Raw genomic sequence first — 57058 nt, forward strand, 5'->3', positions numbered from 1 at the left:
GGCAGCCGATTCCGGCGTCGCCGCGGTTCGTCCGCCGAACTTCTCGGCCCATGCGTCGGCCTTGGCCGGCGTTCGATTGAACACGGTCACCTCGTGGCCGCCTTTTGCGACGAGGTGTCCTGCCATGGGAAATCCCATGACGCCGAGACCGAGAAATGCGACTTTAGCCATGCTCGAGCCTTGTCCGAAATCCTGAGGAATCGCTGATTTAGAAGTGGATGAGCGCGTCATGATGACTATAGCGTTTCCGCGCGAAGTGGATACCTGGTTTGCGTGAAGAAAACGCTTCAGATCAAGATCTGAGAGCCCGGCCCTTGATTCCATCGGAAGCGAAGAGGATCTAGAGTTGGGTGGACGAACTTCTGGGGCGTGACAAGGGAGCGCGCGACATGAGCGTTGGGATGCTCGATCATTTCAATATCCGGACCCGCAAACTTGCCGAGACGGTCCGGTTTTACGAGGAGGTTCTCGGCCTGACGAAGGGGGATCGGCCTGATTTCGCATTTCCGGGCGCGTGGCTCTATAGCGAGGGAAAGCCGGTGGTTCACCTCGTCGACATCGCTCCGACATCCGAGCCGCAAAAGCCGGATTCCGGTGTCGTTCATCACATCGCCTTTGCAAGCCGTGATTACAGGGGCATGAAACAGCGGCTTGAGGCCAAGGGATTTGCGTTCAAGGCTCGCGAGGTCCCCGGCGGTCACATCTGGCAGATTTTCGTCAGCGATCCGAACGGCGTCTTGATCGAACTCAACTATGACGCTGCCGCCGAGGGGGGTTGACTTCCAAGTCCCGACTGGATTGCTACGACTTTGCATCCCCGCCCGTTGCCCAAGGTCCGTCACCTGGATTTTCTACGGACAGCGGACCGGTTGCGGGGTCTGTCATGTCCAACCTGTTGTTGGATAAAGTGCGGATATCCGGAGAAGCGCCTTGAACGTAACACCGCAGCAAGTTCTCGACCGGCTGGCCGGTGTGCTTTCTCCCAGCGGTGTGGCGCTTACCGCCGCCGGGGTACTGTCGGAAATCGCCATCAACGGCGACAAGGTATTCTTCTCTATCAGCGTCGAGGCGGAAGAGAGCAAGTCCTGGGAAGAGGTTCGCGTCAACGCCCAGGCGGCCGTGCGCGCGATTCCGGGAGTGTCGGCTGTGATGGTCGCTCTAACGGCCGAGCGCAAGCCTGACCGCGCCACGGCAGGTTTGCCGCCAGGGTCCGAGCAAGGGATTCCGCACGTGTCGACACGCCGATCGCCACAACATCCGGCCTCCGGTTCGCCGATGGCGCGGCAGGCCGATATTCCCGGAGTTGCCGCCGTTGTCGCCGTTGCGTCAGGCAAGGGCGGTGTCGGCAAGTCGACCACCGCGCTCAATCTGGCGCTGGGGCTGCGGGATTCCGGTTTGCGTGTCGGTCTGCTCGATGCGGATATCTATGGACCCTCGATTCCGCGACTGACCGGTATTCGCGAAAAGCCGCGATTGACGGACGACAAGAAGATAGTGCCGATCGAGCGGTTTGGCCTTGCCATCATGTCGGTGGGCTTTCTCATCGAAGAAGAAAGTGCGGTGATCTGGCGCGGTCCGATGGTGACCTCCGCGATCCGGCAGATGCTGCGAGATGTGGTCTGGGGCGATCTCGACGTTCTGGTCGTGGACATGCCGCCGGGGACCGGTGATGCTCAACTGACGCTGGCCCAGAATGTGCCGCTCAAAGGAGCCGTCATCGTTTCGACGCCGCAGGATCTGTCGTTGATCGACGCAAGGCGCGGACTGGCCATGTTCAGAAAAGTCAACGTGCCGGTTTTCGGCATTATCGAAAATATGAGTTTCTTTCAGTGTCCGCATTGTGGGGGGCGAAGCGACATCTTTGGCCATGGGGGCGCGCGACACGAGGCGGAGAGGCTGGGAGTTCCGTTTCTGGGCGAAGTCCCGCTTCACATGTCGATCCGCGAGACCTCCGATTCCGGTGATCCTGTGGTCGAGAGCGAACCTGACGGGCCGCATGCCGCGATCTATCGCGCGATGGCCGCAAGCATTCGCAATCGGCTTCAGGACGCGACGCCTAAGGTTCGATGATCTCATTCCGTGATTTGCATTGCGTCACGGCACGAGACTTGCGAATCTTAGAATCAGGTATCACTACAGCATGATCCCGAAAGGTGGATACCGGTTTTCGGAGAAGATCATGCTCAAACAGCAAGATAAGCGACGAGTCTGATTCAACACAGTGGAAACAGCCTTTAGTAGAAGTTTCCAGTCTGGGGTTTGACCTTCACTCGTGGGTTCGCTTGCAAGACAAGCAGCGAAGGTCAAGCTCGCTCCGCCATAGCCTTCGCTGGAAGCTCAATAAGGATCGTCATAAGGGGTGGGTCATGAAACGTCGTGATTTTTTGAAAGGATCGGCAGCCGGGGCCGCCGTCTCGGCCGTGGCCTCGCCGGCGATCGCTCAATCGGCGCCCGAGATCAAATGGCGCATGACGTCAAGCTTTCCCAAATCGCTCGACACGATCTACGGCACGGCCGCGGTCTTTGCAAAGCAGGTCGCGGAAATGACCGACAACAAATTCCAGATCCAGCTGTTCGCGGCAGGAGAGGTCGTTCCCGCGTTGCAGGCGCTCGATGCGACGGCCAACAATACGGTCGAGATGAGTCACACCGCTTCGTACTATTATGTCGGAAAGGATCCCACCTTCGCGATCTTCGCGTCAGTTCCGTTCGGGCTCAATGCGCGTCAGCAGAATTCCTGGCTGTTTCAGGGCGGCGGCAATGAGCTTGCAGACGAGTTCTTCAAGAAATTCGGCGTTGTCGGGCTTCCCTGCGGCAACACCGGCACACAGATGGGCGGTTGGTTCCGCAAGGAGATCAAGACCGTGGCCGATCTGTCGGGCCTGAAGATGCGGATCGGCGGCATTGCCGGTCAGGTCTTGCAGAAGGTCGGCGTGATACCGCAGCAGCTTGCCGGGGGCGACGTTTATCCTTCGCTTGAGAAAGGTACGATCGACGCGGCCGAATGGGTCGGTCCATACGACGATGAGAAGCTGGGTCTCCAGAAGGTCGCCAAGTATTATTATTATCCAGGTTTTTGGGAGGGCGGGCCGACGCTCCATGCGTTCTGCAATCTCGAGAAGTGGAACACGTTGCCAAAGACCTATCAGGCGATACTGGTGAACGCGGCGAACACGGCCAACACCTGGATGACGGCTCGCTATGACATGCAGAATCCGACCGCCCTCAAGCGGCTCGTCGCAGGTGGCACGCAACTCAGGCCGTTCAGTCACGACGTTCTCGACGCTTGCCTGAAAGCCACGAACGAGTTGTGGGGCGAGATTTCGGCAAATAATGCGGACTTCAAGAAAGTGATCGATGCGATGCAGGCCTATCGGTCGGACGAATATTTGTGGTGGCAGGTGGCGGAATATACCTACGACACCTTCATGATTCGATCACGGACGCGGGGCTGATTGCATTCTGACGTCCCGCGTCATTTGCGTTTCAGTTTCGCAAGAACGTCATGCGCTCCCGCCCCGACATGCGGGATCGCGAGGAACCAAATGAGCGAGCGGAACTGAACCTGGGCGAGTGTTTTTCGCTTCCGAGCGCATCAGAAGCCTGGATCAGGATCATTGCCTTGACGCGTTTCTTCACGCCAACCGATCCTCGATCTCAGAGGCAAGCTCGAGGATATGCTTCACTCGAAGCTGTATTTTTGATGACGTAACTATTGCCGATTGGTCGGTACCGGACCGAAATCGAGTGGCGCGACATCGATCATCGGAACCTCGATCTTGATATTGTCGAGGTCGACGGTTGTCGATTTGCCAAGCAGACCTGTCACTGTCGCGGGGAACGCGATCACGAGAATGACCATGATGATCTGCAATCCAATCCATGGCACCGCGCCCCAGTAAATGTCTGAACTCTTGACCTCTCGCGGGGCGACGCCGCGCAGGTAGAACAGCGCAAAACCGAATGGAGGGTGGAGGAACGAGGTCTGCATGTTGACGCAGATCATGACGCCGAACCAGATCAGCGCTGCGTCTGCGCCGACGACGGGAGCGAGAACTTTCTGGGCCACCGGAGCGAGCATCGGTAGAATGATGAAGGCAATCTCGAAGAAATCGAGGAAGAACGCCAGGAAGAAGATGAACGCGTTGATGAAGATGAGAAAACCCCATACGCCGCCCGGCAGCGATGTCAGCAGATGCTCCAGCCATTCACCGCCGGAGACTCCGAGAAACACCACCGAGAAGCAGGTCGAACCGATCAGAATGAAGGTCACCATGGTGGTGAGGCGCATTGTCGATTGATAGCCCTGCCGGATGAGGTCGCGAAGTCCGGGGATGCGGACGGCCTCCAGACAAATCCACACCACCGCGAGATAGGTAACGGCGAATGCGATCTTGAAGACCAATCCCTCAGCCACGAAAATTCCGACGAGCGTTCCGATGCCGCCGGTGATGGCGCCGATGATCAGGAGTTTTCGGCCGGTACTGCTGAAATCCTTGTGGTGAATGGTCGCCAGCACGATCGCGCCGACGGCGCCCATCGCGCCTGCTTCCGTGGGTGTCGCAAGCCCCAGCATCATGGTGCCTAGCACGACGAAGATCAGGACGGCGGAGGGAATGATGCCCATCAGGCACTTGCGCCAAAGCGGCCAGCCGGTGAGCGTGCGAAATTCCTTTGGCACCGGGGGGACGTGATCGGGCTTGAAGATACCGAGCAGGAAAGTGTATCCGGCGAACAGCATGATCTGGAACAGCGACGGTCCCCAGGCGCCGAGATACATGTCGCCGACCGATTTCCCGAGTTGATCGGCCAGGACGATCAGCACCAGGGAGGGCGGAACGAGTTGAGTGATGGTGCCGGATGCCGCCAGCACGCCCGTGACGTAGCGAATGTTGTAGCCGTAGCGCATCATCACGGGCATCGAGATCAGCGCCATGGCGATCACCTGCGCGGCGACCGTGCCGGTGATGGCGCCGAGGATGAATCCGACAAGGATGACCGAATATCCGAGACCGCCGCGGATGGGTCCAAACAGTTGGCCCATCGAGTCGAGCATGTCTTCCGCGAGGCCGCAGCGCTCGAGTACCGATCCCATGAACGTGAAAAAAGGAATCGCGAGCAGCAGCTCGTTCGATAGCACGCCTCCGAACACGCGCCCCGGTATGGCCTGAAGGAAATTAAGGTCGAAGAAGCCAAGATGGATCGCAAGGAATCCGAACGAGAGCCCCACCGCGGCCAGCGTGAAGGCGACGGGAAAACCGATCAACATCGCCAGAACCAGGCCGCCGAACATCATTGGCGGCATCATTTCCAGCGTAATCATTGAGTCGGTCTCTCGTAGGTTGCCTGGATCGTGACAAGGCCCTGTAGCGCCGCTATCCGCTTGATCACTTCCGAGATCCCCTGAATCGCGAGCATGACGAATCCGAGCGGGACGACGAGCTTGATCGGCCAGCGAACGAGACCGCCGGCATTTCCGGATACTTCGCCGATTGCATAAGACTGCATGAAGAAAGGCCAGGACAGGTAGCTGAGCAACAGGCAGGCAGGAATGAGAAAGAAGAGGGTCCCGATGAGATCCAGCCAGAGCCTGCCGCGATCGGACAGGATCAGATAGAAAATCTCGACCCGAACGTGTTCATTGCGTTTGAAGGTGTAGGATGCGCCGAACATCACGAGGATGGCGAACATGTACCATTGCAGTTCGAGCCAGCTGTTCGAACTGTAGCCGAACGCATATCGGATCATTGCATTGCCGGCGCTCACCAGCACGGCAAGCAGCACAAGGATGTTGCATACGTACCCGACCTTTTCGTTGAGCCGGTCGATGGCTGTGCTGAGGGCCAGTAACAGACGCATCAATTCCTCCTGGCGACAGCCGATCGCGACTGCTGAAGCCGACTCAGAGCCCTAGAGCGTTTTCAAGCGAAGCATGTCTGGCCGCTTGTCCCAGAGTGTGAAATACAGCGACCCGTCAGACGCTGGCTACATGAAGATCGTCGCACCATTCCAATGCTACGTCGCCGCCGTCAACCGGGCCTTGATGTTTTGGGGTATGGCGGATCGCCGGGCTATTATGGCGTTGTCGAGCGAAGCACGGGTTTGACCTGAGGACGGATGATGGTCCGGTTCGCCTGACCACGACGCCCGGTCCGGATCATAAGTCCTGCTTTTGATTCGGCGGGAAGCCGAAAGGCTCCAGGAAAGCAGGCCCTCAATGGAAGCCTCGAGGCCGCTATTGCAGGCATGGGAGATCCGGGACCGAGCCAATCCCTCGCATGATGAATTGCCGATTTCATCGGCCGGTTGCGCCGGCATTCGCCTCAGCTGCGGCAGAACGGGCAATGTCAGAATTCGTTATCCGCCGGTTACGCTCATGTGGCGGCTTACGCTCGGGCGGTTGTGACGGTCGATGATAAAATCGTGGCCCTTCGGCTTGAGGCCGATGGCGCGATCGATCGTCTCATATAGCAACTCGTCGGTGGGCGATGCGCGGAGCGGCCGGCGCAGATCGGAAGCGTCTTCGTGTCCGAGGCAGGTATGCAGGGTGCCCGTGCAGGTGATGCGGACGCGGTTGCAGGATTCGCAGAAATTATGGGTCATCGGCGTGATGAAACCCAGCTTGCCGCCGGTCTCGCTGACCCTAACGTAGCGGGCGGGACCGCCCGTACTGTCATCGAGGTCGGTGAGGGTGTATTGACCTTCGAGCCGCGCGCGCAGCATGGAGAGCGGCAGATATTGATCGGCGCGGGATGCGCCGATATCGCCCATCGGCATGACCTCGATGAGCGTCAGCGCCATGTCTCGACTGTGCGCCCATTCCATCAGGGATGGAATTTCATCCTCGTTCAGGTTTTTGAGCGCGACCGCATTGATCTTGACGGCGAGACCCGCGGCCTGCGCGGCGTCAATGCCTGCCATGACCTTCTGGATGTCGCCCCAGCGCGTGATCTCGCGAAACCTGGCGGGGTCGAGCGTATCGAGCGACACGTTGATCCGTTTTACGCCGCAGTCCTTAAGCTCATTGGCGAAGCGAACCAGTTGCGATCCGTTTGTCGTGAGCGTCAGCTCTTTCAGCGCTCCCGACTGGAGATGGCGAGACAAGGAACGGATCAGCGACATCACGTTGCGGCGGACCAGCGGCTCGCCGCCTGTCAGCCGCAGCTTGCGCACGCCCTTGGCGATGAATGCCGAGCACAGACGATCAAGCTCCTCCAGCGTGAGCAGATCCGCCTTCGGCAAGAAAGTCATGTCCTCGGACATGCAATAAAAGCAGCGAAGGTCGCAGCGATCCGTGACGGACACGCGCAAATAGCTGATGTTTCGGCCGAACGGGTCGACCATTTTCCGGGAGCCCGAAGTCTCGGCGGGGGCAGAACAACCGGTCATTTAACTAGCCTTGTTGCAACGGCGTAAGAGGTATTTGTTTCTTTTCTAATGTAAGCGCGTTCTGGCCGGGGCACAATGTGCCGGTTCTGCTGCGGTGCGCAAGAAATCCATGAAGATTAACACGCGAGCAAAGCCAAGAATGGGCGCGCGATCGTCGATGCGTGGCGAACCGCCGCACCCGTCGCTTCGCAGGGGCGGGAGAAGTTCCGCTCCTGGCATTCCTTTGCATTTCGCGGCCCGCCTGATCCGGGCCATGAATCAGCCGGCTGCGTTCAGCGTGGCGGCTTGCAGTGCGGCGATAGCCTCCGGCAGCTCCCTCATGTGGCTTATCACGCGATCGGGTTTGAGTTCTGCGACCGGGACTTCTGTATAGCCGAACGTGACCCCGATAACGGGAATACCGGCCCGGCGCGCCACTCCGATGTCGGGACCCGCATCGCCGACCATGATGGCGGCCCGCGGGTTTCCGCCCGCGCGGGCGATGGTTTGCCGCAGGATCGCGGGATCCGGCTTGGCCACGCCGAAGGTGTCACCTCCGCAGATTGCGGAAAACCGCGGACTCAATCCCAGCTGGTCGAGCAGCAGCTTGGCAAGCGCTTCCAGCTTGTTGGTGCAGACCGCGAAACGGAATCCCCGCGCCGACAGCTCGTCGAGCGCCTCGATAAGTCCTTCAAACGGCCGGGATTCGTCGGCGATATGGGCCGTATAGTAGTCCACGAAGTCGCCCATCATCCGCGTGACCTCATCGGGCGTCGCGGAGCGATCCTCATGCTCCAGGCCGCGTTCGATCATGCGGCGAACCCCCGCACCGATCATCGAGCGGGCTGTCGGCAACGACACCTTGCGCAGGCCTTCGCGATCCAGAACGAAGTTGAGTGCGGCGGCGAGATCGGGCGCGGTATCGACCAGCGTCCCGTCGAGGTCGAACACGACCATGGGGGGAGGGGAGGATATCATGATGCTGGATCGGTATCCGCCTCCCGCCGGACATGCAAGGGTGAAGTGCGGATATGGTCGTGCGCCCTCATGGAGAGGCTCGGAACGCTCGAGAGCCGTGTTTCTTGCGCCTGATTCTAGCGCCTGGGCCTTTCCGCTTCGCGTTTTCTTCATGCCAAACGCGTATTCCAACCCGAAACATCCCAAGGACATGCCTGGCTTGAAACCGCAGGAAATCCAAAAAACTGGGTGCGGAGCGGGGAGTTCGCTTGACCGAACCCGCATCGGCTGCAAAGCGAACGTCTGAGCCACATCAGGAAATGCCTCGCCAGCCGGAGCGGGGTCGCAAATCGAGGTCCTCATGACGATGGATGCATTGAAAAGACAGGCTGCGGCGCGTGCCCTTGAATATGTCGAGGACGGCATGAGGCTGGGTCTCGGAACGGGATCCACCGCCAAGCACTTTGTCGAGCTTTTGGGCGAGCGCGTACGCGACGGGTTGAAGGTTGTCGGGGTGCCGACATCGGAAGCCACGCGGGCCGACGCGGAGCGGTGCGGCGTTCCCCTGACCACCCTGGACGATCTCGACAGGCTCGATCTGACGGTGGATGGCGCAGACGAAATCGATCCTGATCTCAATCTGACCAAGGGCGGTGGCGGGGCGCTTCTGCGCGAGAAAATCGTGGCTGCCGCGTCGGACCGCATGATCGTGATCGCTGACGAGACAAAATGGGTGGCGGGGCTCGGCCGCTTTCCCCTGCCCATCGAAGTCATTCCGTTCGGGCTGGCCGCGACGCGACGGGCGATTACGGAGGTATTTGCAAAAGCCGGCGTTTCAGGTGAACTGGCCGTCAGAAAGCGACCGGATGGCCATGCTTTTGTCACCGATGGCGGCCACTGGATTTTCGATGCCCATCTTGGGCAGATACCTGATGCAAGCTATCTGGCCGGACTGTTGAATCCGATACCTGGCGTCGTCGAGCACGGCCTATTCATCGGCCTCGCACGCGTGGCGATGCTGGCGGGCGCAGAGGGCATTCGTATTGTCGAGCGGCGGTAGCGCCGCAATGAGGAGAATTGAGATGAGGGGACTTTCGAGATTTCTGCCTGCAAGATTTCTTCCTGCGGCGTGTCTTGCCGTGGCGCTGGCGCTTCCAGCCGTTGCGCAGGCCCAGCAAGCCGGCCAGCCGTCTCCCGCCGCCATTGCTTCCGCCAAGGAGCTTCTGACATTGAAGAATGCGGCCGGGATGTACGCAAACGCCGTTCCGGGCATCGTCGAGCGGACCAAGAACACGCTGCTTCAATCCAACCTGAACTATCAGAAGGATCTCAATGAGGTTGCGCTGGTCGTGGCCAAGTCGCTGGCCGGCCGTGAAAAGGAGATCGGTGACGGCATGGCGAAGATCTATGCCGGCCATTTCACGGAGCAGGAGTTGAAGGACCTCGTCACGTTCTACAAGTCGCCGCTCGGCAAAAAGCTGATTGCGCAGGAGCCCAAGGCGATCGAGGCGAGCATGGGATATATGAACCAGTGGGCGCAGCAGTTCGCGAGCGTCGTCAATGGCGAGTTTCGCGCGGAGATGCGCAAGCGCGGCAAGGAAATCTGATCTCGATCGAGTTGGGGCATGGCTGATTTCGATGTCGACCTGTTCGTCATAGGCGGCGGTTCCGGCGGTGTGCGCGCAGCGCGCATCGCCGCCGGATACGGCGCGCGTGTCATGGTCGCCGAAGAATACCGGATGGGCGGTACCTGCGTGATCCGGGGGTGCGTGCCGAAGAAGCTGTTAGTCTACGGCTCTCATATCCGCCACGACATCGAAGATGCCGCCGGTTTTGGCTGGTCGATTCCGTCCGCGACGTTCGACTGGCCGGCGCTGATCGCCAACAAGGACAGGGAGATCGCCCGCCTCGAGGCGGCCTATACAGCTACCCTCGAGAAGGCCGGCGTTCAAACCGTCAAGTCGCGGGCGGTATTCGAGGATGCGCACACGCTCCGGCTCACGACCGGCGAGACCATCCGTTCGAAGCATGTGCTGATCGCGACGGGCGGCCGGCCCAATCAAGGACCTGCCATTCCCGGCATCGAGCACGTGATCTCTTCCAATGAGGCATTTCATCTTGATGAGTTGCCGAAGCGAATTGCGATTCAGGGCGGCGGATACATCGCGCTCGAATTCGCCTGCATCTTTGCCGGGTTCGGAAGTGATGTGACCCTGATCTATCGCGGGGACAACATCCTGCGCGGCTTCGATGATGACGTCCGCGCCCATGTTCGCGCGGAAATGGAGAAGAGCGGCATCACGATCCTGACGGACTGCACTGTCGAGAGGGTCGATCGGCACGGCGATGATTTCACGTCTCATCTATCGAACGGGTCGAGCGTTGCTTCCGATCAGGTGCTGTTTGCGATCGGCCGGCATCCGAACGTTGCCAATCTGGGACTTGAGAAGGCGGGCGTCGCCATCAACCCGGAGAACGGCGGCATAGCCGTCGACGGCTTTTCGCGGACGAACGTGCCGCATATCTATGCGGTCGGCGATGTCACGCATCGCTTCAACCTGACGCCGGTCGCGATCCGAGAGGGGCATGCGTTCGCGGACTCGGTGTTCGGAAACAAGCCGACGCGCGTGGATCATGCGGACATTCCGACCGCCGTGTTTTCGCAGCCTGAAGTCGGAACGGTCGGCCTGACAGAAGCGCAGGCGAGGGCTGAGTACGCCGTCGATATCTACAAGGCGACGTTCCGCCCGTTGAAGGCGACGTTATCGGGCCGCGATACCCGTATGCTGATGAAGCTGGTGGTGGACGCCACGACGGATCGCGTGCTCGGTTGCCATATCGTCGGCGACGGCGCGGCCGAGATGACGCAGGTAGTCGGCATCGCGATCAGGATGAAGGCCACCAAGGCCGATTTCGATGCGACCATGGCGCTGCATCCGACCGCGGCTGAAGAACTTGTGACGATGCGGACGCGAACCGCTCACCATGCGCGTGGGGCGGCCGAGTGAAACGGCCCTGAAATAGAGGGTGGCCGGTTTCGGCGGGTGATCTCCGGAATAAATCAGGGTTCTAGAGCATCGGACCCGAAAGTGGGAACCGGTTTCGGGATAAATCCGATGCTCAATCAATTAACTGGAGCGGCGGCACTGATTCCATTTGACCGGCGGCCGCTCTAAACGACCCCAAAATTGGCGAATCTGGACGACGCCAGTACCCTTGATGCGTCCGGAAAAAAGCCGAAGCAGAATTTGCCTCGTATTTCAATATCTTGATCCGCAAAACCTTCTGTCAACTGGCGCGACGGGGGTTGCCTGTGTATATAGCGTGAACCGGCGCTCGTTAAACAAGTGGCGGTTTTCCTCAGGAGTAAATCTCATGTCCGAGCGGTGGACACCCGATAGCTGGCGCACCAAGCCCGTGCAGCAGGTTCCGGTCTATCCGGATCCTAAGGCGTTGGGCGACGTCGAGGCGCAGCTTGCGACGTTTCCGCCGCTGGTGTTTGCGGGTGAGGCGCGCAACCTTAAAAAGGCGCTCGCCCGAGTCGCCAACGGTGAGGCGTTTCTGCTGCAGGGCGGCGACTGCGCCGAGAGCTTCGCCGAGCATGGCGCCAACAACATTCGCGATTTCTTCCGTGTGCTGCTGCAAATGGCGGTGGTGCTGACTTATGCCGGCGCATTGCCGGTTGTGAAGGTTGGCCGCATTGCCGGCCAGTTCGCCAAGCCGCGCTCGTCTCCGATGGAGAACGTCGGCGGTGTCGAATTGCCGAGCTATCGCGGCGATATCGTCAACGACATCGCCTTCACCGAGCAGTCGCGAGTCCCGGATCCGCATCGCCAGATCATGGCCTACCGGCAGTCGGCGGCGACGCTGAACCTGCTGCGCGCCTTCGCGACCGGCGGGTTCGCCAATCTCGGCAGCGTGCATCAGTGGATGCTCGGCTTCCTGAAGGACTCTCAGCAGTCGCGCCGCTACAAGGAACTCGCCGATCGTATCTCGGATGCTCTCAATTTCATGCGCGCTTGCGGGCTGAATCTTGAAAGCCACCCGGAACTGCGGTCGACCGACATCTACACCAGTCACGAGGCGCTGCTGCTCGGTTACGAGCAGGCCTTGACGCGGGTCGATTCGACGACCGGTGACTGGTACGCAACTTCTGGCCATTTCATCTGGGTCGGCGATCGCACCCGACAGCTTGATCATGGCCACGTTGAATATCTCCGCGGCATCAAGAATCCGATCGGCCTGAAGTGCGGGCCGTCGCTCAAGCCTGATGAACTCCTGAAGCTGATCGATGCGCTGAATCCCGACAATGAGCCGGGACGCCTGACGCTCATCGGCCGCTTCGGCTCGGACAAGGTGGCCGATTATCTGCCGCAACTGATCCGCACGGTGAAGCGCGAGGGCCGCGTTGTCGTGTGGTCGTGCGATCCGATGCACGGCAACACCATCACGTCGACGAGTGGTTACAAGACCCGCCCGTTCGATCGCATCCTGTCGGAGGTCAAGTCGTTCTTCAGCATTCATGCCGCCGAAGGCACGCACGCCGGTGGCATTCATCTGGAGATGACCGGGCAGAACGTCACCGAGTGCATCGGCGGCGCGCGTGCGATCAAGGACGAGGACCTCAACGGTCGCTATCACACTGTCTGCGATCCGCGCCTGAACGCCGAGCAGTCGATCGACATGGCGTTCCTGATCGCCGAATTGCTGAGTCACGATCGCGAAGGCAAGGTCAAACCGATCCCGGCGGTCTCCGGCTTCTGAGGTAATCGGGTTTCTAAGGTGGTTTTGTTGTTGGTGCCCTTAATCAGTGGCTATAGCGGGTTTGAATCGTCATGGCCGGGACAAACCCGGCCATGACGGGCATGTTTTCTTGATCCGCCGCTGTCCATGCCGCTCGAACCCGCTATAACTCCGCCATATTGCAGCAAGGCGAGGCCGGCGGGTAACAAGCATCCATGACCGAAACAACCTTCAAGATCACGCTCGGCCAACTAAACCCGACGGTCGGAGACATCGTCGGCAATGCGGCCAAGGCCCGCGCCGCGCGCGCTCAGGCGAAGGCCGACGGCGCCGCGCTGGTGGCTCTTCCCGAACTGTTCATCGCCGGCTATCCGCCCGAGGATCTGGTTCTGAGGCCGGCATTTCAGGCTGCCTGCCGCGAGGCGATCGAAGCTCTCGCGCGAGAGACCAGTGACGGCGGCCCGGCCATGCTGATCGGCACTCCATGGGTCGATGACGGCAAGCTCTACAATGCCTATGCGTTGCTGGACGAGGGGCGGGTCGCGGCGCTTCGTTTCAAAGTCAATCTGCCGAACTACGGCGTGTTCGACGAAAAGCGCGTGTTCGCGCGGGGACCGGTCGGAGGCCCGTTGAAGATTCGGGGCGTGCGGATCGGCGTGCCGATCTGTGAAGATACCTGGGTTGAGGAATCCGCCGAGTACGAGAACGTCGTCGAATGCCTCGCTGAAACCGGCGCGGAAATTCTCGTCGTTCCCAATGGGTCGCCCTACGCAAAGGGCAAGAGCGATATCAGGCTGTCGATCTCGGTCGCGCGCGTGACCGAGAGCGATCTGCCGCTGGTCTATCTCAATCAGGTCGGCGGCCAGGATGAACTGGTGTTCGACGGCGCTTCTTTCGTGCTGAACGCCGATCGCTCGCTGGCGGCGCAGCTTCCCTTTTTCGAGGAAAGCGTCTTCACGCTGCAATGGACCAGGTCTGCCGAGGGGTGGCGCTGCGCCGGACCGGTCGCGCCGCAGATCGACGGCGACAAGGCCGACTATGCCGCCTGCGTGCTGGGGTTGCGCGACTATGTCCGGAAGAACGGGTTTCCCGGCGTTCTGCTCGGCGTGTCCGGCGGAATCGACTCGGCCTTGTGCGCGGCCATCGCCGTCGACGCTCTCGGGGCCGAGCAGGTTCGCGGCGTCATGCTGCCGTTCCGTTTTACGGCGCAGGTCTCGCTCGACGATGCGGCAAGGCTCGCGACGGCGCTCGGCATTCGCTACGACGTGCTGCCGATCGCGCAGGCGGTGAATGGCTTCGAGGAGATTCTCTCCGGCGTGTTCGCGGGCGCGCCTCGCGATATTACCGAGGAGAACCTGCAATCCCGCGCTCGCGGCACGCTTCTGATGGCGATGTCCAACAAGCTCGGTGCGATGGTGGTGACCACCGGCAACAAATCGGAAATGTCGGTGGGGTACGCCACGCTGTACGGCGACATGAACGGCGGCTTCAATCCGATCAAGGATATCTACAAGACCGAGGTGCTCCGGATGGCTAGCCTGCGCAACGCGTGGAAACCGGACGGCGCGCTTGGTCCATCGGGCGAGGTGATCCCGCCCGGCGCCATCTCGCGGCCGCCGACGGCCGAGTTGCGCGAAGGCCAGCTGGATCAGGATTCGCTGCCGCCCTACGATCTGCTCGACGCGATTCTCGAGCGGTTGGTCGAGCGGGAGGAACCGCTCGCGGCGATCGTCGCGGAAGGGTTCGACCACGACGTGGTCGTGCGCGTCGATCGCCTGCTGAATGCCGCCGAGTACAAGCGCCGGCAGGCGGCGCCGGGCGTCAAGGTCACGCGCCGGAATTTCGGCCGCGACCGTCGCTATCCGATCACCAACCGGTTTCGCGATTCCGGCGAATCATTGCCGGCGCCGGATGAGACCCTCGTCTCCCGCGGCAGCCGGAGTTCCGCCGAAGCCTTTCAGGAATGATGCGAGGAATGACCGGCGAATCGGAGGCCTTCCGCTTCTGATGTAAACACAACCGGAAAACTGCTGCTCGCCCTACTGCGCGGGTATGAACGTGGGTCCCACCGAACGGATCGGTTTGTTCGACGGCGTCGAGGCGGTCGGGGTGGCATCTGCGGGGGGACTCCGGCGCGCGTCGGTTGTCGCCGCCGAATCCTTCTTTTGCGAATCTCTGTCGCGGGTCGGCTGTGACATCTTCCTGGCGCCGTCTTCCGTGACGATGATGTCACCCTGCTGGGCGGCAGTAGCCTTGTCGTCGAGTCCCTTCAACGCCTCCGCCCATGTCTGGCCCGCCGCCCTGCAAGAGCAGGACGGGTTGAACTCCTGACGGTACCGAAATGCGTTTGGCAACGAGGAATAAGGTTGTCCGTTGGTCGAGACCGCCTGATTCATATCCTCGCCGGGATTGCGATACGCGTAGAGCGCGGCCTCTGTCGCGGGGCAAAGGTTCTTGCAGGTCCGCTCGTCGTCGGGAAACCGGCTCGGAACGGTCGCGAACGAGATCGGAAAATAAAAGCCGTCGCATGAACGCACACAGACGGTCCGATAGGTTCCGGATTGCGCGCCGGAATCGACCGGCGGCAGGATCGTCGGATTTTCGGAATGGTTGCCGAACAGGTCGTCGAAGAAGGAGCCCTGATTTCGAGCCGCCGCGGCATATTGCGGGCCGCAGTTGTTCTGTGCCAGCGCGATCAGCACGGAGCGGCGTTGACTGTCGCGATCGGGGCCGGCGCTGCCGGCTCTAAGCCGCTCCAGGCTGGTGGTGATCTGCTCAAGGTTGGTCCGCATGCGCTGGATCTGGTGGGTGATCGGTCCGCATTGCGCCGATTGCGCGTTGAACAGCTGGAAGAAACCTGAGCTATCGCAGCCCATGCGGTTTGCGTGCGCGATGACCCGTTCGAGTTCGGCCTGTTGCCGGCCCGCGGCTTCCTCGTAGCGCCGGATCTGTCCGGCGCGCGCCGGATCACCGCCACCGCGGTCGATGCTTGCGAGTTGCGCCTCGAGCCGGGGGCAAATCGGATTGGTTCCTGGCGGGCCACCCTGCGCTCGAGCATCGGCGGCCGCGCCCGCAATGCCGACGGCGCAAGCCAAAATTCGCATCGTGCGGGCAAACAACAAGTCAGGCATGATCCGACATCAAAGCGATCCCTGAGCGATTCGGCAAATTGACTTTACGAAGAGGGATCGTCTTCCGAACACAATCGTCTTCCGAACAGAGATGCGTCCATCGCAGTGGTTTTAGACGCAATCCAGGGAAGGCGTGATTGCGTCGCGAGGCGCTGATGGTGCGGGCCGATTGCGTTATGCGAATGGCCGTCGTCAGCGTGGCCGTGTCATATCCGCTTCTCGCGGCATCGTCACGTCGTTTCGAAGGCGCGAGTGTGGCGGCCTTACTGCAACTTCGGTTTCCGTTGCTAAGGATTCAGCGCTGACAGGTTATCGCGACGTATTCGTTGCAGCCGCTGTGCCGACATGAGCTTATGGAGCCCGGGATCGAGTCCGTCATCTCGTCAGGCCGGACGCGTTTGTAAGCGACGGCCTGTGCAAAATCGCGGGACCGGCAGTAGGAATGCGCGGCGTGAGCGCCGCAGCTTTCGCCCTGGGCAAGGCATTGGTCGATGCCGTACCCGTCGGCCTGATTGGCGACGATGAAAACGCGGCTGTCCGCCCACGCGGCGGCCGCGAACAGAGCCGTGCCTGCCAGAATGCCGGGAAAAACCCGAACCGCGGGAAAAATATGCATTGATGTGCCGGAAAAGAGATGTGCCGGAAAAAGAGGAGAGGATCGCGGCGGAGCTGCCACGACGAATGCCGGCGATTTCACGGCAAAATAAGGCGTTTATGGGGCGCGGACTTGACGCTATATTCCGGCTGCTCCATGGTAACCGGAATGAACGGTCTCCTCGCCATTTGTGGCATTTGCCGCGAGATTACGGCCTAGCGATTCGCTGGCTGAGGCCGTCTCTATCTCACGATGAGATCACCGGGCGTCCTGCCAGCGAGCGGAACGGATTTGCATCCCGCTGTCCAGCGGCAGCGACCTCGGAACGGATTCCATGGACCTGCGTCTTTACGACACCCTGACGAGGCGGAAGCGTGCCTTCACGCCGATCGATCCATCGAACGTGCGGATGTATGTCTGCGGTCCGACGGTCTATGACTTTGCCCATATCGGCAATGCGCGGCCGGTCATCGTGTTCGACGTGCTGTTCCGGCTGCTGCGGCATCTCTACGGCGATGATCATGTCACCTACGCCCGCAACATCACCGACGTCGATGATAAGATCAACGACCGCGCGGCGCGCGATTTTCCTGATCTGCCGCTGAACGAGGCGATCCGCAAGGTCACCGAAAAGACCGCCGCGCAGTTTCAGGCCGATGTCGCCGCGCTCGGCTGCCTGCCGCCGACGCACCAGCCGCGCGCCACCGAGTTCGTGCTGCCGCGCACCGACGGCAAGACTGACATGGTGACGTTTATCAAGCAGCTTATCGCGCGCGGCCATGCTTATGAGGCGGGCGGCGAGGTGCTGTTCGACGTGCGGTCGATGCCGGACTACGGCGCGCTGTCCGGCCGCAGGCTGGATGAGCAAAAGGCCGGCGCGCGGGTCGCGGTGGATGCGCATAAAAGAAATCCGGCTGACTTCGTGCTGTGGAAGCTGTCATCCGAGAACGAACCGGGCTGGGACAGTCCGTGGGGCAGGGGGCGGCCGGGCTGGCACATCGAATGTTCGGCGATGAGCACGGCCTATCTTGGCGATGTATTCGACATCCACGGCGGTGGCCTCGACCTGATCTTCCCGCATCATGAGAACGAGATCGCGCAGTCGCGCTGCGCCCACGGCACGCACGCGATGGCGAATTACTGGATGCACAACGGCTTCCTGCAGGTCGAAGGCGAGAAGATGTCGAAGTCACTCGGCAACTTCGTGACGATCAATGAACTGCTGACGACGGAGAAATTTGGCGGGCGGAAGTGGCCGGGTGAGGTGTTGCGGCTGAATATGTTGCGCACCCATTATCGCCAACCGATCGATTGGACGATCAAAGCTTTGGAAGAGAGTGAAACTATTCTCCGTCGCGTCTGCGGGCGAATAAAACAGTTTGAGTATGCCCGTCGCGGGATGCCGACGAAAGAGCGATCGGTTCAATTGAACCTTCCACCAGAAATATTGGAGGCGCTCGTTGATGATCTTAACACTCCGCTGATGCTTTCGAGAATTGGAGAGCTGAGCTACGATGACGCCTTCGACCATGCGCTATTATCTATTGGTATCGACGTGTTGTCATACGCCCGTTGGTTGCGTTCACAAGAACAGTACGCAAGTTCGAATGTCGATGAGTTAGTGGTCGCTCGTCTTGAGGCTAGAATGCGAAAAGATTTCAAGGAATCCGACCGCATCCGGGACGAACTCGCCGCCATGGGCGTTGTGCTGAAGGACGGTAAGGACGCCGACGGCAAGCCGGTGACGACATGGGAGATCGCGCGATGACAAAGTCAACGATCCCTCACCCGGCGTCTCGCTGGCGCTCGCCGCCACCCTCTCCCGCAAGGGGAGAGGGAAAGAAGGAGTTCCCGCGATGACGTGGCGCGGGAGGTTCAAATCCTTGTCAAGGAGAGGGACGGAGGACGTGGCGCGATGACCGAGCCGCGGGTTTTGCCCTCTCCCCTTGCGGGAGAGGGTGCCGAGCGCCATCGGCGCGAGGCGGGTGAGGGGGCGTGTCGAAAAGCAACCGCGCGGAGCCTGCGCGCGTGGATGACCGATGCTGAGCGGAAGCTCTGGTTCGGGCTCAAGGACCGGCGCTTTCAAGGACTCAAATTTCGGCGGCAAGTCTCGGTCGGACCTTACATCGCGGATTTTCTCTGCTTCGATCGGCGGCTCGTCGTCGAGGTGGATGGCGGTCAGCACGCGGAATCGCTACGTGATGCTGATCGCGACCGCTGGTTTGCTGACAATGGCTTTCGCACGCTCCGGTTCTGGAACAATGACGTGCTGTCGAATCTGGAAGGCGTGCTGACTGTAATTTCCGAGGGAGCGGCGACCCCTCATCCGGCGTCTCGCTTGCGCTCGCCGCCACCCTCTCCCGCAAGGGGAGAGGGAAAAAAGGAGATGTTTTGACGCGATGGGACAGTCGCTTCCCAAACCGGCGCTGCGGCCGATGCTGCCTACTGATGTTCCCGTGCTGGCCGCGATCTTTGTCGCCAGCATCGAGGAACTCACCGGCGATGACTACAGCGAGGCGCAGCAGATCGCATGGGCGAGCGCCGCTGACGACGAGGACAAGTTCGGCGCGCGGCTTTCGCGCCAGCTGACGCTGGTGGCGACGCTTCAGCGTTCGCCGGTCGGCTTTGCCTCGCTCAAAGGGACCGATCACGTCGACATGCTTTATGTGCATCCGGGCGCGGTGGAGCACGGGGTTGCGACGGCGCTGTGCGATGCGATCGAGAAACTTGCCGGCGCGCGTGGCGCAACTTCGCTGACCGTGGAAGCCAGCGATACGGCGGAAGGATTTTTCGCCAGGCGCGGCTACGTCGCGGTGCAACGCAATTCGGTGACGATCGGAGATGAGTGGCTGGCCAATACCACGATGAAGAAGACGCTGGCCGCGGGCAGCCCGGCATGAGCCGCGAACGCCTCTATCTGTTCGACACCACGCTGCGTGACGGCGCGCAGACCAACGGCGTCGATTTCACCTTGCAGGACAAGCAGGCGATCGCGAAGATGCTGGACGATCTCGGCATCGACTATGTCGAGGGCGGCTATCCCGGCGCCAACCCGACCGATACCGGGTTCTTCTCGCACAAGCCCGCGTTTCGCCATGCGCGCTTCACCGCCTTCGGCATGACGCGGCGTCCCGGACGATCGGCTTCCAATGATCCCGGACTGGCCGCGCTGATCGAGGCCGATGCGGATGCGATCTGCTTTGTCGCGAAATCGTCCGCCTATCAGGTCAGGGTCGCGCTCGAAACCACGAAAGACGAAAACCTGGCGTCGATCCGCGACAGCGTGAAGGCGGCCACCGCAGTCGGCCGCGAGGTCATGGTGGACTGCGAGCATTTTTTCGACGGCTACAGGGAAGACCCCGCATTCGCGCTGGCCTGTGCAAAGGCGGCTTACGACTCCGGCGCGCGGTGGGTGGTGTTGTGCGACACTAACGGCGGCGCCATGCCGAATGAGATCGAGGCGACGGTTCGCGAGGCCGCGAAGCACATTCCCGGCGATCATCTGGGCATCCATGCCCATAACGACACCGAGCAGGCGGTCGCTAATTCTTTAGCCGCGGTGCGCGCGGGTGTACGGCAAATCCAGGGCACCCTGAACGGTCTCGGCGAACGCTGCGGCAATGCCAATCTCTGCTCGCTGATCCCGACGCTGAAACTGAAGAAGGAATTTTCCGACATCTTCGAGATCGGTGTGACCGGGGATCGGCTTGCGGCTCTGACGCAGGTATCGCGCACGCTCGACAACATGCTCAACCGTGCGCCGAACCGGCACGCGCCCTATGTCGGCGAAAGCGCGTTCGTCACCAAGACCGGCATCCATGCCTCCGCGATCCTCAAGGATCCCGCGACCTACGAGCATGTCGCGCCGGAATCGGTCGGCAACCGCCGCAAGGTGCTGGTGTCGGATCAGGCCGGCCGCTCAAATGTGCTTGCCGAACTCGAACGCGCCAACATCGCGTTCGACAGGAACGATCCGAAGCTCGGCCGGCTGGTGCGCGAGATGAAGGAGCGCGAGGCAGCGGGTTACGCCTACGAATCCGCGAACGCGTCATTCGATCTGCTGGCGCGGCGCACGCTCGGCCGCGTGCCCGAGTATTTCGACGTCGAGCAGTATGACGTCAATGTCGAACAACGCTACAATTCCCACGGCCGGCGCGTCACGGTCGCGATGGCGGTGGTGAAGGTCAGGGTCGACGGCCAGCCGCTGATTTCCGCCGCCGAAGGCAACGGTCCGGTCAATGCGCTCGATCTCGCCTTGCGCAAGGATCTCGGCAAGTACCAGAAATACATCGACGGGCTGAAGCTGATCGACTACCGCGTGCGCATCCTCAACGGAGGCACCGGCGCGGTGACGCGGGTGCTGCTCGAGAGCGAGGACGAGGAGGGCGAGCGCTGGACCACGATCGGCGTGTCGCCCAATATCATCGATGCGTCGTTCCAGGCCCTGATGGATTCGGTATTCTACAAGCTGGTGAAGTCCGGCGCGCCGGCCGAAGGGGCGGTCCCGGAGCCGTCATGATCACAGCCGGTCGGCGACGTCGGCCGGCATCTGTTTGGACGAGTCCGGCACGCCGGTCGCCGCCGCGCGAAGTTTAGGCAGGATATCCTCCACCCGGTTGGCCTGCAGGACGTTCACCGCGAGCGTTGGCCGGATGAAAGCTGTGCTCCGCATGTGAGCAAGCAGGGCGAGCAGCGGCTCCCAGAAGCCGTCGATGTTCGCCAGCATGATCGGCTTGCTGTGCCGCCCGAGTTGCTGCCAGGTGAGTTGCTCGACCAGTTCCTCCAGCGTGCCGACCCCGCCCGGCAGGGCGACGAACGCGTCCGAACGTTCGAACATCAGGCGCTTGCGCTCGTGCATGTCGCGGGTGACGATCATCTCCTGAACGCGCGACAGCGCATGTTCGCGCGCGGTCAGGAAATCCGGAATGATGCCGGTGACGGTGCCGCCGTGATCGAGGGTCGAGGTCGCGATGGCGCCCATCAGACCGACCGAGCCGCCGCCATAGACCAGCCCGACGTTGTTCCGGGCAAGAGCTTTCCCGAAATCAACGGCGGCTTCGACGAATTGGGGATTTGTACCGGGGCCCGAGCCGCAATAGACGCAGACCGTTCTGATGGTGTTCATGAGAATCGATGTGGCACCGTAAAATCACAGCGTCAAGACTCGGCCGTTACGACAGGGTTAATTTCCCTTTCGGCGGCCCGCGCCGTCATTGCAAAGGAATCGTCGGCTTGAGGGTGTACGCGGCACTTAAACGCTCTATATAGAGCCGATCCATGACCTTTATCAGACGACATACGCGGCCGCCGACGCCGCTTCTCGGTTCGGGCGCGCTCGATGGCTGACGCGGCTTTCCCTCAGGCGACCGCGCCGGCAAAGCCATCAGATGACCCCACCCGGAACGCGACCCTCGGCAGGGCGCTCTTGCATCTGTGGCCCTACATGTGGCCCGGTGACCGCGCCGACCTGAAAATGCGCGTGGCATGGTCGCTGGTGCTGTTGCTTGCGGCAAAAGTCGCAACTCTGGTCGTTCCCTTCACGTTCAAATGGGCGGTCGATGCGCTGGGCGGCACGGGAAGCGCGCCCGTGCAGCCCGACAACTGGGCGATGTGGCTGATCGTGTCGCCGCTCGCGATGACGCTGGCCTACGGCTCCGCCCGCGTGCTGATGGCGCTGCTGACGCAATGGCGCGACGGCACTTTCGCCAAGGTCGCGATGCACGCGGTGCGCAGGCTGGCTTACCGGACGTTCGTCCACATGCACGAGCTGTCGCTGCGTTTTCATCTCGAACGCAAGACCGGCGGATTGACGCGCGTGCTCGAGCGGGGCCGCAACGGCATCGAAGAGATGGTGCGGCTGGTCATCCTTCAGCTCATTCCGACGGCGGTCGAGGTCGGATTGCTCACCGCCGTGCTGCTTTGGCAGTTCGACTGGCGCTATGTTCTGGTGACGCTGCTGACCGTCATGGTCTACATGGCCTTCACCTACAAAGCGACGCAGTGGCGTATCGAGATCCGCCGCCGGATGAACGACTCCGATTCCGACGCCAACACCAAGGCGATCGATTCGCTTTTGAACTATGAGACGGTCAAGTATTTCAGCGCCGAGACGCGTGAAGCGGATCGCTATGACCGCTCGATGGAGCGCTTCGAGACCGCAAGCGTGCAGACCTACACATCGCTGGCGGTGCTGAATGCGGGGCAGGCCGTGATCTACACCGCCGGCCTGACGACGGTCATGATCATGTGCGCGATCGGGGTCCGAAACGGGACCCACACCGTCGGCGATTTCGTCATGGTCAACGCCATGATGATCCAGCTCTACCAGCCGCTCAATCTCATGGGCATGGTCTACCGCGAGATCAAGCAGGCGATCATCGATATCGAGAAGATGTTCTCCGTGCTGACCCGCCGCGCGGAGGTCCAGGATCGCCCCGGCGCGCAGCCGCTGCGCGTCGAGAGCGGGGCGGTGAAGTTTGAGGATGTGCTGTTCGCCTACGATCCGGATCGCCCGATCCTCAAGGGCCTGACTTTCGATGTGCCGGCGGGAAAGACGGTGGCCATCGTCGGCCCTTCGGGAGCCGGAAAATCGACGCTGTCCCGGCTGCTGTTCCGCCTTTATGACGTCTCCAGCGGCCGCATCCTGATCGACGGCCAGGATATCCGCGATGTGACTCAGGAGTCGTTGCGCGCGGCGATCGGAATGGTGCCGCAGGATACCGTGCTGTTCAACGATACCATCCGCTACAACATCCGTTATGGCCGCTGGGACGCCACCGACGAGGAGGTCGAGGCGGCCGCGCGGACGGCGCAGATCGACGGCTTCATCAGGATGTCGCCTAAAGGGTATGAGACGGAGGTCGGCGAGCGCGGATTGAAACTGTCCGGCGGCGAGAAGCAGCGCGTGGCGATCGCGCGCACCGTGCTGAAGGCGCCCCCTATCCTCGTACTGGATGAGGCGACGTCGGCGCTCGACAGCCACACCGAGCATGAAATCCAGGAGGCTCTCGAACGGGTCTCGCGCAACCGGACGTCGCTGGTGATCGCGCACCGGCTCTCGACCATTGTCGGCGCCGACGAAATCATCGTGCTCGACCAGGGACGTATCGCCGAACGCGGGACTCACGCCGAGCTTCTGGCGGCGGGGGGTCTTTACGCGAGCATGTGGAACAGGCAACGAGAGGCCGAGGAGGCGCGAGAGAAGCTTGCGCTGATCGGCGATGAAGAGGGCGCGCCGAATCGCGCCCCTCCGCCTGTGGACGATCCGCTGGTGGCGCCAACCGGCGCGGCAGGGTAGAATAGGTCCAAGGTGACCCTCCCGAATCAGGCATTGAATCCATACGGTGCTGATCGAGGGTCGTGTCGTGTTTTCATAAGTCACCTTCACCTCAGGCTCATTCGCATATCATCAGGTGCTCATGCCCATAGATCGACAGACTCTCCTCTCCATCGCGAAATCCGTTCGCTCCGGCGCAAGATCCGTGCGAGCGCAGATTTCGCCGATTCATCCGAAGGGGTATCCCTTCGTCGGTGGCTTCGCATTGGCCACCATCATCCTGTTCTGGATCTGGAGCCCGCTGGGCTGGATCGGAACGCTGCTGACAATCTGGTGCGCGCTGTTCTTCCGCAATCCCGCCCGTGTGACGCCAATCCGGGAGGGGCTTGTCGTCGCGCCGGCAGACGGACGGATCTCGATGATCGCACCGGTTGTGCCGCCCGCCGAACTCGAGCTTGGCGAGCTGCCGATGGTGCGTATTTCGATTTTCATGAGTGTGTTCAATTGCCACGTCAATCGCAGCCCGGTTGCGGGGCGGATCGAACGGATCGTCTATCGCCCCGGCAAGTTCATCAATGCCGAACTCGACAAGGCGAGCGAGGACAACGAGCGTAACGCGCTCGTCATATCGACGCCAAACAATGGCCTGGTTGGCGTGATTCAGATCGCCGGACTGATCGCGCGCCGTATCGTGACCTTCGTCCATGACGGGCAGACGGTCGAGACTGGCGAACGCTTCGGGCTGATCCGGTTCGGCTCGCGGCTCGACGTCTTCCTTCCGGAGGGAACGCAGGTGCTAGTGTCCGAGGGACAGACCACGATCGCCGGCGAGACGGTGCTGGCTGATTTTCAGCAGACAGACGGGCGGACTTTTCGTAGTAGTTAAACGCTTCGGTTCGTCGGGGACGCCGAGACGATGGTGGCCCCGGCAAGCCTTCCCATACAGGAGACGCGCAGACGCCATACGATCCCAAAACGCCCGAGTTGCGCCGCCGCCGGTTTCGTCCGATTCCGGTGCGGATGCTGGTGCCGAATTTTATCACGCTGCTTGCGATCTGCGCGGGATTGACGGCGATCCGTCTCTCCACCGAGGGGCGGATGGAGCTTGCGGTGGGGGCCATCGTATTCGCGGCCGTGCTCGACGGGCTCGACGGGCGGGTCGCCCGGATGATCAAAGGGCAATCGAAGTTCGGCGCCGAGCTCGACAGCCTCGCGGACTTCGTCAATTTCGGCGTTGCGCCCGGCCTCATCCTTTATTTCTGGCAGTTGCACGACCTCAGCAATGTGGGCTGGATCGCGGCGATGATATTCGCGATCAGCGGCGGCCTGCGCCTCGCCCGCTTCAATGCGACCATGAATGACGAGAACAAGCCGGCCTTCGCCGCGAATTTCTTCACCGGCGTTCCCGCGCCGGCGGGTGCGATCGCGGTGCTGTTGCCGATCTATCTTTCGTTTCTGGGCATACCGCAGCCCCCAGCGGTACTGACGGCGTTCTATACGCTGTTGATCGCCATCCTCATGGTTTCCCGGCTGCCGGTCTTCTCCGGCAAGACAGTTGGGATGCGCGTTCAGCCGGAACTCGTGCTGCCGGTCTTCGTGTCGGTGGTCTTCGTCATCGCGCTCCTGATCAGCTACCCCTGGGTGGTTCTGTCCTTCGGTTCGATCATTTTCCTGTTGAGCCTTCCGGTCGGCTGGAAATCCTATCATGATCAGGAACTCAAGGCCGCCGTGCAGGAGACGTTTCCGGACGCGGCGGCATCGGCGGAAGCCGCCCCGCCGGCCTCGGCAGCGACCAAGCCTGCGCCGCCGACCATTCCGATCCGGCAGCGCAAGCAGGACAACCGGCCCTCCCGTCCGCATTGAGATCCTTGCGGAAAGCAGCCCGTAGCGTTTCGAGCAAGGCATGTTTCTCGGGCTTGCCACAGGAAACGGATGCCGGTTCGCCTAAAGAAAGCGCATGAAATCAAGGCTATAGGGCTCGCTTCTGATCCGCCAGAAGCGGAATGTTCCAGCTCATCGGCAACCGTTCCCGTTCCGGTAACCGGTCCTTAATGGCGCGAAAGCTAGGGTGACGATGCGTGACTCAGAACGGTCGCGCCGCCGTCCAGGATGGCCGGTCGAGTATGCGTGGAGTTCATCATGGATATCATGACCGGTGCCGGGCTTGCTTTCGGCATGATCGTAATTGCCATGATGGTCTTTATGGGTGGCGATCTGCACATGTTCGTCAGCGAACATGCCATGATCATCATTTTCGGCGGCTCGATCGCCGCGACCATGATCCGCTTCCCGCTCGGCGCGATTTTGCATGGCCTGCCGCTTGGCGCCAAATACGCCTTCACGATGAGCCGGCTGTCGGCGCGCGACCTTGTCGATGAACTGGCGCGCATCGCCGAGATCTCCCGCAAGCAGGGACCGGTCGGCCTGGAAAAGGTCGAAACCACCGAGCCGTTTCTCGCCAAGGGAGTCCGTTTCGTCGCGGACGGTTACGATCTCGAATTCATCCGCGATAATCTCGAGCGCGATCGCGACAACTTTCTCATGCATCTCGACGAGGGTAGCAAGATCTACCGCGCGATCGGCGACTGCGCGCCGGCCTTCGGCATGATCGGCACCCTGATCGGCATGGTGCAGATGTTCGCCAACATGACCGATCCTTCCAAGCTCGGACCGTTCATGGCGACGGCGCTGCTCGCGACGCTTTATGGCGCGCTCGTCGCCAACCTGTTCTGCCTGCCGATCGCGGACAAGCTCCACGGCAAGCTGCTGGACGAGGAGACCAATCGCACCCTGATCATCGACGGCATCCTGATGATCCGGGATTCGAAGAGCCCGGCGCTGGTGCGGGAAATGCTGCTGGCCTATCTGCCGGAAAAACACCGCCACGAAGAAGGCGAGCCGGTTCCGGCGTGACCTGACGTCGATTCGGGAAACCTGCGATGGCCAAGAAGAAGCGAGGCGACGCGCACGGCGGAGGTCACGGCTGGTTCGTCACGTTCGCGGATCTGATGGGCCTGATGATGAGCTTCTTTGTGATGCTCGTCGCGTTCTCCACGATGGATAATCAGAAGCTCAAGATCGTTGCGGGCTCGATGCGCGATGCCTTCGGCTCCCAGACCGAGGTGCGATATTCCGGTATCATTGAATCGGATGGCCTGCCGACGCGGCCCAAGCTGAAAAACGCCGCGCATGTTCCGCCGGATGAAACCTCAACCACGCCGACCCCTAACGAACAGGAGCGTTTCAAGATCGCGGGCGCTCGCCTCAAGACGGATCGCGAGTTCGCGCTTGCGTCCGCGTCGCTGCGGCAGGCGTTGCAGGACATGCCGGAACTGACAGAGCTTTCCAAGCACATCATGTTCGAGGAAACAAAGGAAGGCCTCAACCTGGAAATCGTCGACCAGGATGGCCGCTCCATGTTCGCGGAGGGCTCAAAAGAACCCTATGAGCGGACGCGGATGTTGATCAGGCGGCTCGCGGCTCCGCTCAAGGCGACGCCGTTTCGAATCTCGGTCACCGGCCATACCGCTTCGAACTTCATTGCGATGCGCAGCGACTATGACGGCTTCGACCTGTCGGCGGACCGCGCCAACGTCGTTCGCCAGATCCTTGAGCGGGAGGGGGTGCCCGCTGGTCATATCTTCGCGGTCTCGGGCAAGTCGGACAGCATGCCTTTGTTTCCCGACGATCCGTCACTGGCGGCGAACCGGCGCGTGACCATCACCTTGATGCGTGAGGCGCCTCCGCTGCCGCCGAACTTGAAGCCTTAACCGTCAATCGTATTATTATACCGGAACCGGAGGGCCGGCCGGGCAGGTCGGGGGCTGGCTGTCAATAGTATTCGATGATTGACGGGCGGGTAGCTTGTGCGCGATAGCCCCGGATCAAAATCATCATCCGAGCGTTGGCACGACACCATGGCCGTCAGCGATCCCACTGCCGAAGGCAAAGACGAATCTTCGGCAAAGACGAGCGGCTTTTGGGCGTTGACGCTCGGAAGCGTCGGCGTGGTCTTCGGCGATATCGGAACCTCGCCCTTGTATGCGTTCCGCGAGGCGGTCGATCACGCCGCTCAAGAGGGGGCGGTGACGCCCGCGATCGTGCTCGGCGTGCTGTCGCTGATTCTTTGGTCGCTCTTTATCGTCGTGACGGCGAAATACGTTCTCCTGCTGCTACGGGCCGACAACAACGGCGAGGGTGGAACGCTGTCGCTGATGGCGCTCGGGCAGCGGGCGCTGGGGCGGCGAAGCCTGCTCCTGCTGGCGCTCGGCGTGGTCGGCGCCTCGATGTTCATCGGCGATTCCATGATTACGCCGGCGATCTCGGTGTTGTCGGCCGTCGAAGGATTGAAACTCGCGGCACCGAGGCTCCAGGATTATGTCGTTCCACTGACGCTGGTGATCCTGGTCATGCTGTTTGCGGTGCAGAGCCGGGGCACCGCTCGGGTCGCTTCGGCGTTTGCTCCGGTGATGGCGCTTTGGTTTCTGACGATCGCGGTCCTTGGCGTTCTGCACATCCACGAGGATCCGCATGTGCTGCTGGCGGTGAATCCCTGGTACGCCATTCACTTTCTGCTCAATCACGGGCTGCTCGGCCTCGTCATCATGGGCCTGGTGTTTCTGTCGGTCACGGGCGGTGAGGCGCTGTACGCCGATCTCGGCCACTTTGGCCGCAAGCCGATTCAGGTAGCCTGGTTCTGTCTTGTGTTGCCATCGCTGCTGCTGAACTACTTCGGGCAGGGGGCGCTGATCCTTGCCCACCCCGAAGCCATCGAGAACACCTTCTACCGTCTGGCGCCCGCGCCGCTGATTCTGCCGCTGGTCATTCTGGCGACCGCCGCCACCGTGATCGCCAGCCAGGCGGTCATCACGGGGGCCTATTCGCTGATCCGTCAGGGCGTGCAACTGGGTCTGCTGCCGCGTTTCGAGGTGCGCTACACATCCGAGACCCATGCCGGTCAGATCTATCTGCCGCGCGTCAATCTGCTGTTGCTGATCGGCGTGCTGCTGCTGGTGCTGTTGTTCCGCACCTCCAGCGGGCTCGCTTCCGCCTACGGGATCGCCGTCTCCACCACGATGGTCGCTGACGGCATCATGGGCTTTGTCGTTGTCTGGAAGCTGTGGAACTGGCACCCGGCGGCTGCGGCGGCACTGGTCGTCCCGCTCGTCGTTGTGGACATGATGTTTTTCAGCGCCAATCTGCTTAAGCTGTTTGATGGGGCCTGGGTGCCGCTTCTGTTCGGCATCGCGATGGTGGTGCTGATATGGACATGGCGTCGCGGCGTGGCGATCCTCATCAAGAAGACCAGGCGCACCGAGGTGCCGCTTCTGGATCTCATTCAGAGCCTTGAGAAGCGGCCGCCGCATATCGTCAAGGGCACGGCGGTGTTCTTGACCAGCGACCCCAATTTCGTGCCCACGGCGCTTCTGCACAATCTGAAGCACAACAAGGTTCTTCACGAACACAACGTCATCCTGACGATCGAAACCGCGCAAACGCCTCGGGTCGGTCCCGCCGAGCGCGTGCGCATGGAAAACATCAGCGAAAAATTTTCGACCGTCAGCCTCCGCTTCGGATTCATGGAATCGCCCAACGTTCCGAAGGCGCTGGCCATCGCGCGCAAGCTTGGCTGGCAGTTCGATATTATGTCGACTTCGTTTTTTGTTTCCCGCCGGTCGCTGAAGGCGTCCGCGCAGTCGGGAATGCCTGCGTGGCAGGACAAGCTGTTCATTGCGCTGAGCCGGTCGGCCAACGATGCGATCGACTATTTTCAGATTCCGACCGGGCGCGTTGTCGAGGTCGGGACGCAGGTCATCATCTAGAGCGTTTTCGAGCGAAGTGGGTACCGGTTCGCGTGAAGAAAACGCGTCAAAACAAAATCATAGAGCACCGCTTCTGATTCAATCAGAAGCGAACATGCTCTAGACAAGCCGTCATAGAGCCGTGACGGCGCTTGATTTTATCCTCGCAAGGGGTGACCTTGCGCGGCCGAAGAAGCGGCGATACGGGCATCGCGCCGGGTGCGAGCGTCCGAAGGCAAAAGCGCGAGGAGGTCACGTTGGCGAATCTGAATTTTGTCGTTCACGATTTGACGCCGGAGGATGTCTCGAAAGGCATCACCGACGGACGCTATCTGCTGGTTGACGTCCGCGAGCCGAACGAAATTGCGGCGGAGGCCTTTCCGGACGCGGTGGTTGTCGCCCTGTCGACGTTCGACCTCTCGGCGATTCCCGATCCGCAAGGCAAGCAGGTGGTGTTTGCGTGCCGCTCGGGCAAGCGCTCGGTGAGCGCGTCGCTGGCGGCGCAGGCCGCCGGCCTTCCTTACGACAAGCATCTCGACGGCGGAATTCTGGGATGGAAGGCGGCAGGGTTGCCGACACGATCCGGCGGCTGAGAGTTGACGCTCTCGATGAACAAGGTCTTCGCTGACCTGCCGGTGACCATCTTCGAGACCATGTCGCAGCTCGCGCGCGACCACGACGCCATCAACCTCGGGCAGGGTTTTCCCGACGATCCGGGCCCGGAGGATATCCGGCGCGCGGCGGCGGACGCCGTTATCAACGGTTACAATCAGTACCCATCGATGATGGGCATTCCGGAGTTGCGGCAGGCGGTCGCCGCTCACTACCGCCACTGGCACGGTCTTGCGGCCGATCCGGCGAGTGAGGTGATGGTTACCTCCGGCGGGACGGAAGCGCTGACCAGCGCCATTCTCGCGACGGTAGAACCGGGCGACGAGGTCGTCGTCTTCCAGCCGTTCTACGACTCCTACCTTCCGATCATACGGCAGGCCGGCGGCGTTCCGCGTCTGGTTCGGCTGGAGCCGCCGCACTGGCGGTTGACGGAAGACGCGCTGCGCGACGCCTTCACCCCCAGGACCAGGGTCGTACTTTTCAACAATCCGCTGAATCCGGCTGCGGTGGTCTATGCGCGCAATGAACTGGAATTGCTGGCGCGGTTTTGCCAGGAGTTCGATGCGGTCGCGATCTGCGACGAGGTCTGGGAGCATGTGGTTTTCGACGGCCGCGAGCATATTCCGCTGATCACCGTTCCCGGCATGCGCGACCGCACCATCAAGATCGGATCGGCCGGAAAGATATTCTCCCTGACGGGCTGGAAGGTCGGCTTTGTCTGCGCCGCGCCGCCGCTTTTGCGGGTCATCGCCAAGGTGCATCAGTTTCTCACCTTCACCACACCTCCCAATCTTCAGGCCGCGGTCGCCGGGGGCCTTGCGAAGCCGGACGATTATTTTTTCGAGATGCGCCGCGATCTGGCGCGCCGCCGCGACCGCCTGACCCGCGGCCTCGAAGACATCGGGTTTCCGGTGCTGCCGTCGCAAGGAACCTATTTCCTGACCGTCGATCTCGCGCCGCTCGGACTCAATGAAACCGATCATGTGTTCTGCAGGCGCATCGTCGTGGACCATAAGGTCGCGGCGATCCCGGTTTCAGCGTTCTACGAAAAGGACGCGGTTACCTCGGTCGTACGTTTCTGTTTCGCGAAGAAGGATGCCACGCTCGACGCTGCGCTGGAGCGGCTATCCGACGCCGTGCGGAGGTGAGGCCGATGATTCCGAACCAATGCGTGTGGTTCTGGGCGCCCGTTGCATTGATGCTTGGTTCGGGCGCGGTCTTGTCGCCGCGCGCCGACGCCGCCGAGCGCGTCGTCAACTTTTTCAACTGGTCGAACTACATCGCGCCGGGCGTGCTCGAGGCCTTCACCGAGGAAACTGGAATCAAGGTGGTCTACGACACCTTCGACGCCAACGAGACGCTCGAAACGCGGCTCCTTGCCGGCAAGTCCGGTTACGATATCGTGGTGCCGACGGCGTATTTTTTGCAGCGTCAGATCGGCGCGAACATCTTTCGGAAACTCGACAAGTCGAAGCTGCCGAATCTGGCCAACGCATGGCCCATGGTGACGGAGAGGCTCGCAACCTATGATCCCGGCAATCAGTACGCCGTGAATTACATGTGGGGCACGACCGGCATCGGCTACAATGTCAAAGCAGTGCGGCGCATTCTCGGACCCGACAGCAGGATTGATAGTTGGGATGTCATCTTCGATCCGGACAAGCTCGCGAAGTTCAAGGACTGCGGCGTCCAGATGCTTGATTCCGCGGATGATATCCTGCCTGCCGCGCTCAACTTTCTCGGCCTCGATCCGAACTCGACAGAAAAGAGCGATCTCGAACAGGCAGCGGCTCTTGTCGGCAAGATCAGGCCGTATGTCCGCAAGTTTCATTCCTCGGAATATCTTAACAGCCTAGCCACTGGAGAGATCTGCCTTGTCGTCGGCTGGTCCGGCGATATCAAGCAGGCCCAAAGCCGCGCGGCGGAGAGCCATAACGGTGTCGAGATCGGTTATGCGATTCCGAAAGAGGGCGCCCAGATGTTCTTCGACAATCTGGCCGTTCTCCTGGATGCCAGGCATGTCGACGAGGCTTACGAGTTGATCAATTATCTCTATCGGCCGGACGTTGCGGCGAAGAATTCGGACTTCCTGTCCTATGCCAGCGGCAATCTGGCCAGCCAGAAGCTGATCGATCCGCAAGCCTTCAATGACAAGACGATCTATCCGGATGAAGCCGTGATGAAGCGGCTGTTCATCATAACTGCGCGCGATCTCGCGACGCAACGTTCGATCAACCGGCTCTGGACGCGCATAAAGACGGGACGGTGACAGGACGGAGAACTTTCTTCACGCGAACCGAATCCCGCTTCGCTCGAAAACGCCTTAACGCCAGCGGCGGTGCAGCCACAGCCATTGATCGGGATATTCGCGGATCCAGCCTTCGATCACCGAGGTGATGATCTGCATCGTTCCCTGCACGTCGATCCCGCCGTTTGCATCCCGCGCCGGCGTGATTTCTTCCGAAAGCTCGGCACGGAAGCGATGGTCCGGCAGGCGGATGATCCGCACGCCGTGGATCGGACATTCGATCTGCCGCAAAAGACGCGCCAGCGTCGGATTAGCCTTGGTCTTGCGTCCGAAGAATGTGACGTCGACGCCGTTGGTGAAATACTGGTCCACCAGCATCGCGACATGCTGGCCGTTTTGCAGCGCCTGAGCCAATCGGAGCGGTGCATCGCGGCCCGCGGGGATCAGTGTGCCCATATTGACGGAGCGCAACTGTTTGATCGCGCGGTCGGCCGATGCGATGTTCGGCCGGCGATACAGAATCGCCGCATCGAGCCCGTGCGCGACGGCGGCGACCGCGGGCAGCTCCCAGTTGCCGATATGGCTTGCGAAAATCAGCGCCGGCTTGCCATCCAGCCGCAGCTTGTGAAACAGCTCGCGCGTGCGTTCCCCGATTTCGATGCGACCGTCTTCGGGGCGATCCGGATCGTGGTTCCAGACGTGATCGAGATGGGCGAACTCCGCGCCGATGCGCCCCAGATTGTCCCATACCCCGGCCAGAATTTTCTCGATTTCGTCCGGCGGCTTTTCGGGAAACGCGGCCGTGAGGTTCGCGCGACCGATCTTCTGTTCACGCAGCAACGGTCCGATCTTTCGCGTGATGCGGCCGAACAGATCCGCGGTCTTTATCGGGTCAAAACAGCGCGTCGCGCGCAACAGGGCGATCGTCAATGCGCCGACGGCGGCTGCGCCGACGGGTTTGACCGCATCGCGCAGCCCGGCTCTGGTTCGTAGCAGGAGGCGGCGCATCAGGGGACGACGGTCCCGCCGAAGGCAGGCTTGTATCCCGCAAGGGCCGGGAGGGGGGCGGCGCACGGTGCGCGCATCTGCTGCACCGGCCGCTATAGCGGTTCGCGCGTCAGGATCAGCGACGCGTTCTGGCCGCCGAAACCGAACGAGTTCGACATCACCGTGGTCACGCGCGCATCGCGGGCCGTGTTGGGCACGACATCGAACGGGATCGCCGGATCCGGGACATCATAATTGATGGTCGGCGGAATGCGCTGATGCTCGAGCGTCAGTAGCGAGAACACCGCTTCGACCGCTCCAGCCGCCGAGAGGGTATGTCCGACCATCGATTTGTTGGACGAGACCGGGATCTGCCTGGCGCGCTCGCCGAACACGCTAGAGATGCCGAGATACTCCATCCTGTCGTTTTCCGGAGTGCCGGTGCCGTGCGCGTTGATGTAGTCGATCTGCTCGGTGGTCACGCCCGCGTCTGCCAGCGCGTTGCGGACGCAGCCGATGATCGGTTTGCCGTCCGGGCTTGAACGCGTACGGTGGAAGGAGTCGGCAAGCTCACCGCACCCCGCCACGATGCCGAGGATTTTCGCGCCTCGCGCGGCCGCCGCCTCATAGCTTTCGAGCACCAGCGCACCCGCGCCTTCGGCCATCACGAAGCCGTCGCGATTCTTGGAGAAAGGTCGCGCCGCGGCGTGGGGAGGGTCGTTCTGGGTAGAAAGCGCCGACAGCAGCGAGAACCGGATCAGCGCTTCGGGATTCACCGAGCCGTCAGTCGCGACGCACAGCGCCGCATCGGCCTCGCCGCGGCGGATCGCCTCGACGCCGAGCTGGATTGCGGTTGTCCCCGATGCGCACGCCGTCGAGAGCGAGACGGGGGAACCCTTGGTGCCGAAGGTCTCGGCGAGATGGTCCGCGACCGAGCCGAACAGGAAACGGCGATGATATTGCTTGTATCTGCCGCCGCCGCTGACGCGCAGCATCTGGTCGTAGTCGATGTCGACATCGGGGCCGAGGTCGCGGCCGAGTTCCTGCCGCTGCGGCCATTCAAGCTCGACCGGGGCGACCGCGAGAAACAAGGGGCCCGGAAAATCACCGGCGCGCCCGATCCCCGCCTGCGCGACGGCTTCCTCGGTCGCGATGTCGGCCAGCCGCTCCGAAAGATCGGTCGAGGAGAATGGCTCGACCGGGATGAAATCGACGGTGCCGGCCACCGTGGTTCTCAGACCTTCGGTCGGAAAACGCGTGATCGTCCTGATGCCGGATTCGCCCGCGCAAAGCCTGGCCCAGTTATCCGTCTTGCCGGCGCCGAGCGAGGTCACGACGCCCATCCCGGTCACCACGACGACGGGCCTGCCGGATTTGTCGCGTATTGCGGTCATGGTGCCCCCGTCGAGTCCATAGGTCCGGTTCAGTTGATCGCTTCGACCAGCGCCATGCCTTCGCCGCGCCAGTGTCCGGTCCCGATCACGACAATCCGTGCTGGAGGCCTCGTCATATCGATCGCCTGTTCCGATGTATCGGCGGATGCGAACAGCGCGCCTCGCGACAACGATAGCGCGGCAACCGCCAAACCAAGCGGAAACTGCGCCTCCATGGTGTGACCGAACATCGTTCCCGTCGCGCGGACCGGGATGTCCGGATGAGCGCGAAGGAACGCGCGTTCTTCCGAGGTGGCTGGCTCGGCGCCGGTGGCGCCCGTGACGATCGCGGTTCCTTCCGTGCTGTTGCCGAGCCTGGACCACAATGATTCCAGCGTCGATGTGACGTCGCCGGAATGCTTGCGCCGCGCATGATCCGCCACGACGTTGGTGAGGCGCGCGAACGGCTTCGCGCCGCGGGCCTCCGCGTGGGCACGAGACTCAATCACCAGAAACGCGCCGCCGGATCCGAGCGCAAAGCCGCTATTGTGCTCGCGTGCCCAGACCGGCGCGTACTTCTCTTTCAGGTTGAAATCCCCGAATTCGTACAGCAGCAGCAAATCCTTGCGTTCGCCGTTGTGGGCGGCGCCGACCAGGGCGATGTCGCTTTGACCGGCGGCGATTCGCGCGAGCGCGATGCGCACCGCGTCGACGCCCGAAGCCTCTTCGCCCATGAATGTGCGCGAAGAACCCGTCACGCCGTGAACGATGGCGATGTTGCCGGCGAGCAGGTTGGACAACTGCGCCAGGAACAGTGTTGGCCGCAGGTCGCTCATCAGCCGTTCGTTGAGATGGCCGGGCGCGGCGTTGCCCTTTGTCTCCGCGTTCAGAACTCCGGCGTCGACGACGAGGTCGCGCTCGCCGCCGCCCGCGGCGACAATCATGTCCATCCGCGACAGGATATCCGTGTTGCCTTTGACCCCGGCGGAATCGAGCGCCAGTCCCGCCGCGTATGTTCCGATGCGCTGCCAGGCTTCCATCTGGCGCTGGTCGCCCCTTTTTGGAATCTGGGCGTCGAAGTTGATCGGAGCCAGCGGGTGGACGACATAGGGTGCGAAGCTCTTCTCGTCGGCGTTGACGCGCCGATGACTGAACGCCTCCCAATGAGCATCCAGGCCTTCGCCGAGCGAGGTGGCCAGTCCGATCCCGGTGATCCAGGTTTCGATCGGCGCTGAGGGCGGTGCTGTCTCAGCCATGAGCAAACATCTGTTGTGGAAACCCGATGCGCCTGGCCATGGTCTCCATGTGGCCGCGCAGGTCGTCGTTGGGAAAAGGCACCTGACGGAACGTCAGCGTCGCATTGCATTTTGTTTTTCCGCCGACGCTGACTTTCGCCTCGGTGATGGTGAAGCCGGAGCCTTCGTGAACGACCGCGGCTTCGATCGTCAGCAATTCGCCGGGTTTAACGAAAGTCCTCATCTTGGCTTCCTTGACGGCTGCCAGAAAGGGCATCCGCTCGAACCTGGTCAGGGCGATCAATAGCCAGCCGGAGGCTTGCGCCATCGACTCAATCAGAAGCACGCCGGGCATCAGAGGATGTCCCGGAAAATGTCCCTCGAAGATCGTGCTTTCCTGGGGGACCTGCGCTTCGACGGTGATTGATCGCTGTTCCGTTTTGAGGTCAACGATGCGGTCGATCAAATGGAAATATTCGAGATGCATGGCCGCGTGATTACGCGTCCTTGGCGGCGACCAACTCGTCGATGCGCGCGCTGAGGTTTTTCAGGACGAAGTATTGTTCGGTGGTGGCCTTGCCGTCGTTGACCTCCTGCGTCCACTTCTCCAGCGGAAGCTTGATTCCGAAGGCCTTATCGATCGCAAAAGCAATATCGAGGAAATCCAGGCTGTCGATTCCCAAATCATCAATGGCATGGCTTTCGGGCGTAATCGTATCGCGCGGGATGTCGCAGGTTTCCGCAATAATGGTGGCGACCCGATCGAATGTGGAAGACATCACTAAGCCTTTGATACATTGAAGAGTAGGTGCCGCATAGGCGTACGACGCTGGCGGCGTCCCCGCAAGGTCCGCTCCCGGTACGCCCAGCCCATATATCGGAGCGCTGTCCGGAGTTCAATGGCGGCGGGCATCCGGTGAAGCCATATTCCCTAGCCGAATCAGTATGTTTCCTCTTGTTGCCGTGTCTAGGGTGGGGGTGTTGAGATGTGTGCACAACCTCGGAGGCCCATCAGCGCGCAGTCCTGAATCTGACGCAGATCGATGATGTTCCTGGCCAGCCACAGCCCGACGGCGATCAATGCGATCGTGAAGGCTATCGCTGCCGCGTTTGTCAGCATTCGATGGCGGAAGTCGTCGGGTTCCTCCCGAGGGGGTGGAGGAGGCGGGGGATCGGCGGCGCTGTCCGGCGAGGGGTTGTCCGCGGCATTTTCCGAGGAGGGTTGCTTCGGCGGTTCCGCACGCTCACGCGGCCGGAATTGGAGCACAACGTGCTCTTCCTCTGTTTCCTTCGGCCGTTGTTTTCTCATCGGCGCTTGGTCCCAAGCCCTGTCTATACTCTATCACGTCGTGCCGGATCCTCAACCCAATGCCGCGTTCGTCCCGGAGCTTCGCCTCTGTTTCGATCAGGAGCAGAACTACCGCAACGGTCTTTTCAGTAGCGTGAAACGGTCGGGATCGAGACCAAGAGACGGCTGAAGCATCTGAGCGTCCAGCACGCTTAGCGTCGGTCTTTCCATGGGCGCCTGAGTGTGGGGCGCGTCGCGATGTGAGGTTGCGCCACGCCAGCGCTCCAGTACGGCATCGACGAACACCATGTCCTGTCCGTGGCTGGAGGAAGGCACCGTGGAGATCTTGGCCTCGCTGCGCGGCAACTGGTGCGCCGGAACTTCCTTGAAGCGCAACCGGGTGGGAAGCGCGACGCCTTCGCCGAAGGCCAGCACCTCTCGGGTTCCGAGCGACGGCACGAAGGAGAGCAGGTTGGCGGCCGCATCCGAGACCGCCGAACGCAGCAGCGACTGGTCGCGGTCGTTGGCAAGGCGCATCGTGAACAGCGTATTGCACTGGGAAATGATGGTGGCGTCGAGTTCGGCCGGGCGCTGCGTGACGAGGCCGAGATAAACGCCGTACTTGCGGCCTTCTTTGGCGATGCGGGAGATCGCCTTGCGTGTCGGGCCGAAGCCGATGTTTCGGTCGGCGGACGCATAGCGGTGCGCTTCCTCGCAAACGAACAGCAGCGGCGAGACGCCGTCGCTCCACAGACCGAAGTCGAACGCCATGCGGCAGAGGACCGACACCACGGAATCGACGACTTCGGCGGGAAAGCCGGCAAGCTGCATGATGGTCATCGGCCTGCCATTGGCGGGCAGTCGGAACAACAGGCTGACAACCTCGGCCATGGTATCGCCGCCGACGTTGGCGTTGTCGAACATGAAGGCGTAGCGGGGATCGTTGCGCACGGTTTCGATGCGCGAGATCAGCTTGTGGTAGACGATGCGCGACGAGCGGTTTTCAAGCCTGCCCATGCGCTCGTCGATCAGCGAGATCATGTCGACCAGCCGGTAGGGCACCGGCGTATCGGACGTGAAGCCGACGCTCTTGGGGTCCGTGCGTTTGAGACTGACTCGGTCGGCGTGCTGATACTGCGTATAGATTCCCTTCGCGATCGGGATCACCTCCGCAAGAATATCGAGTTCCTCCGGCACGCCGGGACGGCCGCCGAACAGAACGTCGACGATCTCCTCGAAGTTGAACAGCCAGAACGGCAGTTTCAGATTTCGCGGGTTCAGCACCAGGGCGCGATCGCCGAAACAGCGGCCGTACTCATTGTGCACGTCGAGCAGGAAAATACGCAGATCAGGACGCGATTGCAGGATTTCGTTGATGAGCAGCGAAACGCCGCTCGACTTGCCGACGCCCGTCGAACCGAGCACGGCGAAGTGCTTGCTGAGCATTTCCTCGATATCGATAAAGGCCGTGACGGAGGGATCCTGCTGCAGTGTGCCGACGTCGATCTGATCCGCTCCGTTGGGCGCATAAATGGTCCGCAGTTCCTGATTGGTGACCAGGTCAGCAAGGTCATCGATCGCCGGATAGTTGGTGACGCCGCGCTGGAAACGAGGACGGGGGCCGGAGCTGTCAAGGATTTCGCCGAGCAGGTCGACCGAGGCGCTTGCCATGAATTCGTCCGAGGATGGCAGGTGCTCGCAGGAGACCTCCGTGATCATCGCGACGATGGTGGATGTCATGCTGCGCAGGCTGACGAACCGGCCCACGGTTGCGCGCGCCGCCGCCATCGACATGCGGCCGGTCCTCAGAATACCCACGCGCGCCTGCGACCCGCGTACGGAAATGACACGTCCAAAGGAGTTTTGGGAGATGGAATGAAGCATTGGTCTGACCACATTTCTTGTGTCGAGTGCGCTGCTGCGGCGCCAATGTTTGCATGGTTGTGGCAAGAAACGGTTAAGCCGGCCTCGTAGCGGAGGCATGGTAACAGGCCCGCCTTGCGCGATGCGTGGATGCGGCCGCTGATCCTGGACCCTGTCGCTTCTGAAAGAAGGAGCGCGGCTCTATGGCCTTGATTGAACGCGTTTTCTTCATGCGAACCGGTATTCGCTTCGCACGAGAACGCTATGGGCTCGTGCTGGAATCAGCACGCAGACATGGGTCTGTTGTGATGGCGGCGTTAACCGCTTGTGAACTATGCGTGCAAACCCGGCGGCCACAGGGCAGCAGACACGTTTTCTTCACGCGAACCTGTATCTACTTCGCCGGAACATGAACACAGAGAGTCACCAGGCGTATCTAAGCGTTCCCCTGCCGATGAAGCTCGAGACGTTGCTCGAAAACTCGCCCTCGAATGATGATGCGAGCGAGAGGCCGTTGCTCCAGGCCAGTTCGGCGCCGGCGGTGACGAGCGCGGCGTCGGAGGCGATCCTTGCGCCGTTGACGACGAAGCCGGTGCCGGGCAGCGACTGGAATGTCGCCGCGACGTTGCGGGCGGTGTCGAAATAGTGCGCCCATGCCGCGCGGCCGCGGAACGTCAACAGCGCCTCGTTCACCGCCGTGGACCGATCGAACCGCAGGCCGAATTCGCTACGCGTTGCGAGGATGTTGCGGGCCGTATAGCCGAGTGCGAAACTCGCCGGGCTGCCGTCGCCCTGCTCAAAGTAGGATGGCATCCGGTAGCTGACGGCTTGAGCGGCCGCGTAGGGGATGACCCCGGCGAGTGGGGTATCGATGCGCCAGCCCGCCTCGATCCGCCCCGCGAGCACGCCCGCCCTGTAGTTGGCGCGCAATCGCTCGCCCGTGATCGGCGCGGTGCGATTGGTGGTCACATCGTGCCAGCCGTAGGAGAGGGCGGTGTTGAGATAGCCGCTGCTTGCGATGGCCTGCTGCGCGAACGCGCCGGCCTGGAACAGGTCGCTGCGGCCGGAGCCCAATCCATCGGCGAGACCGAACGCGGTGCCGCCGCCGTTCAGCGCGAAGCCGACGTTGGTGGATGGCGACAGCGCATAGGTCGCTCCGCCCGTGCCGCCATAGACCTGGCTTCTCGCGTCATGGCTGCCCACCACGCTGTTGCCGGAAATGTGCATCGAGCCGCCATAGGCCGCGCCGAAGACGCGCCAGCGCTGCTCGAAGCCCGAGGCAGGGGGCGGCTCAAGCGATGCGAAAGCGTCGCGCGCGTCCCCACGGCGACGGGGGCATCGGCCGCATAACTCAGCGCCGGCGATGCGTGTGGGAGCGGGGTCTGCGCGCCCGCCACGAACGGGTCCGTCATTATATTGAGAAACTGGTTCTGCGCATCGAACGCCCCCTGCGCGGCGGCGGTTGCGATTTCTCCCGAAGCTTGCGACAGGCCACGCGCATCCAGCGCGCCGAACACGAGCGGAATGCCGCCGCTGCCATTGTTGTTGAAGAAATCAGCCAGCGTATTGGCGACGTTCTGCTGATTGATGCTGAGGCCATCCTGCCGGAACGACAGCGCCAGATCGAGCCACGCATTGTTGCCGTCATAGGACAGCGCCGTTCTGAAGTTCGTCGGCAGATTGGTGGCGACCGGACCGCTGAAGGCGCCGTTGACGCCGCCATCGGCGGTGAGAATGGTATAGCGCCTCTCGATATAGCTGCCGGGAGCGAACTGCGCCTGAACCGTCGCGCCGCCCAGGGTCGCCGTGCCGGTGACACGGGTGAAATCGCTGCTCGCCGGGGAGACGTCAATCATGTAGCGCGATGCCGCCGTCAGGGCGAGGTTGCCCTGCACGGTCAGCGTCCCGATCCCATTGTTGCCGGGAGCCAGCGCGCCGCCGTCGATCAGCGTGTGGCCTACCGTACCGTTGCCCCCGAGCGTGCCGCCGGCCTCGACCGTCGTCAGCACCGAGGATGCAATCGAGCCGTTGACGAGAAGCGTGCCGCTCCTGACCGTCGTTGCGCCGGTGTAAGCGTGGTTGCCCGCCAGGATCAGCGTGCCGCCGCCGAGCTTGTCGAGCCCGATGCCGGCTCCGGTCAGCGGTGCGGAGATCGCCGCGGTGACGCCGCCATCGACGTTGACGAAACTCGCCGCCGCGTTTCCGTGTGAATCGCCCGTCATCACCAAGCCGCCACCCGTGAGGTGATAGCCATCGGTCTTGAACTGCAATCCCTCGAATGACAATCCGCCCGAGGCTGTCACCGTGCCGGCGGCGCCGGAAAACACGCCGACCTCGCCGCGCCAGCGGTCGTTGATGCCGGCCTGTCCCGGAGCGCCGGTCCAGTTGGTGTTCGCGGCGTTCCAGGTGCCGGTGCCGCCGTCCACCGTGCCGTTGCCCATCTGATCGACGCCGTCCCAGAACTGCACTCGCTGGCCGCCCTGGTTGACCAACAGGTTGACCTGTTGCGGAATGTCCAGGCTCACCGTCGCCCCGGCCGGGACCGTCGAGAACGATCCACTCACCGACCCGCCGAAATCGAATAGCCGGTAGTAGCCCGACACCGCGCCCGGCGTCAGCAAGGTGCCTCCGAGTGAGAGGTTGCCGGTGACGATCACCAGGTCGTTGGAAACGCCGCCCACCACGCCTGGCGCGCCGAATTCGAACACCGAGGTTGAACCGGCATTGAGCGTCAGGTCGCCGGCGACCGTCAGCGTGCCGGGGCTGTTGCCTGCCGACAAAATGCCGCCGGCGTTGACAGATGTATTGCCGACCGTGCCGCTGCCGCCGAGCGTGCCGCCAGCCTCCACCGTGGTCAGAGACGAGGAAGCGATCGAGCCGTTGACGAGCAGCGTACCGGCGCTGATCGTGGTTGCGCCCGCATATGTATTATTGCCCGCGAGGGCCAGCGTTCCCGCGCCGATCTTGGTCAGGTCGCCCGGACCGCCGATGTTTTGCGTTGTCGTGAAGATATTGCTGGCGCTGGCGATATCGAAACTGCCGCCGTTCATGCCAAGGGTGATGTTGCGCGCCGTTGAGCTGAAAGCATTTCCGGTGATTCGCAGCGCGCCGCCGTTGAGGGTCAGCGCGCCCGAGGACGCGCCGAGATGGCCGTTGCTCGATACCGACAGCGTGCCGCCGGATATCGTCGTGCCTCCGGTATAGTTGGTGGTGCCGGATAGTGTCAGCGTGCCAGTGCCGACCTTGATCAACGATGCATTGGAGTCGGAGGCTGCCTGCCAAAGCTGGCCTGAGTAACTCGTCGACTGATTGTTGCCGCCGATGGTTAGCGATTGATTGTGTCCACTGAACTGAACCCGCCAGCCTGTTCCGCTCAAGGATCCCATCGACACGGTATGGTTGTCACCACCGATCAGGATGCCGTTGTTGCCGTTCAGGTTGAAGGCGGCCAGACCACCGCTCGAGGCGTCATTAAAGTCTATCTGACCGGTGCCGGTCAGGTTCAAGACGACATTCGCGTCCATAGAGGCGCTGTTATTCATTATAATGCCGGCGTTTGATACGTTTATGGTCTGGACCAAGCCGGAGTTGTTAATGATTCCAGCCTCATGCAAGCCGAATCCGGTGGCCGCGGGACCGACGGTAATGTTGTAGGACGGAGCTCCGGCATCGAACAGCAATGCGCCGGCGTTGCTGCCTCCGACTGATACCACCGGGTTGGCCGTAGAACCGAAGATGATTGTTACGTCGAGCGCGTTGGGGACGGCGGCGGGATTCCAGTTGGAGGCTGTGTAGTAGTCGCTGGACGTGCCGCCGATCCATGTAGCGGTCTGCGCCGTTGCTTCGTTAATGAACGGCAGCGAAACCACGCCAGCCGCCACCGCGAGGGCTCCCGCCGGCATCAGTCTGGCCAAGGCAGTGCTGCTCTTCATGATCCTGCGCCAGCGCGCCAGGGCTTGCGATTCCCCGCGAAAGCCCTGATTTATGCAACGCGTCGCCGGTAAAGGCCGGATTTTATCGCCTGCCATAACCTCTTCTTCGTCCCCTGCCGTTCACGTCAGGTTTCCCTGAACACTTTAATCTTTCGTTCATTTTTATGGCCCAGCCAAACCACAAGGGCGACACAAAAGGCCAGATACAATTCGGACGCGGGCTGTTTTGCGGTGTGCTGATGCAATGAAGCAACATCGGAATCGAATCCATGCGGCGGGATGCAGGATTTTCCGAGTCTGATTGGGAAGAATGAGTTCGTAACCATTCGCGCGCTTGCCAAGTAAGGGAACGAGCGGATAGAACGGCGTGCATCTTCGTTGCGAAGCCACGATCTCGGCGATATCAAATAACGCCATATCAAATAACGCCTTGGTGTCTTTCATCAATTGGGGAATGGTGTAACGGTAGCACAACAGACTCTGACTCTGTTTGTCTAGGTTCGAATCCTAGTTCCCCAGCCAAATCTCACTTTTTGAGGAATTGTCGCCGTTGCCAGCACTTGAGCGGGCAGCGATGGCCGTCGTTTCTGCCAACAGATCAAAGGGTTGGCGGAAGGTGGCGACCACCTCGCCATCCTCCCAAGAGCAGTTCGAAAGTACGAAGTTGAGCAAGCGGCGCTTTTCGCGGGCGGGCTGGCGTTCGAACAGCGCCTGCGCATTGCGGGCGAGTTCGAGAATCCGCACGCCCTCGTCCATGTAGGATTGCTCGGCTTGCTCATGCCGGCCGATGTCGCGCTGCAAGCGCTGCTGTTCCTCGCGCCACTGACCGGCGAAGCGATCATAGAAGTCGCCACCGATCTTGCCGTCGAGCTTGTCGATGTACATGGCGCTGATGCGCTCGCCGAGCCGCTTGTGCTCAGCCTGTAGCCGCTTGATCGCCTCCTCGTGCTCGCGGCGTTCGTCCGCATGGCTTGCATGCAGCGCCTCGCGTACCCACGCCAGAACCTCGTCGTCGAACCGAAGTCGGCCGAGCATGGCCGTGAACTGTTGTTCGAGAACTTCTTCGCGCACATACTTGCGGCGGCAGGAAGCCGGCTTGTCCCGGCATTTATCGGCGTAGCCGGTGCAGTGGTAATAGATGTACTTCTGCTTCTTGATCTCGCCGACCACCGAGCAACCGCAGCGCCCGCAGGCAATCAGCCCGGAGAAGGCAAAATCGTGGGTCATGCGCCGGTGCTTGCTGGCATTCCGGCCATCCATCACGCCCTGCACCCGTTCCCATGCCTCGACCGAAACCAGCGGCTCATGCTTACCCTGATAGAGCTTGCCGTTCCACTCGAACCAGCCAGTATAGAGACGATTGCGCAAAATCGAATGCACGGTGCTGGTGGGTACCGGCGCGCCGCTCTTCTTGTAGACCAGACCGGCGGCGCGGGCTTTCTTGGCCACCTCTTTCAAGGCGAACTCGCCCGTCGCATACCACTCGAACAGCTTCGCGACGATCGGCGCGACTTGCGGATCAACGGCGATGACCTTGCGCCCGTCCGCGCCGGTGACGTTCCGATAGCCGAGCGGCGTCTTGGTCGGCCAGATACCTTGCTCCGCCTTCTCCTGCTGGCCCTTGCGCGCCTCCTCGGACAGGTTGTCAATGTAGTTCTTCGCCATCAGCACCTTGATGCCGTGCATGAACTTTTCCGAAGATCGCGACTCGCGCGACAGCACCACGCCTTCTTTCGGGAAATGGATCTCGATATCGAGTTCGTCGATCGTCACCCAGTCCTTGAGATTGCGGTAAAGCCGATCCGTCTTCTCCACGATGATTGCCCGCACGTCCGGATGCGCCCGCAGCCAGGCGACCATCTTGCCGAAGGCGGCGCGGCCGGTCTGCTTGGCGGTCTCAACATCCACATAATCCTGCGCGACCATGAACCCCTCGGCTGCGGCGTAGTCCTTTAGCAGCTTCAACTGGGCCGGGATCGAATAGCCCTCCTTCTCCTGCTCCTTCGAGGAGACGCGGGCATAGATCACCGCCTGTTTGCGGGAGGAATCGGCGGCCGGTGCAGGTTTAGCAATCTTTCTCATGTCGTTTAGTGTAACCTAAACACGCTTGGGTCGCAAGCTTCGGATCTGGAGGACCCATCGCGCCCTTTGGCCGAACGAATCAAGCCGGGAACGCCCAATATCCAGCCTTCCACCTGCGCCAGCGTGCGTTCGGGTGGCGACAGATCGGGATTGAGGAATGCCGCAAGCCTGCCGTCGCGATCGGCGCTGGAAAGCCAGGCGGAAATACTGAAGGCGTCGTGCTGGTCGCCGGTTCGGCCCTCGGGCGCGAAGCCGCGCGACCACAGCGCGGGATAAACCTCGGCGATGGCCGAGCGCCCGGCCGGAATGTCCCAGCCATCGAACGGCCAGAAGTGAACGCGGGCGCCGAGCCGCTGGCGGATGAAGCGCAGCCAGGGAATGCCGGCATGGGTGGATTTCGCCACCGATCCCTGCACGTCGAAGTGAAACACCGATTTCGCACCGCCCGCCCGTTCCTCGGTCAGCCGCCGCCAGCGGGCACTGCCCATGCGCGCCGCTCCGTTGCCAGCGGCGCCATCGCGCACGAAATCGACATAGGTGTGATCCTCATCGGTCGGCCAGTGCCGCTGGAAATCATCCAGGAAGGTCGGCCAGTCGGGCAACAGCCCTTGAGCCTCGAAATAGCGCAAGGGGAAGGAAAACCCGTGGTCGATGCCGACCAGCGTCGGCACGTCCTCGCCAAGCCGCGCGACCAGCCATTCCGCGATACCCCTTCGGGTCCAGTATTTGCGCGGGCTTGGCGGTGGCGGCACTTCCACCGGCGATCTATCGCCCTCGGCCAGATAGACGCGCAGGCCCTTAAGGCTCGCGGTCGGCGTTTCCGCGCCCGAATAGTCGATGCCGATATGGCTGGCGAAGGCAGGCATTGGCGGCAGCTATCCCCTGAACACGTGTTCGTTGTGCCAGCGCAGCGCCTCTGGATCGGGGCGGCGCAGATTGTCGGCTGGCGCGAAGATCGGCTTGCCGTGATGCTCGTAGTAGTGCCGCCCGTTGTTGAACTCCTCCTTGATGCGGCGGCTCACCTCAAAGCGCAGTTCGGGCGTGACCGTCACATAGCCCGCATCGAACAGGCTATGGATATCGCGGCGAAGCAAGAGGCCGTTCCGGGCTTCGTGATCGCCGCCGTCGCCATAGGGCCGGATATGCGCCGCTTCGAGCGCGGGCAGCGTCCGCTCCTGCGTGATGGCGCAGCGGCGGTTGTAGTTGTCGGTCACGAGAACGCGGAATGCGCCCTGGCCGAGGCGCGGGCGGATAAGGTGCGGTTCTCCGAAACGGGTCTGCGCTTCGGCCATGCCGGGAAAGCGCGGGCGGTTCATGCGCTCGGTCACGGTTTCCCACAGTGCCAGCCCTTCCAGGTCGCCCGTGTTGTAGGTCTTGAACGAAACGATGTTCGGAGCCCAGCTTGCCGGAACGGGAATCCAGTCGGCTTCCTCGAAGAAGAACGGTTGCGTGAGAATGCGGCAACCGATCTCGAAGTCGCTGCGATCGGCTGGATCGGCGCGGCGATAGCGCGCGATGCGGGCGCGCATTTCGGGCAAGGATCGTGCGCCGTTCGCCTCGCGGAAGGCTTCCCAGGCAAGGGAGCACGGTAGCGCATTGGCATAAGCGAAGATGCCGCCACCGACGATAACATTGCGCGGGGCGTGCAGCTTAAACAGAAACATCTCGCCCGGTTGCAGGGCGCGGAAATTGGCGGCGGAAGGAGCCCAGAAATTCACCTCGGCAAGGTTCGGTTGCTGGCGCAGCATGTCGAACCAGTCGCCATCCGTGACGGCGATGACGAGGTTGATCGCCATCTTATTCCGCCGCCTCCATTTCGCGATCCTCGGCCGGCGCCAGCGCTTCAGCCAGGAGGGCGTCGAGCAGGCGGCGGCTTGTGGCGGCAGTGGCGGTGAGGCTCGCCTCCAGCCGGTCGCAGAGCGCCATCAACTCATCGACCTTAGCGACGATGCGGTGTTGTTCGGCAAGGGGTGGGATCGGGATTGGAAGCGGCTTCAATTTGGCCGCCTTGATGCCCTTGGCTGTCATGCCGGTTGCGTGCTTGTCGATCAGCGATTGCATTACGTCGCTCATCAACGCGAACATCAGGAACTTGGTGTCGATCTTCGCATATGGCTGAAAACAGATCGCGCGTTGCGCGAGAGCGAAAGGTTCCTCGATATCGTTAAGGCACACGTTGGCGAGTGGCGCTTCGGTCGTGAAAAACAAGTCGCCGATCTCGGGAAAGCCACGCGTCATCCAGGTCTTAAAGGTCGCTTTTGAGATGAACTCGCGCGGCTCGCGATTCAGGTATCCCATGCGAATGTTTTTTGCGGTGATGAGAGGGATGCCTTCATCCGTCTTGGGCGGCGTGTTTCCGCGATAGTCGATAAAAAGAAATAGGTTCTCGAACGATTGGACGGCCCATTCCACCGGAATCGGCATGTTGAGTTCATCGGGCGTCGGATCGGGTTCAATCTTGATCCTTGCATCGCCGGTTTTCTTCTTGCGCTCGGCTTTTGCTCTCGCAATCCGCTTGAGCAGTTCCGAAGCCGGTTCGTCGTTCGGGTCTTGCGGCACCAGCTTGCCGCGCACGGCGAGGTTGAGGATGGTCTGGCGCAGCGCCTTGATCTGGTCGGGGCGCGTGGTTAGCGCCGGCAGCGCGTCGAGGGCGAAGCGGGCGTCGGCCTGGAACTTTTCGTTGGTCGCGGACCCGGACGCAAAACCGGTTCCCACTTTTGCTGGGTCCGCTCCGGGTTCGGGATCGGGCGCGTTGAGACGGGCGAGGCTCGCCGCCGCCAGCCGGTCGCGCACCGTTTCCCGCTGTTCCCTCGCTGTTTTCAGCCGGTCGCACAGGCCCATCAACGCATCGACCTTGGCGACGATGCGGTGCTGTTCGGCGAGCGGCGGGAGGGGAAAGGGCGAATGCGCGAAATATTCGGTCGGCACGCGCTTCTGGCCGGCCGTACCGGTCATTCTCGGGATGCCGGTTTCGATGAAATGCGGGCTCTTGAGAAACAGCAGGATGTAATCCTGATCGACGAACAACGGGCGGACGATATGCAACTCGGTCGTGCCGGTGCCGATCCCGCCAGTCAGGTTTCGGAACACGGTCGATTTGCCGTTCTCGAAGCACGGCGTGATCTTGGCGAGGCCAACATCGCCCTCGGCAAAATGCGTGTAGCCCTTCTTGATCTCGCCCCAAGGCCGGATTTCATGCTGGTTAGCGACGCCATATTCGGCGGCAATGAGCGGCATTGGCACGAAGGACGCTTCGAGTGTGTCGGGCGCTTCGTTGCGCGGGCTTAACACGCCGATCTCGGCAAGCTGCGACCAACGCCAATTCGACGGAATTGGGAACGGTGGTTCAGGAAGAGCGGGGATCGCTTTCGGCTTCCTGATCTCGCCCGCCTTCACCAGCCGCGCCTTTTCCTTCGCGATCCGCTTCAGCAATTCCGATGCCGGTTCGTCGTTCGCATCCTGCGGCACCAGCTTGCCGCGCACGGCCAGATCGAGCACGAAGCGGCGCAGGCGGGCGATCGCGTCGGGCGCGTCGGCAATTTTCTCGTAAGCACTAAGCAGGCGTTCCGCGTTCATCGGGCCATCATTCATCGCAGCAGCGCCTCGGCGAGGATCGCCTTCAACTGGTCGCGGTAGGTAGCCGTCTCGGCCTCGGCGCGGGCGAGGTCTGCCAGCAGCGTTTCCGGGTCGCCGTGGTCATCCGCCACCGCGTGCGGGTTCTTGATGTCGAGATTGTAGCCGCGTGCCTTGATCTCCTCGGCGCTCACCTTCCAGGCCTGCGGCGTCTCCTTCCGGCCCTTGCGCGCCTTGCCGCCCCACCAGTCGATACAGCCGTGGAAATGCTCCAGCCGGATCGGCCTGGTCATCGAATAGGCTTTCTGGCCCTCCGGCACGCGGTGTTCGTAGAACCAGATGTCCTTGGTCGGCGCGCCCTTCTCGAAGAACAAGAGGTTGGTGCCGATCGAGGCATAGGGCTTGAACACCGAATTGGGCAGGCGGACGATGGTGTGGAGGTTGCACTCCTCCATCAGGTGTTCCTTGAGCCGCGTCTTGACGCCCTCGCCGAACAGCGTGCCGTCGGGCAGCACCACGGCGGCGCGGCCATCGGGTTTCAGCAGGCGCACGATCAGCGCCAGGAACAGATCGGCCGTCTCCTTGGTGCGGAAGGTCGGGAAATTGTTCTCGATACCGTCCTCCTCCTTGCCGCCGAAAGGCGGATTGGTGACGACGATATCGACGCGCTCGTCCTTGCTCCACGAAATCAGCGGCCGGGCCAGCGTGTTGTCGTGCTTGACGAAGCTCGGGTCCTCGATGCCGTGCAACAGCATGTTGGTGACGCAGAGCATGTGCGGCAGTTGCTTCTTCTCCACCGCGCGCAATCCGCCCTGCATCTTTTCGCGCTGCTTCGGTGTGCGGACGTAGTTCGCTTCCATGTGATTGATCGCGCAGGACAGGAACCCGCCCGTGCCGCAGGCCGGATCGAACAGGATTTCGCCCGGATGCGGGTCGATCATCTGCACCATGAAGGCGGTGACGGCGCGCGGCGTGTAGTACTCGCCGGCATTGCCGGCCGATTGCAGATCGTTGAGCAATTGCTCGTAGAACTCGCCAAAATGCCGCCGCTCGTCGAGATTGTTGAAATCGACCTGGGTGATCTTGTTGACCACCTGCCGCAGCAGCTGGCCCGATTTCATGTAATTGTAGGCGTCCTCGAACACGTCGCGCACCACGCGGCGGCGGTCGCCGGGCCTGTCGGAGACCTGCAAACCCTTCAGCGCCGGGAACAGCTCGTCGTTGACGAAATCGAGCAGCGCCTGCCCGGTAATGCCCTCCGGGTCCGCCGCCCAGGTGCGCCACTGGAGTTTCTTGGGGATCGGCGAGTGGTAGCCGTCCTTCGTCAGTTCGAGTTCCTGGTCCTGATCGTCGATGATCTTGAGGAAGAACAACCATGTGAGCTGGCTGATGCGCTGCGCATCGCCATCGACGCCCACGTCCTGGCGCATGATGTCCTGAATGGATTTGACGGTGGTGCGGACGATCATGGCTCAGGCGGTCTCCTGGTAGAGCGCGTCCTGCATTTCGTGGACGGCCTTCTCGAAGCCCTCCTTGCCGCCGAACGCCTTGATGAGTTGCACGACGCTGCCCATCGCGGTGAAGGGCGTTACCTTCAGCACGTTGGCGTCGTCGAGGTTGAGCACGCCCTCGTCGCGATACTTTTCCAGCAGCGCATCGAGCACGGCGCGGGCCTGCGGCCCGTATTTGGTGAACACGTCACGCTTCTTGACGTTTTCGGCCCGCTCACGGCGGGTGAGCGGCTTCCGATCAAAGGCGACGTGGCAGATCAGATCGAAGGGATCGAGGTTCTTGCCGAGTTCACCGGCGACGGCATCGAGCGCTAGGCCCTCGGCCTCCAGTTCCTCGATGAGGGCATGCTTGCGTTCGGCGGATTTCCAGCGCTTGAGGAAATCATCGAGGCTGGCGAAACGCTTCTTCAGCGCCGTTCTGGTGAAATCGCGCAGGGATTCGGTGACGAGTTTGCCGTTCTCGTCGAGATATTCCACCCGCTCCGCCAGGATGCGGGCGCCGACGCCATCAACATAAATCTTGCGGATCGGGCCACCCGCTGGCAGCGGCAGGCCCGGCTGATCGACCACCGTTTCGTCGTCGCCGGGTTTCGGCGGGATCGTGTCGTCGCCCTGCGGCGCGTCGTCGGGCGGCGTGATCGGATCGCCGCTGCCGGGTTCATAAATCTGCGCCGGATCGCCGTCGAAATCTGGGTCGGCGAAATGGCTGGTGGCGCCGCGAAAGTCGATCAGCGTGAAGAAGAATTTCTTCGTGTCCTCGTGAACGCGGGTGCCGCGCCCGACGATTTGCTTGAACTCGGTCATGGAGCCGACCGCGCGGTCGAGCACGATCAGCCGGCAGGTCTGCGCATCGACGCCGGTCGAGAGCAGCCGCGAGGTGGTCACCAGCACGGGATATTTCGATTCGGGGTCGATGAAGTTGCCGAGCTGGTCCTGGCCTTCCTTGTCGCTGCCGGTGATGCGCATGACGTAACGCTGGTTTTCCGCGACCAGATCGGCGTTCTCGTTGATGAGCGCCTGGCGCATGCGCGCCGCGTGTTCCTCATCGACGCAGAACACGATGGTCTTCTGGAAGCGGTCGCCGCTTTCCTTCAGGAACTCGGTGATTTTCTTCGCGGTCAGCACCGTGCGGTCGTCGAGCACGATGTTGCGGTCGAAATCCTTCGTGTTGTAGATGCGGTCCTCGACCTCGTTGCCGTCGCGATCGAGCTGGCCGAGTTCGGGGCGATAGCCTTCCACATCGCGGTCGATGTGAACCTTGATGACCTTGTAGGGCGCGAGAAAGCCGTCGCTGATGCCCTGTTTCAGGGAATAGGTGAAAACCGGTTCGCCGAAATATTCCGTGTTGGAGACATATTCGGTTTCCTTCGGCGTGGCGGTGAGGCCGATCTGCGTCGCGCCGGAAAAGTGGTCGAGGATTTCCCGCCATGCCGAATCCTCGGCCGCGCTGCCACGATGGCATTCGTCGATCACGACCAGGTCAAAGAAACCGGGCGAAAATTCCTTGTAGAGCTTCTGCCGTTCCTCCGGGCCGGTAATCGCCTGGTAGAGGCCGAGATAGATCTCGAAAGCGGTGTCGATGCGCCGCCTGGTGTCGAGCGCCAGTGGCAGATCGACGGCGGTGCCGTCCTGTCGCTCGATGGTCCTGGCATTGGTGGACAGCTTTGCCATCGCCGCGCCGAAGGGGCGAAAGTCGTTCACCATCGTCTGGTCGATCAACACGTTGCGATCGGCAAGGAACAGGATGCGCTTCTTGCGGCCGGCCTTCCACAGGCGCCAGATGATCTGGAACGCGGTATAGGTCTTGCCGGTGCCGGTCGCCATCACCAGCAGCACGCGGTCGCGGCCCTTGGCGATGGCCTCGATCGCCGCGTTGACGGCGTTCACCTGATAATAGCGCGGTGTCTTGCCGCTGCCGTCGTCGAAATAATCCTGAAGCACGATCTCCTCGGCTTCCGCGTCGAGGCCCTTCCAGGCGCGATAGCGTGCCCATAGATCGGTCGGCGACGGGAAGGCGTCGAGCCCGAGATTCGTCTCGACCGGAACGCTTTGCCCGGTGCGGTCATGGAACACGAAGCCGTCGCCGTTCGAAGAAAACACGAAGGGGATGTCCAGCGTCATCGCGTAATCGAGGCCCTGCTGAATGCCGTGGCCGACCGAATGATTGTTGTCCTTGGCCTCGATCAGCGCGATGGGGATATTCGGCTTGTAGTAAAGAACGAAGTCGGCCTTCTTCGCCTTGCCGCGCGTCACCAGCTTGCCACGCACAATGATGCGGCCCTTGGTGAAATAGACCTCCTCCCGAACCTGCGCCATCTCGTCCCAGCCGGCGCGCTTGACGGCGGGCAGGATGAACTTCGTGCAGATATCGCGTTCGGTAAGGCTCCTCTTGTCCATGCGTTCAGCTGCCCCCTGCCTCGTTCCCGCTCATCCCTGCTCCTCTTTCGCCGGCGGCTTCTCGCACGCATCCAGCGCTTTCAAGCGCTGATACTCCTCGATCGCCATGACGACGACGACGGGGCGCCCATGCTTGGCGACAGCAACAGGATCGGCGCGAGCCAGGTCGATCAATCGCCCGAAGCCGTACTTCGCGTCTTTCGCGCTCAGGGTCTGCATGCGACTCCCCGTTATTCCCGCCGCTCATATTGGCCAATATGGCCCAAAACACAATGGATTCCGGATTCCGGTGGATTCCCAAAAAGGAATCCAGTCGCTGGCGGCGTGCCGCGCTTCGCCCGCCAGCATAGGATTTTCGCCAGGAAGGACCCGTGAATTTCATCGGGCATGTGTTGAGTTTAGGCAATCTCCGCTGCCACGCTGCGCCAACGATGCGCCCGGCTTCCCCGCATATGGAATCCGCCAGGAGGAACCGGGAGGGGCGCGCGTGAGCCGACGCGCTATCCATCCACCTCCTCGATGATGCCTCGAATGGATTGGAGGAGTGCAGCCAGCTCCCGCCGCTCGGCGATGGCGTCGGCGGTGTAGCGGCCATGCTTGAGGGCATTGCTATTGCCTCTGGCCGCGCCTGGCGCCTTGCCGCCGTGCATCCGGCAGCGTCCGTTCGCCATCGCGGGCGACTGGCACGGCGTCCCGGCCCGCGTCCGGGCATGGCAACGTGGGCTCAGGTGCATGGGCAATCTGGCCGGCAATCTGCTTTGCATGGGGTTGTTCCTCCGTTTCTGTTCGATCCCCACCCCCCGGTCGCTCGATAGTTCCGACAACGGCCTGGCCACCCGCGTGAACATGGACATGCTCGACGGTCACCTTCTGCTGGCCCTTGCCGCGATGCTTGTTCAATGCGTCGAGCAACGTCGCCCATGTGCGGGACAGCTTGTTCGCCTGGTTGAGGTTCTCGCGCCGGCCCTCGAATGTCTGCTCGCCGATCATGGCGCGACGGTAGCATTCCATCGCGGCGTTGTGGGCGGCGACCAACTGTACCGCCATCATGCCTTCCAGCTCATCCTTCGGGCCGATGCCGGTCAACCCGGCGACGGTGGCACTCAGCTGGCGGTCCCGCTCCTGGTCATCCGAGTTCTTTACCCACAGTGCCTGCACCGCCTGATTGGCCAGCGTGTTGTTCCAGTGGTCGGACTGCGATCCGCCGATGGTCTTCAGCCGGCCCTTGCGATCGTCGGGATCGTCGGCGAGTACGGTTTTCGGCGCGTGGGTGGCGGGTTTTCTGGTGCTCATGGCGATGTCCTCATCGAGATTCCAAAGGCTGAAAGGGCGGCGATCGCTTCCGCCTTCCGGCCAGCGCGCCAGGCGTCCCAGCAGCGCGAATGCAGCCAGGCATGACCGGTCTGGTCCGTGCCGAACGGCAGCAGGGCGTCGTGCGCGTAGTCGCGTCCACCGCAGCCGAGGCAGCGGCCGGGTGGCGAGCGCACCGCATTGCGGTTGAGCCATTCGGCGATGCAACAGGCGAAGGCGCGGGCCTCGGCTTGATCGCGTGGCAAGCCGCTGTCGAACTCGGCAATGCCCGCCCGCTCGTCGAACAAGGCTCGCCAGTCCTCGCCCGACCAGCCGTCGCTACCCGTGCGCTGCAGCGCGACCACGCCCGCCTTGTGAAGCGCCAGAAGTTCGAGCACGGCGGGCGGCGGCGCGGCGGCGGCGTCGAGCATGAGGGCATCGCCATCGACGCCGATCCGAACGCCGGCATCGCGCGCGGCCTTGAGGGCTTGGACAGCGCTCATAGCCGCACCCTCCAGCCCGTATTTTCCGGTGCGGATTGAGGCGGGCGGCTTGCGTCCGCACCGTCCGCATCGGCCTCAGCGTTCGATTTCAACATGTTGGCGCGGACGGTAGCGCCAGGCTCGCCCGCTGAACCGTCCGCGAACTCGCCGACCGTCCGCAAACCCGGCGAGGCGAAGCCATTGCCGGAACTGTCCTTCGGCCGATCGGCGGACGATGCGGACGATGCGGACGGTTGCGCCCCTCGGATTTCCGGCGAGGCGGGTTTGCCGGCCGTGGTGATGCGGATGGTTCGCGTCCGCGCCCGCCCTTCGCGCTCGAAACCGATGTCGATGCCGATCTTGCGCAGGAAGGTGGCGGCGCGGCGCAACCGTCCCGAAAGCGCGCGTGGACTGTCCGGCCAGGTCTTGGATTTGGCGACGCGCTCGCCCGCCATCTCGGCAAGGGCGCCTAGAAGGTCCGAGGCGGTTCCCGTCCACTCCGTCCGCTCAGTCATCACGGCGCGCACCGCAGCAGCAACCGGATCAGCGTCGATCACGCCGTCCACCGCCTCATCACGGTTGCCGCAATAGGCCGACCAGAATGTGCCCGAGGGCCAGAGCGCGGTTTCGCAGGCCGAAGCCCACAGCGCGAAATCTGCCATGCGCGGCAGCTTGGGCAGGTGAGTGTCGGGAAGCCTTTTCAGACCCTCCACCACCGCATCGAGCAGGACGCCGAGGAGGCGGGGACGTTCAGCCTCGAACGCCGCCCATAATTCCTGCTCCGGGCGGCGGCGCTTCTCGGGGATCGGCTCCAGCGTCAGGAACACCGCACGGTCGGCAAGGTCGGGCCGGGTCACGATGTCCTCGATGCCGTTGAGGATCACCGGGCGCGCGGCGTCAAACAGCACCTCATCCTGGTCGGTGTAAAGCTGGCGCACCGCAAAACCGCCCCCGGTGGCCAGCCGGCAGAGCGTATCGGAAATCCATGCGGGCAGGCCAGACACGTTGTCGAAGGCGAGCACATGGCCGTTGCTCGCGGCGATGAACAGGTCGCGGTCTTCGCGCGGCAGGGCGCGCAGCGGTGCGGTGTTGGGATCGAGCAGCGCCCGCAGGATTGCCGAGAAGGTGGATTTCGCCGAACCCTGCTCACCCGACAGCACAAGCGCCGGATAGGGCCCCTTGTTGCGCAACACCGCGAGCGCCCAGGCGACCACCAAGACAAAATCCTGATCGGACTGGACGTTCAGAAAGGCACGTAACGTTTCGACCGATCCACCGAGCATCGGGACGGCCAGGGGCTGCATGCCGGCCGCGCGGCGGAAACGCACCGGCGGATCATTGACCACGCGCCAGCCGGTAGCGTCGATCTCGACGGCGCGCCAAGCCTCGTCTCCAAGATCGAGGTAAAGCCGCTCATCCTGGCCGCCTACGCGGATGAATACAACACGTTCCGGCCCGTCGAAGTGCGCCTTTGCCTCGATAACGTTGAGCGCCGATTGCAACGCCTCCGAACTTGGCGCGCCGCCGGTCTGCTCGAAGAATTGCCGGGCCAGCCAGCGCCGGAAGCCTTTCGTGCGCACCGGCCAGGTTTCACGATGATCGTTGATCATGATGTCGGCGAAAGCCGTGCCATCCGCCGAATGGAACAGCTCCGCCCCGCCTGCGAGGTCGATCAGTATGTCAGCCTGCGTCGGGCCGCGCCCGCCATCGCCGGTTTCTTCGGCCATGGCCTCGTCCAGCGCCGTCACCCGGCATCCGGCTTTCTTGAGTTTCGCGCGCAAGGCTTCGAAAGCCGCGCGATCCTCCGCCTTGAGGGCGACCAGCCGTTCAAGAACCTCGGGCGCGAATGCCGCGCCGGGGTCTTCGGCGGATTTCTCGACCAGACCGTCAAGCGGATCGCTGATTTCTTCAGCCGCGTCGATGGCATCGACGATAGGATTCAGGTCTTCCCCGTCAATCTCGCTTCTCATTGCCTGCCCCCCTCGATGTCGGACACGCGGCCGAGCAATACATCGTTGAAATCCAGACCACGGGGAGGCCGAGCGATGCGCGCCCGCCGCCCCTGCCGCATCCACCGCGAGGCGCAGGCGCGTGCTGCGGCTTCGCCGGGATCGTCGCCATCGGCCAGAACGATCACGTCGCGCACGCTGCCTGGCAGGTCGAGTGCCCGCAGCCCGGAGGTGGACAACGCCGCCCAGACCGGATGTCCGGTCGCCTGCATGGCCGCGAGGCAGGTCTCGATGCCTTCGCCGATCATCAGGATTTCGCCGGGATCGCCGAGGCGAACGGCGCCCCCCTGACACGGGCCGAGCAT

At 62.1% G+C, this 57058-nt stretch carries 49 protein-coding genes, 1 tRNA gene and 1 pseudogene (2 of these 51 running past the window's edge); 22 read left to right on the plus strand and 29 right to left on the minus strand.

All coding sequences use genetic code 11. The features are described 5' to 3' along the window. A protein-coding gene (locus NWI_RS06265) for an NAD(P)-dependent oxidoreductase (RefSeq protein WP_011314504.1) crosses the window boundary here: on the minus strand, positions 1-171 show its beginning. 699 nt of this gene lie to the left of the window's left edge; 171 of the gene's 870 nt are visible here — the first part of the coding sequence; its start codon is at positions 169-171; the stop codon falls past the left edge of the window. A 218-nt stretch (positions 172-389) separates the two neighbouring features. Here NWI_RS06265 and NWI_RS06270 point away from each other — a divergent pair, with 218 nt between their 5' ends. The 3 genes from NWI_RS06270 to NWI_RS06280 all read left to right on the plus strand — a co-directional run bounded on the left by NWI_RS06270 (position 390) and on the right by NWI_RS06280 (position 3455). Next, the gene (locus NWI_RS06270) at positions 390-779 is read left to right on the plus strand and encodes a VOC family protein (RefSeq protein WP_011314505.1); all 390 of its coding nucleotides are present in this window, start codon (positions 390-392) and stop codon (positions 777-779) included. Between the two features lie 151 nt (positions 780-930). Then, a complete protein-coding gene (locus NWI_RS06275) occupies positions 931-2070 on the plus strand; it encodes an Mrp/NBP35 family ATP-binding protein (protein WP_011314506.1) in 1140 nt (379 codons plus the stop codon). 296 nt (positions 2071-2366) lie between these two features. Continuing rightward, a complete protein-coding gene (locus NWI_RS06280) occupies positions 2367-3455 on the plus strand; it encodes a TRAP transporter substrate-binding protein (RefSeq protein ID WP_011314507.1) in 1089 nt (362 codons plus the stop codon). 257 nt (positions 3456-3712) lie between these two features. Here the strand turns inward: NWI_RS06280 and NWI_RS06290 are convergent, their stop codons facing one another. The 4 genes from NWI_RS06290 to NWI_RS06305 all read right to left on the minus strand — a co-directional run bounded on the left by NWI_RS06290 (position 3713) and on the right by NWI_RS06305 (position 8325). Further along, on the minus strand, positions 3713-5323 hold the full coding sequence (locus NWI_RS06290) for a TRAP transporter large permease (protein ID WP_011314508.1): 1611 nt from the start codon (positions 5321-5323) through the stop codon (positions 3713-3715). Continuing rightward, positions 5320-5859: a TRAP transporter small permease subunit gene (locus tag NWI_RS06295; protein WP_011314509.1), complete on the minus strand. Its 540-nt coding sequence runs from the start codon at positions 5857-5859 to the stop codon at positions 5320-5322. Before NWI_RS06295 ends, NWI_RS06290 begins: the two co-directional genes overlap by 4 nt. A gap of 498 nt (positions 5860-6357) precedes the next feature. Next, entirely contained in the window at positions 6358-7389 is a 1032-nt protein-coding gene (moaA, locus tag NWI_RS06300) for a GTP 3',8-cyclase MoaA (RefSeq protein WP_011314510.1), read from the minus strand. A gap of 258 nt (positions 7390-7647) precedes the next feature. After that, on the minus strand, positions 7648-8325 hold the full coding sequence (locus NWI_RS06305; RefSeq protein WP_011314511.1) for an HAD-IA family hydrolase: 678 nt from the start codon (positions 8323-8325) through the stop codon (positions 7648-7650). 361 nt (positions 8326-8686) lie between these two features. On the opposite strand from NWI_RS06305, the gene rpiA reads away from it, so the two are divergent. The 5 genes from rpiA to NWI_RS06330 all read left to right on the plus strand — a co-directional run bounded on the left by rpiA (position 8687) and on the right by NWI_RS06330 (position 15035). Next, complete coding sequence (gene rpiA / locus NWI_RS06310; RefSeq protein WP_011314512.1) at positions 8687-9385, plus strand: ribose-5-phosphate isomerase RpiA; 699 nt, start codon at positions 8687-8689, stop codon at positions 9383-9385. A gap of 22 nt (positions 9386-9407) precedes the next feature. After that, positions 9408-9932 carry a DUF2059 domain-containing protein gene (locus tag NWI_RS06315; RefSeq protein WP_011314513.1) on the plus strand — a complete coding sequence of 175 codons (525 nt, stop codon included), beginning with the start codon at positions 9408-9410 and terminating at the stop codon, positions 9930-9932. Positions 9933-9950: 18 nt separating this feature from the next. Beyond that, positions 9951-11333, plus strand: coding sequence for a glutathione-disulfide reductase (gene gor, locus NWI_RS06320; protein WP_011314514.1), 1383 nt, complete (start codon positions 9951-9953; stop codon positions 11331-11333). Positions 11334-11700: 367 nt separating this feature from the next. Then, positions 11701-13089, plus strand: coding sequence for a class II 3-deoxy-7-phosphoheptulonate synthase (locus tag NWI_RS06325; RefSeq protein WP_011314515.1), 1389 nt, complete (start codon positions 11701-11703; stop codon positions 13087-13089). Between the two features lie 194 nt (positions 13090-13283). Continuing rightward, positions 13284-15035 carry an NAD+ synthase gene (locus NWI_RS06330; protein WP_011314516.1) on the plus strand — a complete coding sequence of 584 codons (1752 nt, stop codon included), beginning with the start codon at positions 13284-13286 and terminating at the stop codon, positions 15033-15035. Between the two features lie 72 nt (positions 15036-15107). Here NWI_RS06330 and NWI_RS06335 read toward each other — a convergent pair whose 3' ends face one another. Next, positions 15108-16199 (minus strand): DUF2865 domain-containing protein, encoded by a 1092-nt coding sequence (locus NWI_RS06335; protein WP_011314517.1) that lies wholly within the window; start codon positions 16197-16199, stop codon positions 15108-15110. A gap of 295 nt (positions 16200-16494) precedes the next feature. Then, positions 16495-16815: a hypothetical protein gene (locus NWI_RS18195; protein WP_011314518.1), complete on the minus strand. Its 321-nt coding sequence runs from the start codon at positions 16813-16815 to the stop codon at positions 16495-16497. A gap of 313 nt (positions 16816-17128) precedes the next feature. Here NWI_RS18195 and cysS point away from each other — a divergent pair, with 313 nt between their 5' ends. The 4 genes from cysS (at position 17129) to cimA (ending at position 21313) form a co-directional block, all read left to right on the plus strand. After that, positions 17129-18562 carry a cysteine--tRNA ligase gene (cysS, locus tag NWI_RS06345; RefSeq protein WP_011314519.1) on the plus strand — a complete coding sequence of 478 codons (1434 nt, stop codon included), beginning with the start codon at positions 17129-17131 and terminating at the stop codon, positions 18560-18562. Between the two features lie 147 nt (positions 18563-18709). Then, complete coding sequence (locus NWI_RS06350; protein ID WP_011314520.1) at positions 18710-19189, plus strand: endonuclease domain-containing protein; 480 nt, start codon at positions 18710-18712, stop codon at positions 19187-19189. A 4-nt stretch (positions 19190-19193) separates the two neighbouring features. Beyond that, positions 19194-19694: a GNAT family N-acetyltransferase gene (locus NWI_RS06355; RefSeq protein ID WP_011314521.1), complete on the plus strand. Its 501-nt coding sequence runs from the start codon at positions 19194-19196 to the stop codon at positions 19692-19694. Next, positions 19691-21313, plus strand: a complete 1623-nt coding sequence (cimA, locus tag NWI_RS06360; RefSeq protein WP_011314522.1) for a citramalate synthase — start codon at positions 19691-19693, stop codon at positions 21311-21313. The genes NWI_RS06355 and cimA overlap by 4 nt, the downstream gene beginning before the upstream one ends. On the opposite strand, the gene NWI_RS06365 is transcribed toward cimA, so the two are convergent. Beyond that, on the minus strand, positions 21314-21919 hold the full coding sequence (locus tag NWI_RS06365) for a TIGR00730 family Rossman fold protein (RefSeq protein ID WP_011314523.1): 606 nt from the start codon (positions 21917-21919) through the stop codon (positions 21314-21316). 213 nt (positions 21920-22132) lie between these two features. Between NWI_RS06365 and NWI_RS06370 the strand changes: the two genes are divergently transcribed. The 9 genes from NWI_RS06370 (at position 22133) to NWI_RS06410 (ending at position 32752) form a co-directional block, all read left to right on the plus strand. Beyond that, complete coding sequence (locus NWI_RS06370) at positions 22133-24091, plus strand: ABCB family ABC transporter ATP-binding protein/permease (protein ID WP_011314524.1); 1959 nt, start codon at positions 22133-22135, stop codon at positions 24089-24091. A 121-nt stretch (positions 24092-24212) separates the two neighbouring features. Further along, entirely contained in the window at positions 24213-24956 is a 744-nt protein-coding gene (locus tag NWI_RS06375; RefSeq protein WP_011314525.1) for a phosphatidylserine decarboxylase, read from the plus strand. Positions 24957-25090: 134 nt separating this feature from the next. Beyond that, the gene (pssA, locus tag NWI_RS06380) at positions 25091-25933 is read left to right on the plus strand and encodes a CDP-diacylglycerol--serine O-phosphatidyltransferase (protein ID WP_187148021.1); all 843 of its coding nucleotides are present in this window, start codon (positions 25091-25093) and stop codon (positions 25931-25933) included. Between the two features lie 276 nt (positions 25934-26209). After that, positions 26210-26983, plus strand: a complete 774-nt coding sequence (locus tag NWI_RS06385) for a motility protein A (RefSeq protein ID WP_011314527.1) — start codon at positions 26210-26212, stop codon at positions 26981-26983. A gap of 26 nt (positions 26984-27009) precedes the next feature. Beyond that, positions 27010-27840, plus strand: a complete 831-nt coding sequence (locus NWI_RS06390; protein ID WP_011314528.1) for an OmpA/MotB family protein — start codon at positions 27010-27012, stop codon at positions 27838-27840. Between the two features lie 147 nt (positions 27841-27987). Beyond that, positions 27988-29892 carry a potassium transporter Kup gene (locus tag NWI_RS06395; RefSeq protein ID WP_041344866.1) on the plus strand — a complete coding sequence of 635 codons (1905 nt, stop codon included), beginning with the start codon at positions 27988-27990 and terminating at the stop codon, positions 29890-29892. A 236-nt stretch (positions 29893-30128) separates the two neighbouring features. Further along, positions 30129-30464: a rhodanese-like domain-containing protein gene (locus tag NWI_RS06400; protein ID WP_081431763.1), complete on the plus strand. Its 336-nt coding sequence runs from the start codon at positions 30129-30131 to the stop codon at positions 30462-30464. 15 nt (positions 30465-30479) lie between these two features. Then, positions 30480-31631, plus strand: coding sequence for an aminotransferase (locus NWI_RS06405; protein WP_011314531.1), 1152 nt, complete (start codon positions 30480-30482; stop codon positions 31629-31631). Positions 31632-31681: 50 nt separating this feature from the next. Beyond that, positions 31682-32752 (plus strand): polyamine ABC transporter substrate-binding protein, encoded by a 1071-nt coding sequence (locus tag NWI_RS06410; protein WP_041345465.1) that lies wholly within the window; start codon positions 31682-31684, stop codon positions 32750-32752. 54 nt (positions 32753-32806) lie between these two features. Here NWI_RS06410 and NWI_RS06415 read toward each other — a convergent pair whose 3' ends face one another. From NWI_RS06415 to NWI_RS16420, 9 genes are all read right to left on the minus strand, one after another. Then, a complete protein-coding gene (locus NWI_RS06415) occupies positions 32807-33739 on the minus strand; it encodes a lipid A biosynthesis lauroyl acyltransferase (protein ID WP_011314533.1) in 933 nt (310 codons plus the stop codon). 92 nt (positions 33740-33831) lie between these two features. Further along, positions 33832-35112 carry a beta-ketoacyl-ACP synthase gene (locus NWI_RS06420; protein WP_011314534.1) on the minus strand — a complete coding sequence of 427 codons (1281 nt, stop codon included), beginning with the start codon at positions 35110-35112 and terminating at the stop codon, positions 33832-33834. Positions 35113-35141: 29 nt separating this feature from the next. Beyond that, a complete protein-coding gene (locus tag NWI_RS06425) occupies positions 35142-36347 on the minus strand; it encodes a beta-ketoacyl-ACP synthase (RefSeq protein ID WP_011314535.1) in 1206 nt (401 codons plus the stop codon). Continuing rightward, entirely contained in the window at positions 36340-36813 is a 474-nt protein-coding gene (locus NWI_RS06430) for a 3-hydroxyacyl-ACP dehydratase FabZ family protein (RefSeq protein ID WP_011314536.1), read from the minus strand. Before NWI_RS06430 ends, NWI_RS06425 begins: the two co-directional genes overlap by 8 nt. A 10-nt stretch (positions 36814-36823) precedes the next feature. Continuing rightward, the gene (locus tag NWI_RS06435; protein ID WP_009797418.1) at positions 36824-37105 is read right to left on the minus strand and encodes an acyl carrier protein; all 282 of its coding nucleotides are present in this window, start codon (positions 37103-37105) and stop codon (positions 36824-36826) included. Between the two features lie 188 nt (positions 37106-37293). After that, positions 37294-37635, minus strand: coding sequence for a hypothetical protein (locus tag NWI_RS18565; protein ID WP_011314537.1), 342 nt, complete (start codon positions 37633-37635; stop codon positions 37294-37296). Positions 37636-37743: 108 nt separating this feature from the next. Beyond that, entirely contained in the window at positions 37744-39498 is a 1755-nt protein-coding gene (locus tag NWI_RS06445) for an ATP-binding protein (RefSeq protein ID WP_041344867.1), read from the minus strand. Positions 39499-39900: 402 nt separating this feature from the next. Further along, positions 39901-40704: an autotransporter outer membrane beta-barrel domain-containing protein gene (locus NWI_RS16415; protein WP_081431710.1), complete on the minus strand. Its 804-nt coding sequence runs from the start codon at positions 40702-40704 to the stop codon at positions 39901-39903. Then, on the minus strand, positions 40587-43409 hold the full coding sequence (locus NWI_RS16420) for a beta strand repeat-containing protein (protein ID WP_049750560.1): 2823 nt from the start codon (positions 43407-43409) through the stop codon (positions 40587-40589). Before NWI_RS16420 ends, NWI_RS16415 begins: the two co-directional genes overlap by 118 nt. Positions 43410-43857: 448 nt before the next feature. On the opposite strand from NWI_RS16420, the gene NWI_RS06455 reads away from it, so the two are divergent. Further along, a tRNA-Gln gene (locus NWI_RS06455) sits at positions 43858-43931 on the plus strand. Here NWI_RS06455 and NWI_RS16810 read toward each other — a convergent pair. The 12 genes and pseudogenes from NWI_RS16810 to NWI_RS06515 form a co-directional block, all read right to left on the minus strand. Then, positions 43917-45491, minus strand: coding sequence for a recombinase family protein (locus tag NWI_RS16810; protein WP_011314539.1), 1575 nt, complete (start codon positions 45489-45491; stop codon positions 43917-43919). The two genes, NWI_RS06455 and NWI_RS16810, sit on opposite strands and share 15 nt — an antisense overlap. A 5-nt stretch (positions 45492-45496) precedes the next feature. Beyond that, on the minus strand, positions 45497-46357 hold the full coding sequence (locus NWI_RS06470) for a hypothetical protein (RefSeq protein WP_011314540.1): 861 nt from the start codon (positions 46355-46357) through the stop codon (positions 45497-45499). Positions 46358-46366: 9 nt separating this feature from the next. Next, the gene (locus tag NWI_RS06475; RefSeq protein WP_011314541.1) at positions 46367-47287 is read right to left on the minus strand and encodes an HNH endonuclease; all 921 of its coding nucleotides are present in this window, start codon (positions 47285-47287) and stop codon (positions 46367-46369) included. 1 nt (position 47288) lies between these two features. Further along, on the minus strand, positions 47289-49067 hold the full coding sequence (locus NWI_RS06480; RefSeq protein WP_041345471.1) for a restriction endonuclease subunit S: 1779 nt from the start codon (positions 49065-49067) through the stop codon (positions 47289-47291). Between the two features lie 11 nt (positions 49068-49078). Next, positions 49079-50533 carry a type I restriction-modification system subunit M gene (locus tag NWI_RS06485; RefSeq protein WP_011314543.1) on the minus strand — a complete coding sequence of 485 codons (1455 nt, stop codon included), beginning with the start codon at positions 50531-50533 and terminating at the stop codon, positions 49079-49081. 3 nt (positions 50534-50536) lie between these two features. Then, a complete protein-coding gene (gene hsdR / locus NWI_RS06490) occupies positions 50537-52972 on the minus strand; it encodes an EcoAI/FtnUII family type I restriction enzme subunit R (RefSeq protein WP_011314544.1) in 2436 nt (811 codons plus the stop codon). Between the two features lie 30 nt (positions 52973-53002). After that, positions 53003-53191 carry a type II toxin-antitoxin system Phd/YefM family antitoxin gene (locus NWI_RS06495; RefSeq protein WP_041344870.1) on the minus strand — a complete coding sequence of 63 codons (189 nt, stop codon included), beginning with the start codon at positions 53189-53191 and terminating at the stop codon, positions 53003-53005. A gap of 281 nt (positions 53192-53472) precedes the next feature. Continuing rightward, positions 53473-53646, minus strand: a pseudogene (locus NWI_RS18460) (HGGxSTG domain-containing protein); the annotation flags it as partial. Next, on the minus strand, positions 53582-54265 hold the full coding sequence (locus NWI_RS06500; RefSeq protein ID WP_041344871.1) for a hypothetical protein: 684 nt from the start codon (positions 54263-54265) through the stop codon (positions 53582-53584). The pseudogene NWI_RS18460 and the gene NWI_RS06500, both read right to left, overlap by 65 nt. Continuing rightward, positions 54262-54765, minus strand: a complete 504-nt coding sequence (locus NWI_RS06505) for a hypothetical protein (RefSeq protein ID WP_041344872.1) — start codon at positions 54763-54765, stop codon at positions 54262-54264. Before NWI_RS06505 ends, NWI_RS06500 begins: the two co-directional genes overlap by 4 nt. After that, positions 54762-56714, minus strand: coding sequence for a hypothetical protein (locus tag NWI_RS06510; protein WP_011314547.1), 1953 nt, complete (start codon positions 56712-56714; stop codon positions 54762-54764). Before NWI_RS06510 ends, NWI_RS06505 begins: the two co-directional genes overlap by 4 nt. After that, positions 56711-57058, minus strand: the end of a protein-coding gene (locus NWI_RS06515) for a DUF7146 domain-containing protein (RefSeq protein WP_011314548.1). Its footprint extends 543 nt past the window's final position; 348 of the gene's 891 nt are visible here — the last part of the coding sequence; its start codon lies beyond the right edge, outside the window; it ends in the stop codon at positions 56711-56713. The genes NWI_RS06510 and NWI_RS06515 overlap by 4 nt, the downstream gene beginning before the upstream one ends.

Origin of the sequence: Nitrobacter winogradskyi Nb-255 (assembly GCF_000012725.1) — a bacterium.
Classification (GTDB): Bacteria; Pseudomonadota; Alphaproteobacteria; order Rhizobiales; family Xanthobacteraceae; genus Nitrobacter; species Nitrobacter winogradskyi.

Excerpts from the sequence above, each read along its gene's own strand:
- NWI_RS06355 (WP_011314521.1), top strand. The coding sequence starts at position 19,194 with ATGGGACAGTCGCTTCCCAAACCGGCGCTGCGGCCGATGCTGCCTACT.
- NWI_RS06315 (WP_011314513.1), top strand. The coding sequence starts at position 9,408 with ATGAGGGGACTTTCGAGATTTCTGCCTGCAAGATTTCTTCCTGCGGCG.
- NWI_RS06480 (WP_041345471.1), bottom strand. The coding sequence starts at position 49,067 with ATGAACGCGGAACGCCTGCTTAGTGCTTACGAGAAAATTGCCGACGCG.
- NWI_RS06375 (WP_011314525.1), top strand. The coding sequence starts at position 24,213 with ATGCCCATAGATCGACAGACTCTCCTCTCCATCGCGAAATCCGTTCGC.
- NWI_RS16415 (WP_081431710.1), bottom strand. The coding sequence starts at position 40,704 with ATGCACATTTCCGGCAACAGCGTGGTGGGCAGCCATGACGCGAGAAGC.
- NWI_RS06395 (WP_041344866.1), top strand. The coding sequence starts at position 27,988 with ATGGCCGTCAGCGATCCCACTGCCGAAGGCAAAGACGAATCTTCGGCA.
- NWI_RS06385 (WP_011314527.1), top strand. The coding sequence starts at position 26,210 with ATGGATATCATGACCGGTGCCGGGCTTGCTTTCGGCATGATCGTAATT.
- NWI_RS06415 (WP_011314533.1), bottom strand. The coding sequence starts at position 33,739 with ATGCGCCGCCTCCTGCTACGAACCAGAGCCGGGCTGCGCGATGCGGTC.
- NWI_RS06510 (WP_011314547.1), bottom strand. The coding sequence starts at position 56,714 with ATGAGAAGCGAGATTGACGGGGAAGACCTGAATCCTATCGTCGATGCC.
- hsdR (WP_011314544.1), bottom strand. The coding sequence starts at position 52,972 with ATGGACAAGAGGAGCCTTACCGAACGCGATATCTGCACGAAGTTCATC.
- NWI_RS06270 (WP_011314505.1), top strand. The coding sequence starts at position 390 with ATGAGCGTTGGGATGCTCGATCATTTCAATATCCGGACCCGCAAACTT.
- NWI_RS16810 (WP_011314539.1), bottom strand. The coding sequence starts at position 45,491 with ATGAGAAAGATTGCTAAACCTGCACCGGCCGCCGATTCCTCCCGCAAA.
- NWI_RS06470 (WP_011314540.1), bottom strand. The coding sequence starts at position 46,357 with ATGCCTGCCTTCGCCAGCCATATCGGCATCGACTATTCGGGCGCGGAA.
- NWI_RS06475 (WP_011314541.1), bottom strand. The coding sequence starts at position 47,287 with ATGGCGATCAACCTCGTCATCGCCGTCACGGATGGCGACTGGTTCGAC.
- NWI_RS06500 (WP_041344871.1), bottom strand. The coding sequence starts at position 54,265 with ATGAGCACCAGAAAACCCGCCACCCACGCGCCGAAAACCGTACTCGCC.
- moaA (WP_011314510.1), bottom strand. The coding sequence starts at position 7,389 with ATGACCGGTTGTTCTGCCCCCGCCGAGACTTCGGGCTCCCGGAAAATG.
- NWI_RS06365 (WP_011314523.1), bottom strand. The coding sequence starts at position 21,919 with ATGAACACCATCAGAACGGTCTGCGTCTATTGCGGCTCGGGCCCCGGT.
- gor (WP_011314514.1), top strand. The coding sequence starts at position 9,951 with ATGGCTGATTTCGATGTCGACCTGTTCGTCATAGGCGGCGGTTCCGGC.
- cysS (WP_011314519.1), top strand. The coding sequence starts at position 17,129 with ATGGACCTGCGTCTTTACGACACCCTGACGAGGCGGAAGCGTGCCTTC.
- NWI_RS06325 (WP_011314515.1), top strand. The coding sequence starts at position 11,701 with ATGTCCGAGCGGTGGACACCCGATAGCTGGCGCACCAAGCCCGTGCAG.
- NWI_RS06280 (WP_011314507.1), top strand. The coding sequence starts at position 2,367 with ATGAAACGTCGTGATTTTTTGAAAGGATCGGCAGCCGGGGCCGCCGTC.
- NWI_RS06370 (WP_011314524.1), top strand. The coding sequence starts at position 22,133 with ATGGCTGACGCGGCTTTCCCTCAGGCGACCGCGCCGGCAAAGCCATCA.
- NWI_RS06305 (WP_011314511.1), bottom strand. The coding sequence starts at position 8,325 with ATGGTCGTGTTCGACCTCGACGGGACGCTGGTCGATACCGCGCCCGAT.
- NWI_RS06505 (WP_041344872.1), bottom strand. The coding sequence starts at position 54,765 with ATGAGCGCTGTCCAAGCCCTCAAGGCCGCGCGCGATGCCGGCGTTCGG.
- pssA (WP_187148021.1), top strand. The coding sequence starts at position 25,091 with ATGCTGGTGCCGAATTTTATCACGCTGCTTGCGATCTGCGCGGGATTG.
- NWI_RS06295 (WP_011314509.1), bottom strand. The coding sequence starts at position 5,859 with ATGCGTCTGTTACTGGCCCTCAGCACAGCCATCGACCGGCTCAACGAA.
- NWI_RS06430 (WP_011314536.1), bottom strand. The coding sequence starts at position 36,813 with ATGCATCTCGAATATTTCCATTTGATCGACCGCATCGTTGACCTCAAA.
- NWI_RS06435 (WP_009797418.1), bottom strand. The coding sequence starts at position 37,105 with ATGTCTTCCACATTCGATCGGGTCGCCACCATTATTGCGGAAACCTGC.
- NWI_RS16420 (WP_049750560.1), bottom strand. The coding sequence starts at position 43,409 with ATGAAGAGCAGCACTGCCTTGGCCAGACTGATGCCGGCGGGAGCCCTC.
- NWI_RS18195 (WP_011314518.1), bottom strand. The coding sequence starts at position 16,815 with ATGCATATTTTTCCCGCGGTTCGGGTTTTTCCCGGCATTCTGGCAGGC.
- NWI_RS06410 (WP_041345465.1), top strand. The coding sequence starts at position 31,682 with ATGCTTGGTTCGGGCGCGGTCTTGTCGCCGCGCGCCGACGCCGCCGAG.
- NWI_RS06420 (WP_011314534.1), bottom strand. The coding sequence starts at position 35,112 with ATGACCGCAATACGCGACAAATCCGGCAGGCCCGTCGTCGTGGTGACC.
- NWI_RS06290 (WP_011314508.1), bottom strand. The coding sequence starts at position 5,323 with ATGATTACGCTGGAAATGATGCCGCCAATGATGTTCGGCGGCCTGGTT.
- cimA (WP_011314522.1), top strand. The coding sequence starts at position 19,691 with ATGAGCCGCGAACGCCTCTATCTGTTCGACACCACGCTGCGTGACGGC.
- NWI_RS06445 (WP_041344867.1), bottom strand. The coding sequence starts at position 39,498 with ATGCTTCATTCCATCTCCCAAAACTCCTTTGGACGTGTCATTTCCGTA.
- NWI_RS06485 (WP_011314543.1), bottom strand. The coding sequence starts at position 50,533 with ATGATCGTCCGCACCACCGTCAAATCCATTCAGGACATCATGCGCCAG.
- NWI_RS06390 (WP_011314528.1), top strand. The coding sequence starts at position 27,010 with ATGGCCAAGAAGAAGCGAGGCGACGCGCACGGCGGAGGTCACGGCTGG.
- NWI_RS18565 (WP_011314537.1), bottom strand. The coding sequence starts at position 37,635 with ATGAGAAAACAACGGCCGAAGGAAACAGAGGAAGAGCACGTTGTGCTC.
- NWI_RS06350 (WP_011314520.1), top strand. The coding sequence starts at position 18,710 with ATGACCGAGCCGCGGGTTTTGCCCTCTCCCCTTGCGGGAGAGGGTGCC.
- NWI_RS06405 (WP_011314531.1), top strand. The coding sequence starts at position 30,480 with ATGAACAAGGTCTTCGCTGACCTGCCGGTGACCATCTTCGAGACCATG.
- NWI_RS06330 (WP_011314516.1), top strand. The coding sequence starts at position 13,284 with ATGACCGAAACAACCTTCAAGATCACGCTCGGCCAACTAAACCCGACG.
- NWI_RS06425 (WP_011314535.1), bottom strand. The coding sequence starts at position 36,347 with ATGGCTGAGACAGCACCGCCCTCAGCGCCGATCGAAACCTGGATCACC.
- rpiA (WP_011314512.1), top strand. The coding sequence starts at position 8,687 with ATGACGATGGATGCATTGAAAAGACAGGCTGCGGCGCGTGCCCTTGAA.
- NWI_RS06495 (WP_041344870.1), bottom strand. The coding sequence starts at position 53,191 with ATGCAGACCCTGAGCGCGAAAGACGCGAAGTACGGCTTCGGGCGATTG.
- NWI_RS06335 (WP_011314517.1), bottom strand. The coding sequence starts at position 16,199 with ATGCCTGACTTGTTGTTTGCCCGCACGATGCGAATTTTGGCTTGCGCC.